This window comes from Jiangella asiatica, assembly GCF_004349065.1.
GTDB classification, from domain to species: domain Bacteria; phylum Actinomycetota; class Actinomycetes; order Jiangellales; family Jiangellaceae; genus Jiangella; species Jiangella asiatica.
Genome location: NZ_SMKZ01000003.1, coordinates 1 through 56,669, shown reverse-complemented (window position 1 = coordinate 56,669; position 56,669 = coordinate 1). Strand labels below are relative to the sequence as shown.

General features: G+C 67.7%; 55 protein-coding genes and 2 pseudogenes (1 of these 57 running past the window's edge). 28 read left to right on the top strand and 29 right to left on the bottom strand.

Annotated elements, in window-relative coordinates:
• Window positions 1-487, bottom strand: the 5' portion of a protein-coding gene (locus E1269_RS03415; protein ID WP_131891220.1) for a sigma-70 family RNA polymerase sigma factor. Its footprint begins 263 nt before the window's first position; the window shows 487 of its 750 coding nt (coding positions 1-487); the start codon lies at window positions 485-487; its stop codon lies beyond the left edge, outside the window.
• Between the two features lie 392 nt (window positions 488-879).
• On the opposite strand from E1269_RS03415, the gene E1269_RS03410 reads away from it, so the two are divergent.
• Window positions 880-1,362, top strand: coding sequence for a hypothetical protein (locus E1269_RS03410; protein WP_131891218.1), 483 nt, complete (start codon window positions 880-882; stop codon window positions 1,360-1,362).
• A gap of 12 nt (window positions 1,363-1,374) precedes the next feature.
• Here the strand turns inward: E1269_RS03410 and E1269_RS03405 are convergent, their stop codons facing one another.
• The 3 genes from E1269_RS03405 to E1269_RS03395 all read right to left on the bottom strand — a co-directional run bounded on the left by E1269_RS03405 (window position 1,375) and on the right by E1269_RS03395 (window position 4,273).
• Window positions 1,375-2,004 carry a TetR/AcrR family transcriptional regulator gene (locus E1269_RS03405; RefSeq protein ID WP_131891215.1) on the bottom strand — a complete coding sequence of 210 codons (630 nt, stop codon included), beginning with the start codon at window positions 2,002-2,004 and terminating at the stop codon, window positions 1,375-1,377.
• 422 nt (window positions 2,005-2,426) lie between these two features.
• Entirely contained in the window at window positions 2,427-3,227 is an 801-nt protein-coding gene (locus E1269_RS03400) for a family 1 encapsulin nanocompartment shell protein (RefSeq protein WP_131891212.1), read from the bottom strand.
• Window positions 3,224-4,273, bottom strand: a complete 1,050-nt coding sequence (locus tag E1269_RS03395) for a Dyp-type peroxidase (RefSeq protein WP_131891719.1) — start codon at window positions 4,271-4,273, stop codon at window positions 3,224-3,226. The genes E1269_RS03400 and E1269_RS03395 overlap by 4 nt, the downstream gene beginning before the upstream one ends.
• Window positions 4,274-4,704: 431 nt before the next feature.
• Here E1269_RS03395 and nhaA point away from each other — a divergent pair, with 431 nt between their 5' ends.
• Window positions 4,705-6,585, top strand: a complete 1,881-nt coding sequence (gene nhaA, locus E1269_RS03390; protein ID WP_131891209.1) for a Na+/H+ antiporter NhaA — start codon at window positions 4,705-4,707, stop codon at window positions 6,583-6,585.
• Window positions 6,586-6,731: 146 nt separating this feature from the next.
• Here nhaA and E1269_RS03385 read toward each other — a convergent pair whose 3' ends face one another.
• The 3 genes from E1269_RS03385 to E1269_RS03375 all read right to left on the bottom strand — a co-directional run bounded on the left by E1269_RS03385 (window position 6,732) and on the right by E1269_RS03375 (window position 10,082).
• On the bottom strand, window positions 6,732-7,223 hold the full coding sequence (locus tag E1269_RS03385) for a carboxymuconolactone decarboxylase family protein (protein ID WP_131891207.1): 492 nt from the start codon (window positions 7,221-7,223) through the stop codon (window positions 6,732-6,734).
• Window positions 7,220-7,816: a uracil-DNA glycosylase family protein gene (locus E1269_RS03380; protein ID WP_131891204.1), complete on the bottom strand. Its 597-nt coding sequence runs from the start codon at window positions 7,814-7,816 to the stop codon at window positions 7,220-7,222. The genes E1269_RS03385 and E1269_RS03380 overlap by 4 nt, the downstream gene beginning before the upstream one ends.
• Before the next feature lie 88 nt (window positions 7,817-7,904).
• Window positions 7,905-10,082 (bottom strand): heavy metal translocating P-type ATPase, encoded by a 2,178-nt coding sequence (locus tag E1269_RS03375; RefSeq protein ID WP_420810597.1) that lies wholly within the window; start codon window positions 10,080-10,082, stop codon window positions 7,905-7,907.
• Window positions 10,083-10,653: 571 nt separating this feature from the next.
• Here E1269_RS03375 and E1269_RS03370 point away from each other — a divergent pair.
• From E1269_RS03370 to E1269_RS03330, 9 genes and pseudogenes are all read left to right on the top strand, one after another.
• On the top strand, window positions 10,654-11,421 hold the full coding sequence (locus E1269_RS03370; RefSeq protein WP_131891716.1) for an SDR family NAD(P)-dependent oxidoreductase: 768 nt from the start codon (window positions 10,654-10,656) through the stop codon (window positions 11,419-11,421).
• A gap of 162 nt (window positions 11,422-11,583) precedes the next feature.
• The gene (locus E1269_RS03365) at window positions 11,584-12,357 is read left to right on the top strand and encodes an SDR family NAD(P)-dependent oxidoreductase (RefSeq protein WP_131891198.1); all 774 of its coding nucleotides are present in this window, start codon (window positions 11,584-11,586) and stop codon (window positions 12,355-12,357) included.
• Between the two features lie 234 nt (window positions 12,358-12,591).
• Window positions 12,592-14,001 carry an NAD(P)/FAD-dependent oxidoreductase gene (locus tag E1269_RS03360; protein ID WP_131891713.1) on the top strand — a complete coding sequence of 470 codons (1,410 nt, stop codon included), beginning with the start codon at window positions 12,592-12,594 and terminating at the stop codon, window positions 13,999-14,001.
• A gap of 103 nt (window positions 14,002-14,104) precedes the next feature.
• Complete coding sequence (locus E1269_RS03355) at window positions 14,105-14,689, top strand: YceI family protein (RefSeq protein WP_131891195.1); 585 nt, start codon at window positions 14,105-14,107, stop codon at window positions 14,687-14,689.
• Window positions 14,690-14,704: 15 nt separating this feature from the next.
• Window positions 14,705-15,677 (top strand): annotated as a pseudogene (locus tag E1269_RS34140) (ring-cleaving dioxygenase).
• A 376-nt stretch (window positions 15,678-16,053) separates the two neighbouring features.
• Window positions 16,054-16,293 carry an alpha/beta hydrolase gene (locus E1269_RS33265; RefSeq protein WP_239000753.1) on the top strand — a complete coding sequence of 80 codons (240 nt, stop codon included), beginning with the start codon at window positions 16,054-16,056 and terminating at the stop codon, window positions 16,291-16,293.
• Between the two features lie 274 nt (window positions 16,294-16,567).
• A complete protein-coding gene (gene msrB, locus E1269_RS03340; RefSeq protein ID WP_131891192.1) occupies window positions 16,568-17,047 on the top strand; it encodes a peptide-methionine (R)-S-oxide reductase MsrB in 480 nt (159 codons plus the stop codon).
• On the top strand, window positions 17,044-17,598 hold the full coding sequence (msrA, locus tag E1269_RS03335; RefSeq protein ID WP_131891189.1) for a peptide-methionine (S)-S-oxide reductase MsrA: 555 nt from the start codon (window positions 17,044-17,046) through the stop codon (window positions 17,596-17,598). Before msrB ends, msrA begins: the two co-directional genes overlap by 4 nt.
• Window positions 17,599-17,709: 111 nt before the next feature.
• Window positions 17,710-18,288, top strand: a complete 579-nt coding sequence (locus E1269_RS03330; protein ID WP_239000752.1) for a transaldolase family protein — start codon at window positions 17,710-17,712, stop codon at window positions 18,286-18,288.
• Here the strand turns inward: E1269_RS03330 and E1269_RS34135 are convergent.
• The 4 genes from E1269_RS34135 to E1269_RS03310 all read right to left on the bottom strand — a co-directional run bounded on the left by E1269_RS34135 (window position 18,209) and on the right by E1269_RS03310 (window position 20,400).
• Window positions 18,209-18,607 carry a sortase domain-containing protein gene (locus E1269_RS34135; RefSeq protein WP_420810596.1) on the bottom strand — a complete coding sequence of 133 codons (399 nt, stop codon included), beginning with the start codon at window positions 18,605-18,607 and terminating at the stop codon, window positions 18,209-18,211. The genes E1269_RS03330 and E1269_RS34135 overlap by 80 nt on opposite strands.
• Before the next feature lie 187 nt (window positions 18,608-18,794).
• The gene (locus E1269_RS03320) at window positions 18,795-19,052 is read right to left on the bottom strand and encodes a DUF6510 family protein (RefSeq protein WP_131891184.1); all 258 of its coding nucleotides are present in this window, start codon (window positions 19,050-19,052) and stop codon (window positions 18,795-18,797) included.
• Window positions 19,052-19,810, bottom strand: coding sequence for an FAD-binding oxidoreductase (locus tag E1269_RS03315; protein WP_131891181.1), 759 nt, complete (start codon window positions 19,808-19,810; stop codon window positions 19,052-19,054). The genes E1269_RS03320 and E1269_RS03315 overlap by 1 nt, the downstream gene beginning before the upstream one ends.
• Complete coding sequence (locus tag E1269_RS03310; protein WP_131891178.1) at window positions 19,807-20,400, bottom strand: molybdopterin-dependent oxidoreductase; 594 nt, start codon at window positions 20,398-20,400, stop codon at window positions 19,807-19,809. The genes E1269_RS03315 and E1269_RS03310 overlap by 4 nt, the downstream gene beginning before the upstream one ends.
• A 373-nt stretch (window positions 20,401-20,773) precedes the next feature.
• Between E1269_RS03310 and E1269_RS03305 the strand changes: the two genes are divergently transcribed.
• The 6 genes from E1269_RS03305 (at window position 20,774) to E1269_RS03280 (ending at window position 24,561) form a co-directional block, all read left to right on the top strand.
• Complete coding sequence (locus E1269_RS03305) at window positions 20,774-21,115, top strand: hypothetical protein (protein ID WP_203432843.1); 342 nt, start codon at window positions 20,774-20,776, stop codon at window positions 21,113-21,115.
• 114 nt (window positions 21,116-21,229) lie between these two features.
• The gene (locus E1269_RS03300) at window positions 21,230-22,174 is read left to right on the top strand and encodes an NADP-dependent oxidoreductase (RefSeq protein WP_131891175.1); all 945 of its coding nucleotides are present in this window, start codon (window positions 21,230-21,232) and stop codon (window positions 22,172-22,174) included.
• Window positions 22,175-22,347: 173 nt separating this feature from the next.
• A complete protein-coding gene (locus E1269_RS03295) occupies window positions 22,348-22,764 on the top strand; it encodes a GNAT family N-acetyltransferase (RefSeq protein WP_131891172.1) in 417 nt (138 codons plus the stop codon).
• A 111-nt stretch (window positions 22,765-22,875) separates the two neighbouring features.
• A complete protein-coding gene (gene trxA / locus E1269_RS03290) occupies window positions 22,876-23,277 on the top strand; it encodes a thioredoxin (protein WP_131891169.1) in 402 nt (133 codons plus the stop codon).
• 256 nt (window positions 23,278-23,533) lie between these two features.
• On the top strand, window positions 23,534-24,007 hold the full coding sequence (locus E1269_RS03285; RefSeq protein WP_131891166.1) for a GNAT family N-acetyltransferase: 474 nt from the start codon (window positions 23,534-23,536) through the stop codon (window positions 24,005-24,007).
• A gap of 173 nt (window positions 24,008-24,180) precedes the next feature.
• Window positions 24,181-24,561: a nuclear transport factor 2 family protein gene (locus tag E1269_RS03280; protein ID WP_131891163.1), complete on the top strand. Its 381-nt coding sequence runs from the start codon at window positions 24,181-24,183 to the stop codon at window positions 24,559-24,561.
• 340 nt (window positions 24,562-24,901) lie between these two features.
• Here the strand turns inward: E1269_RS03280 and E1269_RS32085 are convergent, their stop codons facing one another.
• Together E1269_RS32085 and E1269_RS03275 are read right to left on the bottom strand one after the other, a co-directional pair.
• Entirely contained in the window at window positions 24,902-25,063 is a 162-nt protein-coding gene (locus E1269_RS32085; RefSeq protein ID WP_162606211.1) for a hypothetical protein, read from the bottom strand.
• Window positions 25,064-25,251: 188 nt separating this feature from the next.
• Entirely contained in the window at window positions 25,252-26,043 is a 792-nt protein-coding gene (locus E1269_RS03275) for an IclR family transcriptional regulator (RefSeq protein WP_275263809.1), read from the bottom strand.
• Between the two features lie 178 nt (window positions 26,044-26,221).
• Between E1269_RS03275 and E1269_RS03270 the strand changes: the two genes are divergently transcribed.
• Genes E1269_RS03270 through E1269_RS03230 form a run of 9 tightly spaced genes read left to right on the top strand, consistent with a single transcriptional unit; the run spans window position 26,222 to window position 35,244 of the window.
• A complete protein-coding gene (locus tag E1269_RS03270) occupies window positions 26,222-27,484 on the top strand; it encodes an ABC transporter substrate-binding protein (RefSeq protein ID WP_131891704.1) in 1,263 nt (420 codons plus the stop codon).
• Window positions 27,481-28,437, top strand: a complete 957-nt coding sequence (locus E1269_RS03265; protein WP_131891157.1) for a carbohydrate ABC transporter permease — start codon at window positions 27,481-27,483, stop codon at window positions 28,435-28,437. The genes E1269_RS03270 and E1269_RS03265 overlap by 4 nt, the downstream gene beginning before the upstream one ends.
• Window positions 28,434-29,312, top strand: coding sequence for a carbohydrate ABC transporter permease (locus E1269_RS03260; RefSeq protein WP_203432839.1), 879 nt, complete (start codon window positions 28,434-28,436; stop codon window positions 29,310-29,312). Before E1269_RS03265 ends, E1269_RS03260 begins: the two co-directional genes overlap by 4 nt.
• On the top strand, window positions 29,309-30,286 hold the full coding sequence (locus E1269_RS03255) for an aldo/keto reductase (protein WP_203432837.1): 978 nt from the start codon (window positions 29,309-29,311) through the stop codon (window positions 30,284-30,286). Before E1269_RS03260 ends, E1269_RS03255 begins: the two co-directional genes overlap by 4 nt.
• Window positions 30,283-31,251 (top strand): aldo/keto reductase, encoded by a 969-nt coding sequence (locus tag E1269_RS03250; protein WP_131891152.1) that lies wholly within the window; start codon window positions 30,283-30,285, stop codon window positions 31,249-31,251. Before E1269_RS03255 ends, E1269_RS03250 begins: the two co-directional genes overlap by 4 nt.
• A 37-nt stretch (window positions 31,252-31,288) precedes the next feature.
• A complete protein-coding gene (locus E1269_RS03245) occupies window positions 31,289-32,338 on the top strand; it encodes a zinc-dependent alcohol dehydrogenase (protein ID WP_203432835.1) in 1,050 nt (349 codons plus the stop codon).
• Window positions 32,335-33,282: a dihydrodipicolinate synthase family protein gene (locus E1269_RS03240; RefSeq protein WP_131891149.1), complete on the top strand. Its 948-nt coding sequence runs from the start codon at window positions 32,335-32,337 to the stop codon at window positions 33,280-33,282. The genes E1269_RS03245 and E1269_RS03240 overlap by 4 nt, the downstream gene beginning before the upstream one ends.
• A complete protein-coding gene (locus tag E1269_RS03235; RefSeq protein WP_162606209.1) occupies window positions 33,279-34,358 on the top strand; it encodes a Gfo/Idh/MocA family protein in 1,080 nt (359 codons plus the stop codon). The genes E1269_RS03240 and E1269_RS03235 overlap by 4 nt, the downstream gene beginning before the upstream one ends.
• Window positions 34,345-35,244, top strand: a complete 900-nt coding sequence (locus tag E1269_RS03230) for an amidohydrolase family protein (RefSeq protein WP_131891143.1) — start codon at window positions 34,345-34,347, stop codon at window positions 35,242-35,244. Before E1269_RS03235 ends, E1269_RS03230 begins: the two co-directional genes overlap by 14 nt.
• Here the strand turns inward: E1269_RS03230 and E1269_RS03225 are convergent.
• From E1269_RS03225 to E1269_RS03200, 6 genes are all read right to left on the bottom strand, one after another.
• Entirely contained in the window at window positions 35,218-36,387 is a 1,170-nt protein-coding gene (locus E1269_RS03225) for a mandelate racemase/muconate lactonizing enzyme family protein (RefSeq protein ID WP_131891141.1), read from the bottom strand. The genes E1269_RS03230 and E1269_RS03225 overlap by 27 nt on opposite strands.
• Before the next feature lie 727 nt (window positions 36,388-37,114).
• The gene (locus E1269_RS03220) at window positions 37,115-38,455 is read right to left on the bottom strand and encodes a sulfatase family protein (protein ID WP_162606208.1); all 1,341 of its coding nucleotides are present in this window, start codon (window positions 38,453-38,455) and stop codon (window positions 37,115-37,117) included.
• A gap of 196 nt (window positions 38,456-38,651) precedes the next feature.
• Window positions 38,652-41,588, bottom strand: coding sequence for a glycosyl hydrolase (locus E1269_RS03215; protein WP_131891135.1), 2,937 nt, complete (start codon window positions 41,586-41,588; stop codon window positions 38,652-38,654).
• 70 nt (window positions 41,589-41,658) lie between these two features.
• Entirely contained in the window at window positions 41,659-42,567 is a 909-nt protein-coding gene (locus E1269_RS03210; RefSeq protein ID WP_131891132.1) for a carbohydrate ABC transporter permease, read from the bottom strand.
• Window positions 42,567-43,517: a carbohydrate ABC transporter permease gene (locus tag E1269_RS03205; protein WP_131891129.1), complete on the bottom strand. Its 951-nt coding sequence runs from the start codon at window positions 43,515-43,517 to the stop codon at window positions 42,567-42,569. Before E1269_RS03205 ends, E1269_RS03210 begins: the two co-directional genes overlap by 1 nt.
• On the bottom strand, window positions 43,514-44,818 hold the full coding sequence (locus E1269_RS03200) for an ABC transporter substrate-binding protein (RefSeq protein ID WP_131891126.1): 1,305 nt from the start codon (window positions 44,816-44,818) through the stop codon (window positions 43,514-43,516). The genes E1269_RS03205 and E1269_RS03200 overlap by 4 nt, the downstream gene beginning before the upstream one ends.
• 392 nt (window positions 44,819-45,210) lie before the next feature.
• Here E1269_RS03200 and E1269_RS03195 point away from each other — a divergent pair, with 392 nt between their 5' ends.
• A complete protein-coding gene (locus E1269_RS03195) occupies window positions 45,211-46,602 on the top strand; it encodes a sulfatase family protein (RefSeq protein WP_162606207.1) in 1,392 nt (463 codons plus the stop codon).
• 14 nt (window positions 46,603-46,616) lie between these two features.
• On the opposite strand, the gene E1269_RS03190 is transcribed toward E1269_RS03195, so the two are convergent.
• Entirely contained in the window at window positions 46,617-47,654 is a 1,038-nt protein-coding gene (locus E1269_RS03190; protein WP_131891695.1) for a LacI family DNA-binding transcriptional regulator, read from the bottom strand.
• Window positions 47,655-48,202: 548 nt separating this feature from the next.
• Here E1269_RS03190 and E1269_RS03185 point away from each other — a divergent pair.
• Window positions 48,203-48,394, top strand: a complete 192-nt coding sequence (locus E1269_RS03185) for a hypothetical protein (RefSeq protein WP_131891120.1) — start codon at window positions 48,203-48,205, stop codon at window positions 48,392-48,394.
• A gap of 89 nt (window positions 48,395-48,483) precedes the next feature.
• On the opposite strand, the gene E1269_RS03180 is transcribed toward E1269_RS03185, so the two are convergent.
• The 9 genes and pseudogenes from E1269_RS03180 to E1269_RS03140 all read right to left on the bottom strand — a co-directional run bounded on the left by E1269_RS03180 (window position 48,484) and on the right by E1269_RS03140 (window position 56,648).
• Window positions 48,484-48,906 carry a CBS domain-containing protein gene (locus E1269_RS03180; protein WP_131891117.1) on the bottom strand — a complete coding sequence of 141 codons (423 nt, stop codon included), beginning with the start codon at window positions 48,904-48,906 and terminating at the stop codon, window positions 48,484-48,486.
• Between the two features lie 245 nt (window positions 48,907-49,151).
• A complete protein-coding gene (gene istB, locus E1269_RS03175) occupies window positions 49,152-49,931 on the bottom strand; it encodes an IS21-like element helper ATPase IstB (protein WP_131891114.1) in 780 nt (259 codons plus the stop codon).
• Window positions 49,928-51,605 (bottom strand): annotated as a pseudogene (gene istA, locus E1269_RS03170) (IS21 family transposase). Before istA ends, istB begins: the two are co-directional and overlap by 4 nt.
• 406 nt (window positions 51,606-52,011) lie before the next feature.
• Entirely contained in the window at window positions 52,012-52,845 is an 834-nt protein-coding gene (locus tag E1269_RS03165) for an alpha/beta fold hydrolase (protein ID WP_131891111.1), read from the bottom strand.
• Window positions 52,846-52,872: 27 nt separating this feature from the next.
• Window positions 52,873-53,295, bottom strand: a complete 423-nt coding sequence (locus E1269_RS03160; protein ID WP_131891107.1) for a DoxX family protein — start codon at window positions 53,293-53,295, stop codon at window positions 52,873-52,875.
• Window positions 53,296-53,398: 103 nt separating this feature from the next.
• Window positions 53,399-54,244, bottom strand: coding sequence for an ABC transporter permease (locus E1269_RS03155; protein ID WP_131891104.1), 846 nt, complete (start codon window positions 54,242-54,244; stop codon window positions 53,399-53,401).
• Window positions 54,241-55,206 (bottom strand): ATP-binding cassette domain-containing protein, encoded by a 966-nt coding sequence (locus tag E1269_RS03150; RefSeq protein WP_131891102.1) that lies wholly within the window; start codon window positions 55,204-55,206, stop codon window positions 54,241-54,243. Before E1269_RS03150 ends, E1269_RS03155 begins: the two co-directional genes overlap by 4 nt.
• Window positions 55,207-55,309: 103 nt before the next feature.
• Window positions 55,310-55,903: a PadR family transcriptional regulator gene (locus E1269_RS03145; RefSeq protein ID WP_131891096.1), complete on the bottom strand. Its 594-nt coding sequence runs from the start codon at window positions 55,901-55,903 to the stop codon at window positions 55,310-55,312.
• Window positions 55,904-56,054: 151 nt separating this feature from the next.
• Window positions 56,055-56,648 (bottom strand): PadR family transcriptional regulator, encoded by a 594-nt coding sequence (locus tag E1269_RS03140; RefSeq protein ID WP_131891096.1) that lies wholly within the window; start codon window positions 56,646-56,648, stop codon window positions 56,055-56,057.
• Window positions 56,649-56,669 lie beyond the last annotated feature (21 nt).

The following is a 56,669-nucleotide window of genomic DNA, read 5'->3' as shown; positions in this document are numbered from 1 at the left end:
GGTCGCGCGCTTCGACCCAGTCTTCGGGGCCGCCGCCACGAGCGGGGAATGCGTCCCAGTCTCCGTCGTCGAGCGCCATGCCGGCACGTTGCCAGAAGTGGCGGTTGACCTTGCCCGCCACTGCGAAGATCACGAACTTGTACGCCCAGGTGGTGAACTTGCTCTCGCCCCGGAAGGCCTCGACTTTACTGGTGATGGTGAGCAGCGCGTCCGCTGCGGCTTGATGAGCGAGATCGTCCGCCTCGGGGCCTGCGAGCTGGAGCCGGGATGCGACCCGCCGGGCTTCGGCTTGAGCCGCGCGGAGCAGAAGTGAATAGAGATGCCGGCTGGCGCGTTCCTGGGTGTCCCCGGTGGCGCTGAGTCCGCGCACCCAATCCTGGTTCTCCCGGATGACGTCCGCGGTGAGAACCCGTGCGCTGTTGCCACCAACTGCTGGAGGGAGGCCCGGCGTGTCCGTTCGGGGCGGGTCGTTCTCTTCGATCGGCATGGTTCTCCTCGAGCGGCGATCGTCACCTGGTACTCAGCCCGTTCAGGTGGTCAGGAACTACGCTACATGGACGATATAGTCCATTACAAGCCGGTAGAGACTTCCCGATCACGGAATGCTCTCGCCTTACGAGTGCCGTCATCGTGCCGAAGAACGTGTCTTGACGTGGTCATATAGCTGTGCCCGGCGCGCACATGAACCTCCGCGCAGCACCGGCACGGGTCGCGCCCTATGGACTACAACGTATGATCCTCGGCCGTACCCCGAGGGGAGCGCCTGGCAACTAGGCAGTTCATCGCTACTACTTCGTTCCCTGGGCGGCCAGGGATGTCTACCTGGTGGACTGTACCGTCCACCCCCAACTGGAAGACTGTGAGACGGGAAGATCAAGAATGGGCTCTGAAGACCACGACGACGACGGTTCGCCGATGGACCACGGTGCATGTCCGGGCGTGGAGGCTATGGCCGACCCGTCCAGCGATACCTTGTGCTGGGGGCGTTTGCCACTGTGCAGTCTGGACTCGCTCGAGGACCTAGCGCGTTGGCGCGATGAGATCATAGGGGTGCATCGGCACATGATCCTTGGCGCGGTCGCGGCGCCCGATGCGGCCGGCTGCACGTGCAAGGGCGACGGTTCACTGATATCGCGTCTCGTCCCCCTCGACACACTGGAGGCGTGGCTGGCGGCCGGCCTCGACCGAATGCGGAAGAACGGTGAACTGGTGCTCGATACGAATCCGGCCAGGCTGGCCATGGCCTTGACAGCTGCGCTGGAGGGCGGATCGCTGCTGGCCAGAACGAGCCGGGATATCGCCCGGCTGGAGGCCGCGCTCGACCTGGCGCTGAGCCATGTCCGCTCGTATTCTGCCAGGTGAGCACCGTGCTCCTCAGGCTGAGACGAACGCTCTGACGTGATCGAGCGCCATGTCGAGCGCAATCTCCATGGGTGCGACGTCATGAGCGGCCTGGGCCAACAGGTAACCCCCTTGCAGCGCGGCCATCAGCCCGGTCGCGAGCCTTCGAGGGTCGGCGCCGGCCGCGAGTGTCCGGGCCTCCTGCATGCGACGCAGGCCGGCCTCAATGAGGCCTTCCCACTCGTCGAAGGTCTGTGCCAGGGCCAAGCGGGCGACTTCGTCCTGGTCGGAGACCTCGCCGGCGAGAGCGCCGAGCATGCAGCCGTACGCACCCTTCTGCAGCGCGTTGCGCTGGACGAGCGCGTCCCTCCACCGAACCAGGCCGTTGAACGATCTGAGTCGCTGTAGCGCCGCGCGCTCGCGCTCCAGGATCTCTTCCGCACGTAGCTGGACCACGGCGCGGACCAGCTGCTCCTTGTCGGAGAAGTGGTTGTAGAGCTGAGACTTGCTCGTGCCACTCGCGGCGAGGACCTCGTCCAGAGTGGTCGAACTGACCCCCTTGACGTACATGAGCTCGGCAGCAGCGGCGACGATACGCCGCCTCGTCGCCGCGCCGCGGGGCGTGAGCCTCGGCTCCACTTCGGCACTCTCTGACCTGGTCACGAAGGCAAGGCTACCGGCCTGGTTGATCGGAGCCGGTCAACCGGCCCTGCGCAGGCACAACGGACAGACCGCACCACCAACGCCGTCGACGCGAGGAGACTGGACCGCAGAGACCACCCAGTGTCCATTCAACAACGTGACATCACACCCGGGCGGAAGCAGACTTACGACATGATGGCGGAGCGCAACACCGATTTGAGCATGGCGCGACGCTGGCGCGCCCTGGTACGCCGTGATGGTCACCTTCAGGGTCCGCAGACGGGCCTGGCATCGATGGTCGGACACGGTCAGACGGCCGGGCCAGCCGACTTCTTCGAGTATGAGCCGCATCATGGTTCGAGGGCACCCGACGCAGGCTGACCTGTCCGGTGGCGGCTGGAATACGTGCCTTGCACGGCGGCGGGACGCGGTTGTCGCGCTCGTCAGCCGGTTGTGAGCGCGAGGCTGGACTCTGGTGCGTTGGTGAGGAAGGTCAACGACTCCTGGAGATAGAGTTCCACGCGCTCGGCATCGTGTGAGAGGTACCCGATCGACAGATCTTGACCGAGGTGGAGGGTGTAATCGCCGCCGCGGGTGGAGACCAACAGGGCGCCCTGGAGTGCCGGTGCCCAGATGATGTCGCTGTCGATGAGTCGCGCGATGTGCTCGAGAATCGGGTAGCCGTGGTCGGTCTCCTCGGAGACAGCGGTGTAGATCTCGGCCGACAGCAGCAGGCTGTAGGGGCCGCCGACTCCGGCGAGCCGAAGTGTGCTCAACGCTCGGGCTACGGAGTCGGGAATCTTGCGCACTTCGGGAGACAACGGCAGCGGCTGGTGGCCGCTGCTCGACGTGATGCCAGCGATCCCCGCGGCTGGGAACCCGTGGAACACAACACGGTCTTCGGCGACCGCGATCTTCTGCGCCGCGTCCTTCACGGGCTCCCAGTCGGAGTCTTCCGCGCCGCGTTCGACGTCATCGATGGCGGCCCTGGTGACGAAGAACGGCACCCGTAGTTCGACGACGTTCTGGGCCTGATGCTGTCGAGCGATGACACCGTCCATCGGATCGACGAGGGCTTCGAGGTGCCCAGTGCCGACCGCCGCGAGGTCCGGGCCAGTTGGCCCTACGAGGTCTACGATCCGACGGCCGGCGATCCATTCGGTGAAGGTGCGGCGCGCCTCGTCTTCGATTCGGGTCCAGGCGGTATCCGAAATTGGAGCGAGCTCTCGATGCAGGTTGTTCACGAACCATTACTCCTTCTCAAGCTGCCGATGCCGAGCGACCCGTCGCTCGGCATCGTGTCGTTGTTCGCCGTGGCCAGGCCCCGCGACGAGGCAGCGGCCACAACGGTGTCGGGATCCTCGAGGAAGTCCGCAGGTGGGACGAAGAACAGAGAACCTGTGACTGCGGTGGAGAAGTCGAGGATCCGGTCGGTGTTGCCCGGCGGCTCCCCGATGAACATGCGTTGCAGCATGTGTTCGATGACGGCTGGGTCGGCGGCGTAGCCGATGAAGTAGGTACCGAACTCGCCGGCCGCAACGTTGCCGAACGGCATGTTGTGACGCAGGATCTGTCGCTCGGTCCCGTCGGGGTCGACGATCGTCGTCGCGGCGACGTGAGAGTTGGGCGGCTTGACCCCGTCGGGCAGCTCGATGTCGCTGAGCTTCCTGCGTCCCACGGCCAATTCCTGCTCCTCGACCGAGAGCTTGTCCCACGCCGCCAGGTCATGGAGATACTTCTGGACGATCACATAGCTGCCACCGACGTAGTACGGATCCTCGTCGCCGACGAACCCGGCTGCTGCCGCCGCCACCCTCGAGGTGGGACTCTCGGTGCCATCCACGAAGCCGAGCAGGTCGCGTTCGTCCCAGTACCGAAATCCATGGACCTCATCGACGGCGTCGACCGAGCCATCGAGGCCGCGCATCACCTGGTAGCAGAGCTCGAAGCAGAGGTCTTGTCGGGTTGCGCGTACGTGAAACAGCAGGTCCCCTGGGGTGGAAACAGCTGTGTGCTGCGCGCCGACGACCGGCTCGAATGTGTGCAGGCGGACGGGACGTGGGGCGTCGTACATCCGATCCCACAGCCTCGCGCCGACACCAACGACGCAGCTCAATTGGGCCTCCGGTACGCGGAACCCGATCGCGCGAGTGAGCCCAGCGAGCCCTGAAAGCGCCTCACGGACTGCATCCTCACCACCGGGACGGACCGTGAGAGTCAGAAAGATCGCCGCCATGGCAGGCGGTGCGAGGACGTCTTGGGCTCGGTCCTCAGGAGGTATCGCTGTCATCTGGTTGTCGTGATCCATTCGTCCAGGACGCTGGTCATTCGAAGCCGGCAGAGGGGTGGACGGATCACGCACACCTCGCTTCATCTCGTTCACGCCTGCACCGCGCTATCCGTCCGCGAGCTGGTCGCGGTGCCAGAACTCGGCGTTCTACACGCAGATCATCCAACAACTGACCTCGACGGTCCAATTCTCAATCGGTAGCGGTACCCTGCCTGAGGCAAGCCGCGTTCCTCAACGACGCCTCGCGAGCCTCGACAGCGCGGTTCGTCGAGGTCAGCGGCCAGGCTGTTTCGCCTGGCCCAGTTAATCAATCAACTGGACGGAGGAGATGCTATGGACGAACTAGTCCTAAGCTTGCTCCTACGTGACGGCTGAACGGTGGACGCGGAACACACCTGGGTAGACATCGAGCTCCAAGGAGAGGACAGCCGATGGCGCAGGCGTTTCAGGCACCGCGGCGCACTGCGTGGGTGCGCAACCTCGCCCGCCCTACCCGAAGGTTCATCACCACCGAGGTCGGCAGCGCCGTCGTGTTGCTGGGTGCGGTGCTGCTCGCCTTGGCTTGGGCGAACTCACCGTGGGGTCGCACCTATGAGGACGTCTGGGCTACGGAGCTTTCGATTCGCCTCGGCGCGGCGGAGGTCAGTGAAGACCTACGCGGCTGGGTCAACGACGGCCTGATGGCGCTGTTCTTCTTCGTCATCGGGCTGGAGATTCGGCGGGAGCTCGACATGGGGGAGCTACGTGATCGCCGCCGCGTCGCGGTGCCCGTGGTCGCCGCGCTCGGCGGAATGCTTGTGCCGGCGCTGATCTACTTGTCGTTCAACGTGGGAACCGAAGCCGCCCATGGATGGGGCATCGTGATGGCAACCGACACAGCGTTCGCTCTTGGCGTGCTGGCGCTGGTCGGGCGGCGATGCCCACCTCGGCTACGCGTGTTTCTACTGACGTTGGTGGTCGTCGACGACGTCGGCGCTTTGACCGTGATCGCGCTCGCCTACACCGATGACCTCGCCCTCGTGCCCTTGGCCCTTGCGGTTGGCGTGTTCGGTGTGGTGGTGGCGTTCCGCGCGGCCGGCATCACGCACGGAGCGATCTACTTTGGTCTGGGTGTCATCCTCTGGGTCGGGCTGCTCGAGTCGGGAGTACATGCCACGATCGCCGGCGTGGCGATGGGCCTGGTTGCGACGGCGTATCCGCCATCGCGATCAGCGCTGCAGCAGGCCAGCTCGCTGTGGCGTTCATTCCGCGAGCAGCCCACCTCTGGCCTCGCACGGTCAGCTGGGCGCGGACTGCGCACCGCGATATCGCCGAACGAGCGGATGCAGGAGATCTACCACCCGGCGACCAGCTACCTCATCGTCCCACTCTTCGCGGTGGCGAATGCCGGCGTCGAGCTCGACCGCGACATGGTCGAACACGCCGCGACATCGCCCATCACCGTCGGGATCATTGTCGCCCTTGTCATCGGCAAGCTCATCGGCATCACCGGGGCCAGCTGGCTGGCCACCCGCCGCAGCCTTGGCGGATTTCCACTGACCGCGCCGTGGCGACCGCTGTTCGGGACCGCGGCGGTGGCCGGCATCGGATTCACCGTGTCGTTGTTCATCGCCGAGATCTCGTTCGACGGGCGGGCGCTAGAGGAGGCCAAGCTCGGCATCTTCGCTGCGTCGGTGCTGGCGACTGGACTGGGCTGGCTGATATTCCGCGTGATCGTACGCCTGCCTCAGCAGGACGCTTCCGCAGCGGCCGGGCAGGCGCCGGCACTGATCGATCTGTCTGACCCCGTAGACCCAAAGATCGATCACATCCGCGGACCAGCTGACGCGCCCGTCACGCTGGTGGAATACGGCGACTTCGAATGCCCCTACTGTGGGCAGGCCGAACCGGCAATCCGCACGCTGCTCAGCGAGTTCGGCGCCGACCTCCGGTTCGTGTTCCGGCACTTGCCGCTCGAGGACGTTCATGAGAATGCCCAACGAGCCGCGGAGGTCTCGGAGATAGCCGCGGCACACGGAAAGTTCTGGGAGATGCACGACCTGCTGTTCGGGCACCAAGACGCCCTCACAGCACAAGACCTGGTGGAACATGCGAGCAAGCTCGGGCTCGACCCAGAACTCGTGGCGGAACAGCTTCGCAAACGCAAGTACTGGCCACGCGTGACGCGCGACATCGACGGCGCGGACCAGAGCGGAGTCGCAGGCACGCCGACCTTTTTCGTGAACGGCCGACGTCATCATGGCGCCTACGACATCGACACGTTGGCTGGCCTCGTGCGCGCAGCGCTTACCCAGCAGCCCACATCGTCGTGACCTCGCGCCGGGAGCGTGACGACTACGCGGCGGGCAGTAGGTTGCCTGGCGGCCGCCGGCCCTCCACACGAACTATGCGTAGCGCATCGTCGTCGACCGCTGCGTCAACCGCCTCAGACAGTTCCGCGGCCTGCAGCTGAGCGGGTTCACGACATCGCCTGCTCGGCGAGCCGGGGGACGGCGCCCTCGGCCATCTTGAGCCGGGTCCAGACGTTCATGTTGATGACGATCCCGATGATCTCGAGGACCTCCTCCGGCGAGAAGTGCTCGGCGAGCGCGTCGTGCCGGGCACCGAAATCGTTGGCGACGCTCGCATCCGCGACGCGAGTGATCGCCTCGGCGTAGGCGAGTGCCGCGCGCGCGGCGTCGGTGTGCAGGTCTGTCTCCCACCAGGCGGTCAGAGTGTCGATCAACGGTCGGGGGATGCCGGCGTCGCGTGCCGCCTCGTAGTGGAGGTTGAGGCAGTAGACGCAGTTGTTGATCTGAGACACCCGCAAGCGCAGGAGTTGGGCGAGCTGGCGGTCGATGCGCAGCTGGGCCTTGTAGCCGAAGGCATCGGCGCCGTGTCGGGCGAGCTTGGCCAGGTCCTCGTTGGCCGAGCTGTCGGCCCGGTGGTTGGTGAAGGTCACATCGGTCATCTCGTTGCTCCTGTCAGGATCGGCGATACCTGGCGGGCCAGCTCAGGTACGACTTCGGCCGTGAACCATGGGTTGTTGGCATGCCAGCGATAGTTCAGCGGCGACGGGTGCACCAGCGGGAACTCGGCGGGGAGGTATTCGCGGTAGGACTGCACCGTCTGGGTCAGGTTCTCCTTGGCCCGGCCCGCGAGGTAGAACCGCTGCGCGTGCGCGCCGATGAGCACGCGGAGGGTGATGTGAGGCATCGCGGCGAGGAGGCGCGGATGCCACCGCGGGGCGAAGTCCGTGCGCGGGGGCAGGTCACCCGTCTTGCCTTTGCCTGGGAAGTAGAAGTCCATCGGCACGATGGCGAACAGCGTGGGGTCGTAGAACTCGTCGTCGTGGATACCCAACCACGAGCGTAGGCGCTCGCCGCTGGCGTCGTGCCACGGGATGCCGCTCTCCTGGGCGCGCCGGCCAGGTGCCTGGCCGATGATCGCGATCCGGGCGGACGGGGACCCGGCCCACACCGGACGGTAGCCGAGGTCACGTGCCCACGCGTTGGACGGGTCGGACGTCAGCTCGTCTATGACGGCGCTCAAGGCGTCGGCCATCTGCACTCCGGTTTCATGGTCGGAAGGTCGAACCGCTGTCATTCGCAGACCCTCGTGGCCGGCCGTTTCCTCGGCGGTCGCGGCTGCATCATCGACGCCTACGTGGGCGGAGAGCTCGGACGTCGTCGTCGGTGAACACGGCAACGCGAATGGGTGCGAGTTCGTCTCGGCGGTCGGGTTGGACGGCGGCGGGGCTTAGGTCGATTCGGCGTAGGAGCTGGGCGTTGATCGCCACGATCATGGTGGACGAACTCATCAAGATCGCACCCACAGCCATCGGCAGCACAAAGCCCGCCCAGGCGAGCACACCCCCGGCGAGCGGAAGGGCAAGCAGGTTGTATCCCGCTGCCCACCACAGGTTCTGCTGCATCTTGCGGTAGCTCGCCTTCGACAACGTTGCCACAGCGACAACTCCACGCGGATCATCCGAGGCCAGCACGATGCCGGCAGATTCGATCGCAACGTCCGTACCGGCTCCGATGGCGATTCCGACGTCGGCGCGAGTCAGTGCCGGCGCGTCATTGACACCGTCGCCGACCATGGCCACCGTGTGCCCACGTGCCTGCAACTCAGTCACCGCCTTGTCCTTGTCCTCGGGCAGGACCTCGGCGAACACCTCCTCGATGCCCAGGTCGGCCGCCACGGCCTCGGCTACCTGCTCCGCATCACCGGTGATCATCGCCACTTTGACGCCCCGCTTGTGCAGCGCCTCGACGGCTTCGCGCGACTCCGGACGCACCTGGTCCTCGAGTTCGACCGCGCCGACGACGATCCCGTCGGTGACGACGTGCAGGACGGCCGCGCCTCGGCTCTCCCATTCATCGATCACGGCCCGCAGCTCGTCCGGCACGTCGAGCCCACGCTCGCGAAGCAGCGCCGGCCCGCCGACCGCCACTGTCGAATCGTCGACGTGCGCTTCTACTCCACGGCCGGTCATCGAGGCGAAGCCGCCGGCCCGCGGCACCTCGAGACCGCGGTCGCGAGCAGCCGTGACGATCGCCCGGGCCAGTGGGTGCTCGCTGTCGCCTTCCACGGCGGCCGCCAACGCCAGGAGGTTGTCCTCGTCCCCGCCTGCCGCCGCGACGCCGGTGACGGCGTGCTCGCCCTTGGTGAGCGTGCCGGTCTTGTCGAACAGGACGGCGTCGACCTTATGCACCCGTTCCAGAGCAAGACGGTCCTTGACCAAGATGCCGTGACGCGCGGACTTCGACGTCGCGATGGATACCACCAGCGGGATCGCCAGACCCAGTGCGTGCGGGCAGGCGATGATCAGCACGGTCAGCGACCGGGTGATCGCATCGTCGGGCTGGCCCAAGATCGCCCACATCGTGGTGGTGATCGCGGCAACGGTGACCGCCACGTAGAACAGCACGGCCGCGGCCCGATCGGCAAGCACCTGGGTGCGTGAGTTCGAGGCCTCAGCCGCAGCAACCAGGCGTTGGATGCCGGCCAGCGCGGTGTCGTCGCCCACAGCGTCGATCCGGACGCGAACCGAACCGTCGACCGCGACGCTGGCGGCGATGACGCGATCACCCTCGCCGCGGCGCACCGGATTCGACTCGCCGGTGATCGTCGACTCGTCGAGCTCGGCCCGTCCGGTCACGATCGTGCCGTCGGCCGGCACCCGCCCGCCAGGGCGGATGAGGACGAAGTCACCCACTGCGAGGTCGCCTGCCCGGACCGTTTCGATGTCCCCGTTGTCGGCGATTCGATCTGCTTCGTCCGGCAGCAGCTCGGTCAGCTCAGCGAGCGCGCTGTGGGCGCTGACGATGGCGCGCATCTCCATCCAGTGGCCGAGCAGCATGATCACGATCAGCAGCGACATCTCCCACCAGATTTCGACATCGACGACGTCGAGGCGGGCCAGCCAGCTCGCTCCGAACGCGACCGTGATGGCCATGGCAATGAGCAGCATCATCCCCGGCTGGCGGTCCTGCACCTCAGAGATCGCACCCTTGATGAATGGCGATCCCCCATAGATGAAGATCGCCGTGCCGAGCAGCGGGGCGACCCAGCCGGCACCGGCGAACTCGAGCTGATAGCCGAACCAGTCCTTGATCGTCTCGCTGGTGAGCACCACCGGGATGGCCAGAACCAGCGACAGCCAGAAGCGGTCCTTGAACATCTTCGGGCTGTGACCTGCGTGCTTGTGCTGGTCAGCATGTCCAGGGTGGCTGTGGCCGGAGTGCGTCTCGTAGCCACCGTGGCGGGCAGGTGCGTCGCTGCTCGTGTGCGCCGCATGGCTCGAGTGAACGCGGTGATGCATCTCGCGGCTCGCATCCGGCCCAGCCAGGAGTGGGTGGTCGATGTGCCTACTGTGGCCGGTTGCTTGTTCATTGCTGGCCATCAGTGCCTCCAGGTCGATGTCGCCGTCCAGATATGCCCCAGGATATGGACTCTATAGTCCCTAGCAACGTGCGGACCCGACCTCGGTCAAGCGAGGGCGCCCCGGCGCCGCCGGCTCTGGGAGCGGAACGACTCCAGCCACCCCGGAGGCGGCCGATCCCGGGCTAAGCAGCACTTAGCCTGCGCGTATGACGGACATGTCCGTGCCGCATCCATCGTCGAGGCAGAGCTGGATCACGGCCTGCCCGCCGGCCGCTGGAGGGGAGTCGGCTCACGACTCGTCCACATCACACACTCGCTTGGACTCAGAAGTGGACTTGACCGACCAGTTCCGTCGAGTCTACCTTCGGTCTTCAGGCTATGTGCCTGGGCAAGCGGTGAGCTGTGCGAGTCGTGGCCAACCGGCGCCGAGTCCACCGGCGTCGTGCCCCTTCCCGGGGACCGGGTTCTACCCAGCACAGATCGCGCTCCGATGGGAAGGGACGACTGTCATGAGTGAGGGTTTCCAGGGCCGTAAGGTCGTGGTCGTCGGCGGCAGCAGCGGCATCGGCTTCAAGACCGCGAAGGACGTGATCGCGGCAGGCGGCAGTGCGGTGATCGTGGGCCGCGGTCGGAAACTCGACGACGCTGTCGGGAGCCTGTCGCGCTCCGGCAGCGCGTGGTCGGTCGCGGCCGACCTGACAGACTGGGACCAGGTCGTCGAGGCGCAGAAGCAGCTGGCGGAGAACCACGCGGACGCCACCCTCCTGGTCAACTCGGCGGGCCTGGTCCGGCTCAAGACCTTCCTCGACCACGACGTCGCGGATTACGACTCCTATCACCACCTCAACAGGGCGACGTTCTTCCTGACTCAGACCGTCGTCCGGGGCATGGTCGCCGGCGGTCAGGGCGGGGCGATCGTGAACGTTGGCGCTATGTGGGCGCACCAGGCCCTCGCCGTGACACCGTCATCGGCGTTCTCGATGGCCAAGGCTGGCCTGCACGCACTCACGCACAACTTGGCCATCGAACTCGCCCCCGCGGGCATCCGTGTGAACGCCGTGGCTCCGGCCGTCACCGATACGCCCCATTTCGACTGGCTTCCCGCCGACCAGCGAGAAGCCACACTGCAGCAGATGGCGAGCCTGCACCCGCTCGGCCGAGTCGGCACCCCGCGGGACCTGGCCTCCGCGATCACCTTCCTGCTCTCGCCGGCCTCGAGCTGGACCACGGGCGCCATCCTCAACGTCGACGGCGGCGTCATGGCCGGTCGCAACTAGGCACCCGCAGAAGGCGTCGATCGAAGCCGTACGTGCACGAAGGAACCCGCACACCGGGCATGTGGCCCAAACCGGCGCCGAGCTCCAGGGACGTCCATCTGCTCCCGGGGCACCGGGCTCTATCCAGTACAAATCGCGTTTCAGTGGGAAGGAACAACTGTCATGAGTGAGAGTTTCAAGGACCGTAAGGTCGTCGTCGTCGGCGGCACCAGCGGCATGGGATTGGCCACGGCTCACCGGGTCATCGTCGGCGGTGGCACCGCTGTAATCACGGGCCGAGATGAGGACAAGGTCCGGGCCGTGGTCGGGGAGTTGTCGCAGCACGGGAAGGCCTGGGGCATCACGGCCGAGCTGACCGACCGTGACCAGGTGCCGGAGGTCCGCAAGCAGCTCGCCGCCGAGCACGCCGACGCGACCCTGCTCGTCAACGCCGCGGGCTTCTTCATCCCGAAGGCGTTCAGTGAGTACGACGAAGCGTTCTATGACTCGTACAACGAACTCAACCGCGCGCTGTTCTTCATCACGCAGACCGTCGTCGCGGGCATGGTCGCCGGGGGCCAGGGCGGCGCCGTCGTCAACATCGGCTCGATGTGGGCGCACCAGGGCATCGCCGCGACGCCACACACGGGCTACTCCGTACAAAAGGGCGGCCTGCACTCGTTTACCAAGGCGCTCGCGATCGAGCTGGCGCCGCACGGCATCCGGGTCAACGCGGTCGCGCCCGCGGTCGTGAAGACTCCCCTGTACCTGGGTTTCGTCCCCGAAGACAAGCTCGATGAGACCGTCGACAGCTTCGCCGGCTTCCACCCGCTGGGGCGGGTCGGCAGTCCGGAGGACATCGCGAACGCGGTGTCGTTCCTGTTGTCGGACAAGTCGAGCTGGATGACCGGCGCCATCGTCGATGTCGACGGCGGCGTCATGGCAGGACGCAACTGACCACGGATCCCGGCGTGCGTCTCGAACGGCACGCCGGCTTCCGTGCCGGCAGGGCTGCGGGTGTCCCCCCCACGTCCGCAGCCCCGCGCGCGTGGGACCGCCGGCAAACGTCGGCCGGACCGTGGCCCGGCCGGCCCGCATGTGGTGGCCCTGGAGGAGGTAGCGATGCGGAAGATCCTGGTCGTGGGCGGCGGCTACGCCGGCCCACACGCGGTCGCGCTCGAGGAGGTAGCCATGCGGAGGATCCTGGTCGTAGGCGGCGGCTATGCCGGCTTCTATACCGCGTGGAAGCTGGAGAAGAGGCTGCGGACCGACGAGGCGTCGGTAACGCTCGTCGACCCGCGGCCATACATGACCTACCAGCCGTTCCTGCCCGAGGTGGCGGCCGGCTCGATCGAGGCCAGGCACGTCGCGGTCTCACTGCGTCGCCATCTGCCGCACACCCACCTGATCGTCGGCAGCGTCGTCCATATCGACCACGCGCACCGCACAGCCACCGTGCGGCCTGTCGGCGGCGCCGAGCATGAGCTGCCGTACGACACCATCGTCATCACCGCCGGAGCGGTGACCCGCACCTTTCCCATCCCGGGTATCGCAGACGAGGCCATCGGGTTCAAGTACGTCGAAGAGGCCGTGGCGACCCGCGATCGGTTGCTGACGGCGTTCGAGCAGGCGGCCACGATGCCGCCCGGGCCGCAGCGGCGCAAGCTGCTGACGGTGACCGTCGTGGGCGGCGGCTTCAGCGGCGTCGAGGCCTTCGGCGAACTGCTCTCGCTGGCCACGGCCCTGCTCAAGCATTACCCCGAGCTGAGCCCCGACGAGCTCGGCTTCCACCTGGTCGAGGTGCGCGACCGGCTCCTGCCCGAGGTCGGCGACGAGCCCGCGCGATGGGTGGTCCGGCACCTGGAGAAGCGCGGCGCCCGCGTCCACCTCGGCACGAGCCTGGTGTCGGCCGAGAACGACCACATCGTGTTGTCCGACGGCACGGCGTACGACAATCACCTGCTCGTCTGGACAGCGGGCAACGAGGCCAACCCCGTCGTCGCCCGGCACACCGACCTGCCGGTCAACCGGGCCGGCCGTTTCCCGGTCCGCGCCGACCTGCGCATCGGCACCCCGTACGCCGCCATCCCGGACGCCTGGGCGGCCGGCGACGACGCCGCCGTCCCCGACCTCGCCTCGGCGATCCCCGGCGGCTCGTTGACGGTGCCGAATGCCCAAAACGCGGTCCGGCAGGGCAAGCGGCTGGCCAAGAACATCGTCGCCGACGCGCGCGGCCGAAAGGTGAAGCCGTACAAGCATCACAGCCTGGGCACCGTAGCCACGCTCGGCCTGGGCAAGGGGATCTTCCAGTACCGCCGGATCGTCATCAAGGGCCTGCTCGCCTGGCTCATGCACCGCGGCTACCACGTGCTGGCCGTCCCGACGTGGGAGCGCAAGGTCCGGGTGGCCCTCGTCTGGTTCTCGGCGCTGTTCTACGGACGCGACATCGTGTCGCTGCTGTCAGTGCAGCACCCGCGGGCTGAGTTCGTCGTCGCCAGCCTCGGCGCCCGTCAGCGGCGCGGGGCCGGCGAGCCGATCGCCGCGTGTACGGCCGCACCGGACGAGACGGCCGCCGCGGCACCACGAGAACGACCGGCGTGACCGGCCCGCCGGGTGTGCCCCGCCCAGGTACCCGACCCACAGGAACTGACCGGCGCTCACATCGCCGGCTCATGGCATGTCAACGAGTTGGAGGTTCCCCCAGATGGCCACAATGACCGACGACCGGCAGCTGACCGGCAACTACGTCATCGATCCCGCGCACAGCCGGTTCGGGTTCGTCGCCCGGCATGCGATGGTGACCAAGGTGCGCGGCGCGTTCAATGTGTTCGAGGGCAGTGTGTGGGTGGACGGCGAGAACCCGGCGAATTCTACGGTCGAGCTCACCATCAAGACCGACAGCATCGACACCCGCAACCCGGACCGGGACGCGCACCTGCGCAGCAACGACTTCATGGCCATGGACGAGCACCCGGACATCACGTTCACCTCGACCGAGATCACCTGGACCGACCAGGATGGCTTCGAGGTCACCGGCGACCTGACGATCAAGGGCGTGACCCGCTCCGTCACGATCCCGCTGTCCTTCGAGGGCCAGGCCACCGACCCGTTCGGCACCGAACGCATCGGCTTCGAGGGTTCGACCACCGTCAGCCGCACGGACTTCGGTGTGGACTGGAACGCACCGCTGGCGGCGGGCGGCGTCCTCGTCGGCGACAAGATCATTCTTGAGTTCGAGATCTCTGCCATCAAGCAGAACGAAGCAGCCGACCCACCCCCGCCGGAATGACGTGAGGAGGTTCTGATGACACTCGCGACGACCGGTCTGCATCACGTGACAGCAATTGCAGGCGATCCCCAGGGCAACACGGAATTCTACCTGCGCGCGATGGGGCTTCGCCTGGTCAAGACCACGGTGAACTTCGACGCACCGGATGTTTACCACCTCTATTTCGGCGACGAGCAGGGTCGGCCCGGAACGCTGATGACCTTCTTCCCGTTCGGGGACGTCGTCCCCGGCAGACATGGCAACGGGCAGGCCACCACGACAGCGTTCTCCGTGCCGGCATCCTCGATCGGTTGGTGGCGCGACCACCTGGGCGCCGTCGGTGTCGAGGCGAGCGAGGTCGCCGAACGCTTCGGCGAAGCGGCGCTGACGTTCCATGACCCCGATGGGCTCGAACTGGCGTTGGTGGCCCACCCGCAGGGCGATCCACGCGCGCCATGGGACAACGGGATTATCCCGGCCGACCATGGTGTGCGTGGGTTGCACTCGGTGACCCTGTCGACGAACAACGAGCGCGGCACTTCGAGATGATGGAACAGCTCGGCCTGCACGCTGCCGGTCACGAGGGCAACCGGCTGCGATTCGCCGCTGGTGACGGTGCAGCCGGCGCGCTCGTGGACGTGCTGGTAGACCCCAAGGCTCCAGACGGGCTCGTTGGTGGCACCGTGCACCATGTGGCCTGGCGGGCCCCGGACGAGCAGACCCAGTTGCGCTGGCGCGAGGAACTCATCGAGCGCGGTGCGAGCGTCACCTCCGTGCTGGACCGGCAGTACTTCCGGTCGATCTACTTCCACGAGCCAGGCGGCACCCTGCTGGAACTCGCCACCGACGCGCCCGGTTTCGCCGTTGACGAGCCGCTGCTGGAACTGGGTCGCGCGCTGAACCTCCCCCATGGCTGGAACCGAACCGCGAACAGATCGAGGCCATGCTTCCCACGTTGTCCTTGCCCAGCGAGAACAACCCCGGGCTCGACGAGAGGGCGACGGCATGACGACCGCGCTGGATCGTCCGCACGTATGGATGCCCGGTGCCGCCGGGACACCGCCCTTGTTGCTGTTGCACGGCACCGGCGGCGACGAGCACGACCTGCTGCCGTTGAGCGAACATCTGGCCCCGGGCGCTCCGATCCTGTCGGTCCGCGGCACCGTCCTGGAAAACAGCATGCCCCGCTTCTTCCGCCGATTGCGAGAGGGCGTGTTCGACGAGGAGGATCTGCGGGCCAGGGTGGACGAACTCGCCGAATTCCTCGACGCCACGAAATGCCATTACGGCGTCGAACCCGGTTCCTGGTATGCGGTCGGGTTCTCCACGGCGCGAACATCGCCTCCGCCACTCTGCTGCGGCGGCCGGAGAAACTCGCCGGAGCGGTGCTGTTGGCCGCCATGGTTCCGTTCAAGGTCCCGCCAACAAGCGCGGTCGCGCAGGGTAAACGGGTCGCTGTGGTCAACGGCCGGGCGGACCCGCTGGCCACCCCGGAAGAGACCACGCGGCTCATCGAGGACATGAACGCTGCCGGCGCCGAGGTCACCCTGACCGAACATCCCGGCGGCCACACCATCGAACCGGTAACCCTGCCATTGATCGCGAAGTTCCTGCACGGCATCTGAACACCAGGCTGCTGACTGCAGATCCGCTGAACAGGACGTCACGATGAAAGCCATCTCTGCCCTACCTGCGTCCCTCGATGATTCCGGACCACCGGCAGCGGACGCGTGGAGCGAGCGACGCCGCGGCGCGCGGTGCTGCCCACCGAAGAGGGCTCGAGCTAGCCCTCCCGCGATCCCACGGTCGCTGCACGTTCCCGGCGACCGGGACCAAAACCCACACGGGGACTGTTCTTGTAAGTGGCGTCGCAGCCAGCGACGCGTGAAGAGGAGAATCGTGCCACACGACTACAGCAAGACTCCGGAGGCGCTGAGCCGCCTCACCGACAGCCAGTACCGCGTCACCCAGGAGAACCGGACCGAGCCTGCGTTCCGCAACGAGTACTGGAACAACCATGAGCCCGGCATCTACGTGGACGTGGTGTCCGGCCAGCCGTTGTTCTCGTCGACCGACAAGTACGACAGCCGCACGGGGTGGCCGAGCTTCACGAAGCCGATCGTGCCCGCCGCCGTTCGCATGAAGACTGACAGGTCGCTGGGAATGATCCGTACAGAGGTGCGCTCCGCGGGCGCCGACAGTCACCTCGGGCACGTGTTCTATGACGGACCCGCCGATACTGGGGGCCAGCGGTACTGCATGAACTCGGCCGCGCTGCGCTTCGTCCCACTCGCCGAGCTCGAGGCGCAGGGTTACGGCGAGTATCGAGTGCTGTTCGACAGAGCCGGCACCACCAGCACAGAGGAGGACGCACCATGACCAGCGGGATCAACGACACCGGACAGATCACGCGCACCCTGGGCACCGAGACGGCCGTTCTCGCCGGCGGGTGCTTCTGGGGTATGGAGGACCTCATCCGCCGCCAGCCAGGCGTGCTGGCTACCCGCGTGGGCTACACCGGGGGCGACAGCGACCATGCGACCTATCGCCACCATCCGGGCCATGCCGAGGCCGTGGAGATCGTCTTCGATCCCACGAAGACGACCTATCGCGACATCCTGGCGTTCTTCTTCCAGATCCACGACCCGTCGACGCTGAACCGTCAGGGCAACGACATCGGGACGAGTTACCGCTCGGCCATCTTCCCGCTCACCCCAGAGCAGGAGCGGATCGCCCGTGACACGATCGCGGACGTGGACGCCTCGGGCCTGTGGCCCGGCAAGGCGGTGACGACCATCGAGCCCGCCGGCCCGTTCTGGGAGGCCGAGCCCGAGCACCAGGACTATCTCGAGAGGTATCCGAGCGGGTACACCTGCCACTTCCCGCGCGCAGGCTGGGTGCTGCCCAGGCGCGCAGCCACGTCCGGCTGACCGCGACAGTGGCCTCAGCCCGACCGAACGTCGACCGCGCCTGGCTCACCTGAGCCAGGCGGGGTCAGCGCCTGACGCGAAAGAGAGACAACGATCACGAGCACCGAACCATTGGCTCAGCTGTCGGCCGTAGGCGTCGCCATCTGGCTCGACGATCTCTCCCGTGACCGGCTGCACACCGGCAACCTGAAGTCGATGATTGAAAACAAGCATGTCGTCGGGGTAACCACCAACCCGTCGATCTTCCAGACCGCGATCAGCAAGAGCAGCCTGTACGACGACCATATCCGGGCCGCCGCGGAAACGGGCGAGGACGCCCACGGCGCCGTACGCCGGTTCACCACCGACGACGTGCGCAACGCCGCTGACTTGTTCACCGCGGTCGCTGAGCAGAGCGGCAACGGCGACGGCCGGGTGTCCATCGAGGTCGACCCGCGGCTGGCGCACGACACCGACGCCACCATCTCGCAGGCCCAGGACCTGTGGACCGAGATCGGCCGGCCCAACATCTACGTCAAGATCCCCGCCACGACGCTCAGCCTGCCGGCCATCACCGCGGCCTCGCCGTCGCGGCCCTACGAGGCGGGAGGAGCACGCCATGACCGTGCTGTCAGCGTTCTACGACTCCGACGAGTAGGCCAGTGGCGTACATGCGCTCGGACGAGCCGTAAAGCGGATAACAGGTGGTGAGGGGAATACGACGCTCGGTGGGCTCGGTTCCTTCTGGCTCACCCGGCACCGGGTCGACCACCCACATGGCGTCGATCGGAATCTTGTTGCCCTTGCTATCTCCGTCGGGCGCGTCGTCGAGTTGGTACGTGTATGTTGCGGCCGCTGTCTCGATCTCGATGATGTCGCCGACATGCAGGTCGGGAAAGGGGGCGAACGGGTTGCCATGACCGGAGCGATGCGCGGCGATGGCGAAGTTCCCGAGCTCGCCCGGGTCGACGCTTTCGGGGTAGTGGCCGGGGCCGTTCTTCAGGTCTTCGGGCTTGGTCCCCTCGACAATGACCCACCCACCGTCTTCACCCCAGTCGTCGCCGAAGCGGGGGATGCGGATGATGCCGTACGCATCGCCCAGTTCCAGGTCGTCCAGGGACGGTGGCTCCTTGTCCAGGTCACCCGCGCCGACGTTGAGCTCCGACCGCAGCTCGTCCTGGGCGTTCGACGTCTGGATCCCGGTGGCGTGAGCGCGGTCACTTCGGCAGTGCGATGGCGCTCAGTCCGGACAGGCTCAGGTACGTCTTGTCCTTGTCGTCGACGATCGCTGCCAGTACGTGATCGCAGGTGCGGCAGCGTGCGACGAGGCCGGGTGCGTCCGGGTAGACGACGGCCTCGGCGATCGGGGCGACCTGGCCGCAGTTGGTGCACCGGGCTTGCAGGTTGGTGGGGTCTGGCACGAGCAGGTTGGCGAGTGCGCCGGCGAGCACGTTGCCGTCGAGTGGGGTGGTCATCACTTGCCTCCGTATCGTTCGGTGAGGATGTCGCGTGCCGAGTGCCCGAGATCGAGCAGCCAAGCCGCGACGGTCTCCGCGAAGCGTGTGGAGCCGCACACGAAGATGCGTGGACGCTCGTGCGGCGCGATCGTCGTCGAGGCCAGCGAATCTCTGGTGAGGCGCCCGACTGTCCCTCCCCAGCCCGGCGGCGCCTGTCGTGTGTAGACGTAGTCGACGGTGAATGACGGCCCTGCGAGTGCGGCGAGCTCGTCGCGGAAGTAGACGTGTGCCGGAGTCCGGACGGAGTAGACGAGACGGAACAGCGTTGAGTCCGACGCGGCTGCATGGGCTGCGGCCATCGCATGGAGCGGGACCACGCCTGATCCGCCGGCGATGAGCTGGACCGGACGGTTGCTCTGGCCCGGACGCCAGAGGAAGTACGAGCCCAGCGGTCCATGGATCTCGAGCTTGTCCCCGGCGCGTACCTCGCGAACGAGGAACGGGGAGACTTCGCCGTCGGGCAGCTCTTCGATCCCGAGGACGACTCTTCCCCGATCAGAGGTGGCGACCGAGTAGGAGCGAGTCGCCTGGTAGCCGTCGGGGGCGGTGAGGCGCACGTCGACATGCGTGCCGGCCTCGTTGCCGGGCCAGGTGGGCACGTCGAGGACCAGCCGCACGGCGTTCGGTGTCTCCGGCCGCGTTTCGACGACCGTGGCGACGTGCCAGGCCGGGCGTCGATGGCGCGTCCGCGGGAGTGGGGCTGCCTGTGCACTCACCAGTAGCGCTCTTCCTTCCACGGATCACCGTAGATGTGGTAGCCGTACTGCTCCCAGAACCCCGGGTCGTTCGTGGGCATCACCGTCAGCCCACGGATCCACTTCGCGCTCTTCCAGAAGTAGAGGTGCGGGACGAGCAGGCGGGCCGGGCCACCGTGCTCAGGGTCGAGCGGCTCTCCTTCCGCCTCGATCGCGATCCACGCCTTGCCGTCGAGAAGGTCCTCGAGGGGAACGTTCGTGGTGTAGCCACCGTAGGACCGCGCCATCACGTAGTCGTACTCGGCCTCGACGTTCTCGAAGAGCTTGTCGAGGCTGACACCACGCCAAGACATGTCGAGCTTCGACCAGTGGGTGACGCAGTGGATGTCGACCGTGACGTCCTCGACCCCGAGTGCGAGGAGCTGCTCCCAACTCCAGTGATGCTCGGTGCCGCTCTCGTCGCGGATGACGAAGTCCCACGTGTCTGTGTGCACGTTGGGCGTGGGGCCCGCCGACAGGACCGGCCACCGCTGGACCAGCGTCTGCCCGGGCGGGAGCCGGTCGTCCGGTTCACGCCGGTGTCCGGCGAAACCACGAGTAGCAAAAGACAACACTCACTCCCATCTTCGGTGATCGGGCGCGCGGGGTTGTGGAACTCGTCGTCGTGGACATCGAGCCACGTGCGCACCGCACGCCGCCGGCGTCGTCCCACGAGATGCTGCTCGCCTGGGTGACATCACGTGGGATGACGCCCGTGACGATACTCTAGATGGACTGGATAGTCCATCTAGAGTCGACCGGTCATCGGTGGGTTTGGCGCAGTCGGTGCGCATGAGCGGCCCGGTGCGGAGCGTGTTTGCCCGGCTGGGTATCTTTCAAGGCGGACGATATCGTCCTTAGAGTGGGTGCTGACAGGTTGTTCCCAGCTGGTCGCCACCGTGAGATGGCGGCGGCCGGCGTCTTGCCAGATGTCAGGAGAGTTCGATGGACCCGATTCCCTCCGGTACGGACGTTGTCGACGGTCAGCTGGTCGACGCGGCGGACATGACCGCCGCCCTGACCGCTGCACAGTTCGTGTTCCACGACGGTGCCACTCAATCGTTTACGGCGGACGGCCGTACGACCTACGTCGAGAGAGGCGTGCCGTCAGCCGGCGAGTGGTCTGTTGCGGGTGACGGCACCTTCTCTTCGTTCTGGCCGCCCACATACCGAGCGACGTACACGGTTCGGTGGATCGTCGAGAACGGAGCGCGGGTGGGCGTCAGCTTCACCGATACCCGCAGCGGAGTCCGCTACGACGGCCGGTACCAGAGCGCGGCTTCGTAACCGCGTCCACGATGCCGGCTCGATCTGCGGGGCAAGGCGCGAGCTTTGGCGCCGCCAACAGCCGGTGGGTCGAAAGCCGTGCAGGCGAGGATTGGACACAGGGAGATGTGCCTGATGAAGGCGATCGTGGTAACAGACGAGGCCGCTGGAACGGCCGGGATGACGCTCGTGGAGCGGCCCGAGCCGGACGCGGCACTGCTCGCCAGCCTCGACGGCGCGAGCTACGGCGACGTCGTCGTTCACGTACATGCGTCGGGATTCACCGGCAATGAGCTGGAGTGGCCATCGACCTGGGTCGATCGCCTCGGCCGTGACCGGACGCCGTCGATCCCCGGGCACGAGCTGGCCGGGGTGGTCACCGCCCTCGGCTACGGGACGACCGGCCTGTCGGTGGGACAGCGCGTGTTCGGCCTCACGGACTGGACTCGTGACGGCACTCTCGCGGAGTACACAGTCGTCGAGGCACGCAACCTTGCGCCACTGCCGAGCGATGTTGACTTCACGGTGGGCGCAGGCGTCGCGATGACAGGTCTGACCGCGTGGCAGGGTCTGTTCGATCACGGCCACCTTCAGGCGGGGCAGAGCGTCCTCGTGCACGGCGCGGCCGGCGCAGTCGGCTCGATGGCGGCACAGCTCGCCCGTCAGGCCGGCGCCTACGTCATCGGCACCGGACGCGCTTCCGGCCGTCAGACGGCGCTCGACTTCGGCGCGCAGGAGTTCGTCGACCTCGAGAACGACGCCCTGGAAGACGTCGGCGGAGTCGATGTGGTTTTCGACGTCATCGGTGGAGACGTCCAGAAGCGGTCCGCGGGACTGGTCCGAGCCGGAGGAACGCTGGTGACCGTCACCGGCCCGCCCGAGGCTCGTCCCGCCGAGGGCCTGGCGGTCGGCTTCGTCGTGGTCTCCGATCGCGCCCAACTGGGTGAGATCGCCCAGCGGGTGCGGGACGGACGAGTGCGGACGAACATCGGCCAGATCGCGGACCTCGACGATGCCGTTGCCGCCTTCAATCCGACCGAGCGGATCAAGGGAAAGACCATCATCCGCGTTCATCCGTAGGAGCTCGGGGACGGTGACCGGACCCTGTGGATCAGCGTCGACTGCGCGGCCCGGTCGGTTACGCCGTTGCAGCGTGGTGACGGCCGCCTGCTCACCGGGCTCTGCAAGGGAGCGAAGAAGGCTCGGCGCTTCCCCTCAGATCGCTGACCAGACCCAAGATTCAGGAGCCCAACATGACAGACGACGCCACGGACATGGTCACGCTGACCAGCGCCGACCAAGAGTCTGACGCCCCGAACCAGTCGGGAGCCATCGCACCCGACACGGACGACCTCACCATCACCGACAACCGCGACGTCGGCATTTACGAAGCCACCATCGGGGGCCGGACAGCGGCTGGGCTCGTCTACAACCAGGTCGGGAACCGCGTCATCCTGATGGCGGCCTCCGTGCTCCCCGAGTTCCGGGGGAAGGGAATAGCCGGAAGGCTCATCAGTGGCGTCCTCGATGAACTGCGCAGGCAAGGAAAGACCGCCACCGTCTCCTGTCCGTTCACGGCAGCATTCGTCAATGCTCATCCAGAATATGCCGACGTACTCGACCCGACATTCCCCGGGTCACACACGGCCAGGCATTGGCGTGGGCATTGACCACGTGTCGTCGTGCCCGAGAGCGCGCCGACCGCCGGGAAGGTCCAGTCCAACGGCGCTCTCATCGGGCGAGGGCCGCCCGCTCCCAGCCACACGGACGAAAGGAATGTCATGACCACGATCGAACTGACCGACGATAACTTCGAGAGCACCATCAACGACAACGACATCGTCCTGGTCGATTTCTGGGCCTCTTGGTGTGGCCCCTGCCTCCAGTTCGCCCCGATCTTCGAACGGTCCTCGAAGGACAACCCCGAGATCGTTCATGCCAAGCTCGACACCGAGGCCCAGCGGCGCATCCCGGCCGCCGTGGGGATCACGGCGATTCCGACTCTGATGGCGTTCCGTGGGGGTGTCCTCGTTTTCAACCAGGCTGGAGCCCTGCCCGCCGCGGCTCTCGCGGAGGTCGTGGAAGCTGTCAAAGACCTCGACATGGACGAGGTCCGCAAGGAAATGGCCGCGCAGGGCGACGAACGGGGCGACGACACAGCGAAGCCCTCGCCCGGCGAGTGACTGTTGACGACAAGTGCGTGGCTCACGTGATCCCCACGGGTCGAAGCATGATGACGAACGCTCACCTACGGAGCGACGTGGACAGCACCCTGCAGAAATCACCGTGGTCGGTGTCGCCACGATCGAGGAGACGGCCGTCACCACACCGTAACGGCGTGACCGACTGGGCCTCGGTGGCCACATTGGTGAAGCTGCCATGTATGGATCGAACCGGTTTGTCCTGACTGGCATCTTGGCTCCCACAGAAAGTGTGACGATGACGATCAATCTCGAGGCCGAGGCGGCCGCGCGTGAAGAGAACAACGCTGCGCTCATCGCTGCGCTGGACGAGAAAAGTCTCAGCGACGTGGAGTCCACCTGGGAGCTCGATGTCCTCAACGACGCGGAGCACGGCCGCTGGATCGCCACGCTCGGTGCCGAAGCGATCGCCGAGCTCCCATACCGGTTCGTGGGCGGCCGGGTTGTGCTGCTGTCGACCTGGGTCGACCCCGTCTACCGCAACAATCGGGTGGCCACGGAGCTCGTCGCTCGCGTGCTGAACGAGGTCCGCGAGAGCGGGAAGAAGATCACCATCATCTGCCCAGTCGTCGGTGAATTCATCGCCCGCCACCCCGAGTACGCCGACCTCATCGACAACGTCCACCCCGGCGCCGGCGCCTACCCCAAGCACGAACCCGCAGAAAGCGACCTGGACGAGGAGCTCACCGCGTTCGAGCGCGACCTGGCGTAGCCGGCCCGTGTCGAGACGCGGATGCCTGTCACGGCATGCGGCGCGCGACATGTTCACCGTAGCGACGTTCTTGGTAAGACGGCGCGGACGGACCGACGCTAACCACGTGCACGACGACGCCTTTCGGTGCACACCTACGGCGACCGTGAACCATCCAACGAAGGAGCAAGAAGATGAGCGACACCAAGCAGTCGGCCGAAGACCTGGCGATCCTCGAACAGCTCAACCTCGACTACAACCAGGCGGACCAAGCCAGCGACGCCAAGCGCTTCAGCGAGCTGCTCGCTGAGGATTTCATCGTCCAGACTCCGGGTGTCACCCGCAACCGCGAGGAGTACCTCGAATACATCGCCAAGCCACGACCCTTCAAGGACCTCGCTCTGCGCGACTTCAAGATCCGCATCCTCGGCGACGTTGCTCTGATCCACGGCCGCGCCACATACACCATGATTGCGGACGGCGAGGAGCAAGAAGCTCTGTACACGGACGTGTACCAAAAGCGTGAGGGCACCTGGGTCTGTGTCTCCGCCTGTGCGATCGCTCCGGGCGCCTGACCCACCCCCGCGAGGCTGCTGGTCGTGCGGCAACCCCGCCCTTGGTGGGGACCACCCCCAGAGCGAGTCACGCCACGGCAACGAGCCGAGAGCGGCCGACGGCCTCGGTCCAGTGCTCACCTTAGACGAGAAAGGCCACGAACAAGATCAGTGGAATGGACACCGGTGTAGCCGCCAACAGTGGCGGCTACACCGGTAGGGTCCGCATTCCAGCAAACCGCGGCGCAGGCCCAGGATGTGGTCGACGTGCTCGATGTCGACCGGGCACTGGTCCACACACCCCCCGCAAATCGTGAACGACCACAACACGTCGGGGTCGATCACCCCGCCGTGCTCGGCGTCACCCACGATCGCCGGGCCCGCCTCCGCGGGCCGCCTCCACCGGCGCGGCCTCGGGGTCGAGCAGGTAGGGGGCCTTGGCGTGCGAGTGGTCGACCGGCCGCTTCACGAACGCGATGGTTCGCCTCGGCGTTCGCGCCTGCTCAGGTGTCGAACTGCTCATCCGTCGTCCTTGCCTGTCCAGCGCCCCGGCTCCCCGGTCCTCGGGCTCGGCGACGCCCACATCGCGCGCGGTGCGCCTTCATCAAGAGCTGGCCATCGCCCGAGCCGGGATCGAGGACAGCAGCGACGCCCGCCGACGCGTACGACGACCGAGCGGTCCGCCCACGTTCGGCGAGTGCGAAGTGATCACTATCCCCCAATCGCCTTGCCAACCTCGTCGACAGCTTCCCGCAGTTCGCGGAGGACCTTCGCCGCGAGATCGGCGTTGAACCTCGGTGTCGGTATGGAGACGGACATGGCGGCGACGGTCGCTCCGGAGCCATTCTTGATCGGGATGGCGATACACCGGCAACCGACCACGTACTCTTCCCGATCCTCGCCGTAGCCCTGGACGCGCACCTCGTCGATGACCTTCAGCAACTGCTCGGTATCGGTGATGGTGCGATCGGTGAACCGGGCGAGCGTCACGTCGTGGAGCCGTTCGCGCAGCTCCGCGTCATCCAGACCGGCGAGCAGCACCTTGCCGAGGCCGGTACCGTGGGAAGCGAGGCGAGTGCCGACGGCGGAGATCAGCTTCATCGGGTGGGGGGATTCGGCTATCGCGAGGTAGACGTTGTCGAGGCCGCTCAACCGGGCCAGCTGAACGGTCTCTTTCGTGGAGTTGCGGAGCCGGTCCATCACGGGCTGGGCGGCGGCAACGAGCCGGGCGTCTGCGCTGTAGGCCTGGGCCACCTCCCACAACCTCGAGCCGATGGCGTAAGTGCGGGTGGCCGGATCGAACTCGATGAAGCTTCGGCTCACGGCCGTTTGCACGAGCTGGTACCCGGACGAGTTGGGCAGACCAAGCGCCCGCGTGATGGTGGCATACGTGGCTGGGCCGTGTTCGGCGAGGTACTCGAACAGCAGCATCGTGCGTTCGGCCGACTTGACGACAGGCTGCAACGTCGGGCCTCTCGATCGGGATCTGGGTGAATAGATCATACTCGGGATGCGGGCTTCACATATGCGAGAGCGCCGCTCGTGCAGCGGCGTTTGACCAGCACGACCGTACTCCCTATATTTCTCACACGCGAACTGAGTAACATGCATGCGAACTCGTCAACGGTGAGGAGCGATCGTGACTGTCACCAGGACAGCAGGAGTCACGCGCAGGACGTTCATGCAGGGGCTTGGCGCCGCGGGTCTGGCCGCGGCCGGCCTCGGGACAGCGGGCTGCGTCACCGGGGGCTCGGGATCGGAGAGCAGCGGGTCGAGTACGTTGACTCTGCAGTCGTCCCTTGTGGACCCCAACTCCAGTGGCGCCATGCAGAAGCTCGTCGACCTGTACAACGAGCGGGGCGGCGAGGCGAGCCTCAACACGGTCGCGGCCGACACCTTCAACGCTCAGCTGCCCACCTATCTGGACTCCGACAACCCGCCGGACGTCATGGTGTACTTCGCGGGCGCCATCACCCAGCGGTACGGCGACCGGGACAAGCTGCTCGACGTCTCCCAGCTGTGGGCCGACGAGCTGTCCGAGTACCCGGATTCACTGCGAGAGCTCTCGACGGACAGCAAGGACCGGCAGATCTTCGTACCGACCAACTACTACTGGTGGGGCGTCTTCTATCGCAGGTCGGTCTTCGACCAGCTCGGCGCCACGGTGCCGACGACCTGGACGGACTACCTGACGCTGTGCGAGGAGATCCAGGCGCAGGGCATGGCACCGCTCATCACCGGGGCCGGCCGCGACCCCTGGCCCCTGGTGGCGTGGTTCGACTACCTGAACCTGCGCATCAACGGCGCGGAGTTCCACCGGGCCCTGCTGCGCGGCGAGCACCGGTTCGACGGGCCCGAGGTCAAGGCGGTCTTCACGGAGTTCGCGAAGGTGCTGCCGTACTTCCACCCGTCGAGCCGTTCCTACGCCTACCAGGAGGCGATCACCCCGTTCGCGCAGGGGGATGCCGCGATGTACCTCATGGGCGCCCTCATCACCGACGTGCTGCCCGACGACGTCGACGATCTCGACTTCTTCCAGTTCCCCATTCTCGACCCGGGCGTTCCGGTGGCCGAGGAGGCGCCGACCAACGGCTACCTCGCCCCCGCCCGGGTGCGCGACCCCGACGCGACCCGCGACCTGCTGGGGTTCCTCGCCAGTGACGAGGCGCAGGTCATCTACTGCCGCGACTCCCAATCCTCGAGCGTGCCGACCTCCCCCACGGCCGACACGTCGTGGACCAGCGAGCTGGTCCAGAAGGGCCTCGACCTGCTCGGCGTGGCGGACGACCTGACGCAGTTCTTCAACCGGGACAGCTCCGAGGAGCTCCAGCAGACCGCTTACACCGCGTGCAGCCGGTTCCTGGCCGAACCGGGCAACGTCGACGCCATCCTCGCCGAGTGGCAGGCGGCGGCCGAGCCGATCTGGCAGGACCAGAGCGCATGACCTCCCGCTCGTCGTCCGCGGTGGCGGAGCCGGCCCCTGCGGCGGCGGACCGTCGCGCGCCGGGCCCGGCCGCCCGTCCGCGGCGGCGGCGCGGCCGAGTCCCGGGCACGGTCTGGGTCTTCCTGCTGCTGGCCGGCGGCGTGGAGGCGATCTGGATCTTCTGGCCGGCGCTGTCGACCTTCTACTTCTCGCTGACGTCGTGGGACGGGCTCGACGCACCGCGGTTCATCGGCCTCGAGAACTTCACGTCGATGGCCCGCGACGACGTCTTCCACACCGCGCTTCGCAACAACGCCGTCTGGCTCGCCGGCTTCGCGGTCGGCTCGGTGATCCTCGGCCTGGCCATGGCGGTCGCGCTCGACCGGCCGCGCCGCGGCGTGGGCGTCTATCGTGCGCTCATCTACCTGCCGATGGTCTTCTCACTGCTCGTCACCGGGTTGTTCTGGCGGGTCATGTACCAGCCGGAGGGACCGGTCAACGCGATCCTCGCCGCGATCGGGCTCGAGTCATGGCAGCGCCAGTGGCTGGCCGATCCGGACATCGTGCTCCTCGCCGTGCTGGTCGCCGCGGTATGGCGCCAAGTCGGCTACGTCATGGTGCTCTACCTCGCCGGACTGAAGGCGACCGACCCGGCCCTGGCTGACGCCGCCCGGGTCGATGGCTGCTCGGCGTGGCAACGCTTCTGGCACGTCACCATGCCGCAGCTGCGCGGGGTGAACACCGTGGTCGCAGCCATCACGGTGATCGACGCGCTGCGCACGTTCGACGTGGTGTGGTCGATGACCGGCGGCGGACCATACAACTCCTCGGAGTTGCTCAGCACCTACATGTTCCGCCAGGCGTTCACCAACCAGGCACTCGGCTACTCCTCGGCCATCGCAGTGGTGATCTTCGTGCTCACTCTGGGCTTCATCGTGTTCTTCTTGCGTCGGTCCTTCGCGGAGCAGAAATGACGACGTCCTCCCCGGCTCTGCGTGACCACACCGTGCACCGTAGACACAGGCGGCGGGTCGAGCGGCTGCGGGCCGTGCGGTTCCACGCCCTGATGGCGCCCATCACGCTGCTGTGGGCTGCGCCGGTGCTGTTCGCGCTGCTCATCTCCGTGCGGTCGCTGGACGACATCGTGAGCCGTGGCCTGGGCGCACTGCCCACGTCGTTCAGCCTCGCGAGCTTCACCGAGGCCTGGAACGCCGGCGTCGGCCGGGCTCTGCTCAACAGCGTCGTCGTCACCGCGCCCACGGTCGTCCTCGAACTGCTGCTCGGGAGCATGGCCGCGTTCGCGCTGAGCCGCTACCACGTGCCGCTGCGCCGGCTGATCCTGGCGGTGATGCTCGCCGGCAATCTGCTGCCACCCCAAGTCTTGCTGGTACCGGTCTCACGGATGATGCAGAGCGTCGGCCTGTACGACTCGCTGCTGGCCCTCATCGTGGTGCACACGGCGTTCGGCGTCGGCTTCTTCACGTTCGTGCTGCACGGTTTCATGCGCACCGTCCCGGAGGAGGTCACCGAGGCGGCCCGCATCGACGGCGCCGGTGCGTTCACGATCTACTGGCGCATCATGCTGCCGCTGGTCCGGCCCGCGCTGGCCGGCCTGGCGGCTCTGGCGTCGACGTGGGCGTTCAACGACCTCATCTGGTCGCTCGCGGTCATCCGGTCCGGTGAACTCTTTCCCATCTCCGCGACCATGTTGTCGTTCAGCAGCCAGTACCTGACCTCATGGAACGTCGCGACGGCGGGCGCCATCCTCGCGGCGCTGCCCACCGCCCTGGTGTTCTTCGTGTTCCAGAAGCAGTTCGTGTCAGGAATGCTGATGGGCTCGGTCAAGTGATCGGCCGATCGGTCCTCGAACCGTCGGGCCTGAGCCTGAGCCGGCTGGCACTCGGTGCCGCGCCGCTCGGTTCGCTGTCGTCGACCACCGCGCAGGGCGTCGTCGCCGCCGCCGTCGACGCCGGCATGACGTACGTCGACACGGCACCGATGTACGGTGCGGGCCGGTCCGAGACGAGCGTCGGCGCCGCGGTCGCCGGCCGCGACGGCGTGGTCGTGTCCACCAAGGCCGGCCGTCTCGTCGCCCCGTCCGGCCAGGCGCCGAAGTCCGGCGACGCAGGCTGGGCGGGCGCGCCACGGCTGGTCTGGGACATGACGGCGACCGGCATGCGGCGCAGCCTGGAGGAGAGCCTTCGCCGCCTCGATCGCGACCACATCGAACTGCTCTACCTGCACGATCCCGACGATCACGAGGTCGAGGCGACAGAGCAGGCGCTACCGGAACTGGTCCGGATGCGGGCGGCGGGCCTGGTACGCGCCATCGGCGTGGGCATGAACGGCGGCGCCATGCCGGCTCGCCTGGTCGACCGGTTCGACCTGGACGCCGTCCTGCTGGCCGGCCGCTACACGCTACTGGACCAGGGTGGCCTGCACGACGTTTTGCCCGCCTGCGAGCAGCGCGGGGTCGCCGTCGTCCTCGGCGGTGTCTTCAACAGCGGCGTGCTGGCGGACCCGCGGAAATCGGCGGTCACCTACGACAACCGGCCGGCTTCGGCGTGGATCGTCGAGCGAGCGCGGGCGGCCGCCGCCCTCGCCGAGCGGCACGGCGTCACGCTGCGAGCCCTGGCGTTGCAGTTCGCCGCCGCGCACCCGGCCGTCCGCAGCGTCCTGGTCGGCGCCGCGAGCACGGCCGAGGTCGCCGACGCCGTCGCCGCCTTCACCACCGACGTCCCCGACGATGCCTGGCTGGAGCTGCGCTCGGCCGGTTTCCTCGACGAGGCCGCACCGGTACCGGCAGGAGGCCGGGCAGAATGAAGCTCGAGCGGATCCAGCTGCCGGGCACGAGGCTCTCGGTCTCCCGCCTGGTCCAGGGCACCATGGCGATCGACACCCTCGCCGAGCCGGCCGCGCACGCGCTGCTCGACGGCGTCCTGGACCTCGGCTGCACGACGTTCGACACCGCTCACGTCTACGGCGCCGGGCTCAACGAACGAGTCTTCGGCCGGTGGGTGCGCCGGCGGGGCGTCCGCGACGAGGTCGTGATCATCGGCAAGGGCGGCGAGCCCGGGCCGGACGGTCCCCGAGTCACTCCCGAGCACATCGCGTCGGATCTGCACGAGTCACTCGAGCGGATGGGCATCGACCACATCGACCTCTACCTGCTCCACGTCGACGATCCCGCCATCCCGGTGGACCCCATCGTCGACGCGCTCGCCGGCCACCAGGCAGACGGCCTCATCGCCGCATACGGAGTCTCCAACTGGCACCACGACCGCATCGCGGCGGCCCTGGCCTACGCCAAGGCCGTCGGCCTGCCGCCGCTCGTGGCGAGCAGCGTACATCTCAGCCTCGCCACCTGGCAGGAGCGTCCGTGGCCCGGCAACCTCAGCATCGCCGGGCCGGAGCACGCAGCCGACCGCGCGTGGTACCGGCGGACCGGTCTGCCGGTGCTCAGCTGGTCCAGCCTCGCCGGTGGGTTCTTCTCCGGCCGGATCAGCCGGCGCAACCGGCACGAGCTCACCGAGTACTTCGACCAGGTCTGTGCTCGCGCCTATGGCCATGAGCGGAACTTCGCCCGCCTCGACCGCGCCCGCGAGCTCGGTGCACGACACGGGGTGAGCGCCGCCCAGGTCGCGCTCGCCTGGGTGCTCGCGCAGCCGCTGCCGGTCGCCGCCCTCGTCGGCAGCCTCGACATCGCAGAGTTCCGGGCCAACGCGGCGGCGGTGACCCTATCGCTCTCGGACGACGAGCTGCGGTGGCTCGAGAACGGCACGGCATGACCGTCCGCACCGGTGTACATGAAGAGTTAGGAGCGTCGTGCAGGTTCTCGTACTCGAACAATGGTGGCGGATGGTCGTGGCCGAGTTCGGTGACGTCGCGCCCGGCCCCGCGGAGACACTGGTCGAAGTGCTGGCCACCGGGATCTGCGGGTCCGACATCCACGGATACACCGGCGAGAACGGACGCCGCCGGCCCGGCCAGGTGATGGGCCACGAGACAGTGGGCCGAGTGCTCGAGCACGGCGATGCCGCCGCCTACAGCAGCCTGCCCGCGGGTACCGTGGTCACCCTCAACCCCGTCGTCGGCTGTGGCGCGTGCGCCGCCTGCACGCGCGACGCGGAGCAGGCCTGCCCGCAGCGAACGGTCATCGGGGTCGCCCCGGACATCCCGGCGGCCTTCGCCGAGCGCATGATCGCACCCACGCGCAACCTCGTCCCGCTTCCGGAAGGCGCCGCGTGGGAGCTGGGCGCGCTGGTGGAACCACTGGCCGTCGGCTACCACGCGGCTCGACGAGGCAGCTGCGGACCCGACGACGCGGTCCTGGTCGTCGGCGGCGGGCCGATCGGCCAGGCGTGCGTGCTCGCGGCCTGGCGGCTCGGAGCCTCGGCCGTCGCGGTGAGCGAGACGAACGACGCACGCCGGCAACTGCTCGACGAGCTCGGCACCGTCACCATCGACCCGAGCGCGGGCGAGCTGAAGCGGCAGGCGGTGAGCCGGCTGGGCCGCCGCCCCACCTTGGTCATCGACGCCGTCGGTTCCGAACCCACGATCACCGCGGCGCTCGAGATCGCCGACGTCGGCGCCCGGGTGGTGCTCGTCGGCATGGCCCAGCCGCACATCCCCTTGTCCGCCTACAGGATCTCGACCGAGGAGCGCACCCTGATCGGCAGCTTTTGCTACACCTCGGCGGAGTTCCGCGAGACCGCGGAGTGGATCGCCACCGCGCCGCAACCGCTCGACCGGCTCATCGAAGGCCGTGTCGACCTGGCCGGCGCGCCGGACGCCTTCGAAGCGCTCGCCCGCGGCACCGCGGCGGCGAGCAAGGTCCTGGTCTATCCCAACGGCCTCACCATCGGGGCGGCGTGAGCGGCCGGCGGAGCGTCACGGCGGCCGACCTCGGGGCGGTCGTGCCCGTCGTCGTCACCCCGTACACCGATGCCGGCGCCGTCGACGCGGCGGCGCTGGAACGCCAGACCGACCTGCTGAGCGGGCAGGGCTGCGGCTGGGCCGCGGTCGGCTACGGCAGCGAGGCGGATCGGCTGACGCCCGACGAGATCTCGGCGGTCACCCGGGTGGTCTCCGGCTCGCTGCGCGTCATCGGCAACGTGGAGCTCACCAGCGTGCCCGCGGCGGTCGCGGCCGCGGAGCGCGCCGCCGCGAGCGGCGCGGAGCTGGTCCTGGTCCGGCCGACCGGATGGGGACGCGTGCCGCTGGACGAGCTCGGCTCCGCCATCACCGCGATCGCCGACGCCGGCGTTCCCGTCCTGTTGCAGGACGCGCCGCAGCACACGGGCGTCGACCTGCCCGTTCCCGCGCTGGCCGAGCTCCTCGCCGGCACGTCCGGGCTGGCCGGGGTGAAGGTCGAGCCGCCGGACCCGGTGGGCAAGATCGCGCGGTTGCGCCGGGAGACCGGCCCGGACGCCCTCGTGCTCGGCGGGCTCGGCGGCACGCACGTCGTCGACGAACTGGTCGCCGGCGCCACGGCGACGATGCCGGGCCCGGCGTTCGTCGACGTCTTCGCGGCCATCGCGGTGCTCGTTGCCCAGGGCAGAGTGGACGAGGCGCGCCGGGTCCACGCGGGGCTGCTCCCGTTCATCGTCGCCGCCAGCACGTCGATGGACGCCTTCCTGGTGCAGCAGAAGCACGTGCTGGTCGGCGACGGCATCCTCACCTCGGCCCGGATCCGGATGCCGTACGGCGCAGGCGTGGAGGACGTGCCCGCGCAGCATGACGACCTGGCGGCGGCGCTGGACCTGCAGATGCTCCGGCGGCGATGCGCAGCCACCCGCGCGGAGGGCGCACGGCGATGACGCGGCTGCGGGTCGGACTGGTCGGCGCCGGCTGGTGGGCGCGGCAAACGCATCTGCCGGAGCTCGCCGGGCACCCCGACGCCGAGGTGGCCGCGGTGTGCGACCCGGACGGCGACCGTGCCGCCGCCGCCGCGCAGTGCGGTGCCGTCGTCGTCCCCGATGTCGACGGCGTCCTGGCGGCCGGTGTCGACGCCGTGGTCGTCGCCACGCCACACGACGAGCACGCGGCCGCCGCGGAGCCCTGCTTGGCCGCTGGCGTCGACGTCCTGGTCGAGAAGCCCATGACCCTCGATCCCGGTCAGGCGTGGCGCCTGGTGCGGATCGCGGCCGAGACCGGCGCGCGCCTGCACACCGGTTTCACCTACGTGCACGGCGGCCCGGCGCGACGGCTGCGCGACCTCGTCCGTGACGGCGCAGTGGGTGACGTCACCCTGCTGCACGCGACCTTCGCCACCGCGGTGCACCGGCTCTACCGAGGCCAGGTCGGCTGGCAGCAAGTCGAGGAGTCGGCCGCCGTCTCGTCGCTGCCCGACACCTATGCGGCGCCGGCGCGCGGCGGCGGGCAGCTGTGGGCGCAGTCGGTCCACGCCGTCTCGCTGCTGCTGTGGGTGACCGGCCTGGTCCCCCGCCAGGTCCACGCGGCCATGGACGCCGCCGGGCTCGCCGTCGACCTCTCCAACGCCCTGACCATGACGTTCACCTCCGGAGCGGTCGGCACGGCCGCCAGTTCCGGCGCCGTCGGCGCGCACGACCGGCGCATCGAGGAATACCGCGTCGTGGGGCTGGACGGGCACGCGCTGCTCGACACCGTGGCCGGCCGGCTGCAAGTGGTGTCCGCCCGCGACGGCGATGCCGACGCGACGTGGCCGGAGAAGGAGCGCAACCCGGTCGGGGCGCCGGTCCGCTGCCTCGTCGACGCGGCGCTGGGCCGCGCCGAGGTGGTGGCCGACGGAACGCTGGGCGCATGGACGACGGCCGTCGCCTGGGCCGCCGCCGAGGCCGCGCGGACCGGCCGGCCGGTCGACGTGCCCGGCCCGGGCGCGGCCGCGGAGCCGGACGACCGTGCCGATTGTTGACGCCCACCACCACCTGTGGGACCTGGCGCGCGGCTACTACCCGCTCCGGCACGGCCCCACCAGGCCGGGCCCGGCTCGCGACGGCGCGGGCAGCTACCTGCCTGCCCACTACCGCCACGACGTGCGGGGATACGACGTCGTGGCGACCGTCCACGTCGAAGCCGCACACGATCCCGACGATCCCGTGGCCGAGACGAGGTGGCTGGCCGAGCAGCGTCGCGCCACCGCGATTCCCACCGTCATCGTCGGCTACGCAGACCTGCGCTCCCCCTTGCTCCAGGACACCCTGGACGGGCATCTGCGTCACGCCGAGGTCCGCGGCATCCGGCAGATGCTCGACGTCGATCCACTCAGCGGCGGGCCGCTCCGTGACGCCCTCGGCGACGACCGCTGGGTTGCCGGACTGCGAAGCGTCGCCGACCGCGGCCTGGTCTTCGTGGCCCAGCTCGACACCGAAGAGCTGCCCCGGCTGGCCGAAGTGCTGTCCGGACTTCGGGATCTTCGCGTGGTGCTGTGTCATGCCGGGCTGCGGGGGCCGGGCGCGCTGAGCGACAGACGACGCTGGGTGACCGGGCTGGAGCGACTGGCCGCATGCCCGAATGTCACGGTGGCCGTGTCGGGCTTGGGCAGCCTCCTGCCTGCTTGGGACCACACGCTCGCCGCGAGCGTCACCCGCACAGTCCTCGACGTCCTGGGACCACGACGCGCGATGTTCGCCAGCAACTTCCCGGTGGATCGCCCCGTCGTGACATTCGGCCAGCTGGTGGCCGCAGCACGCACCGCCACGGCGCACCTTCCGGTCGCGGAACAGCAGGAGTTCTTCGCCGGCACCGCGCAGCGGGTCTACCGGCTCCCCAGCTCAGTCCGTCGCCCGGGCGTTGTGTAGCCGTGGGCCCGCTTCCGGATCGAAGGACCAGCTCAGCACTGTTTCATCGAAGTGCACACCCAGCCCCGGCGCGTCGCCTAGGCGTACGACACCGTCGTCGACGACGAAGGGCTGGACCATCGTGCGCTCCCGCAACGGGTTGGGAACCCGCGGGACCTCGACGTAGAGTCCAGCGGGCGCGCAGGCGACCACCGTCGCGTTGGCCATGAGCCCCGGGCCGCTGCACCACGTGTGCGGAGCCAGGCGAACACCGGCCGACTCGGCGAGCGACGCGAGCTCGAGCTGACGCAGAATACCGCCGACGTAGACCGCGTCTGTCTGGATGACGTCGACCGCCTGGGCGTCGATGAGTCGTCTGATGTGGTCGGGAGTCCGTTCGTTCTCGCCGGTGGCCAGCCGGGTGTCGAGCTCCGAGCGGAGGATGGCGTGGCCCGCGACGTCGTCGCGGGGCAGCGGGTCTTCCAGCCAGTACGGCCGCATCGGTTCCATCGATCGCATGAGGTCGACGACTTCGCGCACGTCCGGTGGGTCGGCCAGGTAGCTCGCCCCCAGGTCGAGCATCAGCGCACCGTCGGGGCCGAGTTCCTCGCGCACGGCCTCGACCCGCTTGCGATCCAGGTCCACGCCGTGGCCGATTCGGATCTTCACCGCACGGAAGCCGTCCGCGACGTGCCTGCGCACCTCGTGCCGAAGCTCATCCGGATCGGCGGACAGGCCGCCGCTCGCGTAGACCGGAAGATCGCTACGCACCGCTCCACCCAGGAGGGTGCGCACCGGCACCCCGAGGGCATGGCCCAGGAGATCGAATGTCGCCATCTCAACGCCGCCGATGACGCTCTGGAACAGCCCACCGTGGCCCCACCCCGGTGCGCTTCGGGTGAGCCGGTCGAGCACCGTCCGGGGCTCGGCCGGCAGTCCTCGGACCAGCCCCGCAGCACGGTCCACCATCGGCCGAAGCAGCAGCGGCACGTTGAGACCGTCGCCGATCTCACCATATCCGTGCGACCCGTCAGATCCCACCAAGCGCACGAACGCCGACGTCCAGCCGTGATAGACCCCTCCTGGCCAACTCCACACCTCGTCCGGCCGATACCGGGCGCTGAGGATCTCCAGTTCGCATCCGACGATCGTCGGCGTGGACATCGCCCCTCCCTGGGGTCTTCGCTCCGAACAGACGCTTGGCGGACAAACCCTACACGAATGCGAAACTGACTTCCTACATGGGAGACGGCTACGGTGCAGCTGATACGAGCGACGACGGCGCAGGTGATGACAGACCTTCCTTCATCGCCACCGCGGCTCGAGCCTCCACCTGCTCGGAGCCTGGTAGGCATCGAGGGCGCTCATATCGAGCTCTACATCCGCCACCTCGGCGGCTGCGGGCTGATGGCCTCCTCGGTCAACACCTCCATGCATGCAGTACTCGGGTTCTTCAGCTTCGCCCACATCGACGGGTTGATCGTGGCCGACGCGGAGCTCGAGCCCTGGGCGGTTCCGTTCGAGTACAACGCGGCCGCAGCGGCGTGGAGGAGCGACACGGTCGACGTCCTCAGTCGTGAATTGCACCCGCTGCTCGCCTCAGTTCGCCGCGGGCGCGTCGCGGACCTAATCAAGGCCAGTCATGTGGTGACCGCCGACGTTCAGGACACTCTGACTGGCGATGTCGACTGCAGCGAGCACGCGGACTTGGACACGTATTCGCCAAACAGCACGCGTAGCTGGTCAGGCGCAGCCGCTCACGGTCGAACGCCGGACGCTTGGTGGCTGCAGTATCTTCCTGCGACACCCGCCGAGCCGGGCCCGCGGCTCGACGCGCGTCTGGCTGCCGATCATTGGCCGGCCGCAGGCGGAAGTCGGTTCTTCACTGTCGCTACGGGCTCGGCAGCTTCACCCAGCGCTGGCAGGACCGTCCCCGGGCCACGGACAGGGCCTTGGCCTCTGCCTTCAGGCGAGCCTTGACGGCTGCGTGTTCCGCGACCTCGGCGAGGTTGGACAGTTCGTGCGGGTCGGTCCTCAGGTGGTAAAGCTCTTCCTCGCCGGTATGGGTGTGGAAGACGTACTTCCAGTCGACCGTCCTTGCGCCGTAGTAGCGGTTAGGAGTGTCGAACGGACCGCCCCTGCCGTCGAAGTCGATCTCCAGGGGTACGACGCGCTCCAGGTTCTTGCGGCGCAGACGTTCGGGCCGGAGGAGTGGCATCCCGTCCAGGGCATACGGGGCTGCTGCTCCAGCCGCTTCGACGAAGGTCGCGGTGAGGTCCACGTTGGTCACGGGCGGGCGGACGCGACCTGCGGGGATACCCGGCCCGCGCATCAGCAGCGGGACGCGGATGGATGGTTCGTATGGGACGCCTTTGCCCCCGCCGTAGCGGTGCTCGCCGAGCATCCAGCCGTTGTCGGAGGTGAACACGAGGATGGTGTTGTCCAGCCTGCCGGTTTCACGCAGCGCGTCGCAGATCGATTCGACGGCCTCGTCGAGCGAGAGCAGCGCGGCCAGGCGCGCACGGTAGTTCGCGGTGACCTCCTCGACCTGTTGTTCGGTGAGTCGAGGGCGGTTTCGCACCGACATGGGCTTGTCGGAGTTGTCGGCCTCGTTGAAGCTGGGCGGCAGCGGGAGTGGTGCGTCGGCATAGGCGCCGACGTGCCTCGGCGCCGGTTCCGGGTCGACGGTCACGGCCAGTTCGTTCTGCGTCCCGACTGGCGTGTCGTGGGGTGTGATGGGTGCGATGCTCATGAACAACGGCTGATCGGAGTCGCGTTGTGCGTGGATGACGTCGACGGCGTGGGCGGCTATCACGTCGGTGTTGTAGTTCTCTGGCCCTTCGAATCTCTTGACGACGCCGTTGTCGTTGATGTTGAAGTCGAAATAGTTGTAGTGGTTGGGCGACGCTTGGGCGAACCAGTCCTCGAAGCCCGGCAGCCGAAACGCCGGGCCTTCGTTGAGAAGGACCTTGCCCGTATGGCTGGTGTAGTAGCCGGCCCGCTGCAGCCACACGGCGAGAGATTCGCTGAAGTCGACGCTGGTGGGGTCGTTGTTGGCCATCCGGCCATGGTTGTGTGCCAGAAGCCCGGTGTGCAGGCTGCTTCTCGACGGCGCGCAGTGCGGCGTGGTCACAACCGCGTTCTCGAACGTCGTGCCGGACCTGCCGAGGAGTCGCCGGGTTCGTGGCATGGCCGCCATCTCGTCCGCGCGCTGGTCGTCGGTGATGATCACGACGATGTCCGGCCGACGGCGACGCCGATCAGCATGGTCGGCGGCAGCGCTTGCCGGTGCGCTCACCCCGAGCGCGGCTGCCGCGCCGCTGGCGGCGACACCACCGGCGGCACGCAGTAGTTCTCGTCGGCCCACGGTCGGCCGATCGTGGTTCGGGTCGGTCATGTCCGTCCGCCTTTCGGTCCGCCTGTGGTTGTCAGCTTCGGTTCGGGTCGTCCAGGTAGGGGACGATGGTGACGGGACCCAGTAGCCCGTAGTCCTGTCGAGGGCGTGCTGCGAAGGGCGCCTGGGTCACTCGCACGCGGTTGATCAGGTTGGTCGCGATCTCGACTTCGATGGTGCTGGTTCGTCCGGGTCTCAGGTGCGAGCCGATGTCGACGCGGGTGTCGAGTTGATCGACCGCACCCACGGCTGTGCCGTCGACTCGGATCCGGTAGGAGCCGGCGACGGCGCCCAGGTCCAGGTAGGCGCCGGATGCGCCTCGCCAGCTGGATGGCAGCGTGAATCGGGTCGTGTAGGTTCCGACGCCGCTGGCGTCGGCGATGTCGGCGATCTCGCTCCAGGGCGTCAATGCGATGTCGTCGAACGTCCACCGCACGTGGTGCATTGTGCTCGACGGCTGGCCGGGGCGGGCGGGCTGCCAGTCGTCTACGGTGAGGTCCCAGCGTGGGAGGGGCAGCGGGTCCGGCAGGCCCGATCCTGGCGTGGTGCTGCGGGAGGGCGCCGCGGGGGCGGTCCAGGTCGGGGGTCCGAGCACGACCAGGGCTGCGGCCAGTCCGCGCAGCTCCACCTCGAGCTCGGTGCGTCCGCCACGGCGGCGGGCGGTGGCGAGTTTCGTGATGTGCCCGGTCCATGGGTCGAGCAGGTAGGGCACCGTGTTCGTGGCGCCGCTGAGTGAGACGACCGTCGTGACGGGCTGGCCGCTGGTGTTGTGCAGGAAGTGGTATTCCGCGGCGCCGTCGGTTCTGCGGATGGCCCGGACTGCCGGGTCGGTGGACGTGGCTGCCGGAGCGACGCCCAGTGCGGTCAGGATGTCCGGCACGTCGCCGCTCGACGCGGCTCTGCGGACGTTGCGGCGCGAGAGCAGGTGGGCGACGACCGCCCGCAGCGCGGCGTCCATCGACGCGGCTTGGTCGGGTGTCTCTGCGTAGCCGGACGCCGTCGCCGGGGGTTCGCCGATGACGATGACCGGCAGCCCGCGGCCTGCCAGCGCGTCGATCTTCTCGGCTGCCTCCAGCGGCATGCTGTTTTCGTTGTCGATGATCAGTGCCTGGTAGGCCGGTCCGTGCGGGGCGAGCCGGCGGTTGGCAACGGTCGCGGCGGGGAGCGACAGGGTGCCGGGAGACACATAGCCGTAGGTGTAGCCCTCCCGCACCACCGCGGCGGAGTCGAAGATGTCGCCCGGGGCGAGGAGTCCGAAGACCTGGGTGTAGACGGCCAGGTCGGTGCGCCGCACGCCGTGCTGCAGCAGGTGCTGGACGCGGGCGAAGTAGCCGCTGACGTCACTGGTCATGGTCCAGGTGGGGTTGCGTGGTCCCATGGCCTCCGGGATCGTGCCGATCGGGTGGAATCCCGGCCAGTGCGTGTGGTTGTCGCTGATCGTGCCGTCCGACGACGGTGGCACGTGCGGGTACGGGATGCCGACCATGCGGAGCCGGTTGACGCCCAGCGCGAACTGCCCGTTGGCCTGACCCACCAGGTCCTGCACGGTGGACTCGTACGGAACCCGTCCCTGGCCGGCGCCGGGACGGTACTCGTCGGAGACGATGGTGCGGCCGCCCATGTCCGCGCCCGAGGCGATCAGGCGCCAGTCCTCGGACCCTCGGGGAGTGAATCCGAAGTTCTCCCCCTCGGGGACGTCGGTGAGCGCGCTCGCGTATGCGACATCGACGGGGAAACCTGCCTGCGTCTGGTACGGCTGGGCCTGGTACCGCATGCCCATCGAGTTCGCGAAGCGCTGGAACGGACGCAGGTGATGGTCGATGTACAGGTCGTTCATGGTCTGGTCGACATCGCGTTTGACGCGCTGCGCCACGGTGGCCTCGCTCGCCGAGTACCCGAGAAGGGCCAGGTACGGAGTCAGGGCATAGCCACGCCGGGCGCGGAACTCCTCAAGCAGAGCCGGTGTCCACACCTTGGACCGGTAGCCCACCTCGACGGAGTCGTCGAAGAAGTTACCGCCGCAGCGTCGCAGCAGCTGACGTGTGCGCCTCGGGAGGATCGTCTCGAAGTAGTCGGTGAACGCCTCGGTGCCGGCCGTGCTCAGGTAGTCGATGCAGCGCGGCTCGGGGTCGGAGTACATCGGGACGAGGTTCTGGAACGGCAGGTCGGGTTTGAGTGCGCTACCCCGGTACCAGAACCCGATGATGACCCAGGTCTCGGCGTCCGGTGGTGTCCAGTCGACCGTGCCGTCGCTCACCTGGTCGGTGAGGTCGACCACCGACGCCAGGTCGACGACAGGCGCCGCCGGTGTGCCGCCGGCCGTTCGGAGCGCCTGTACGGCGATCGGGTGGAGTTCCGCGGTGCGGGTCACGGAGATGATGACGCCGTTCTCGGCCGTCCGATCCACGTAGGTCCGGTCGGCGGGGCGTGGGACGGGTGCTCGGTATGGTGTCCCGCCGCGGATCTCCTGGTGGGCGAAGACGATCTCCTTGGCGCTCGCCGGGCCGTCGACGTCGAGGCCGGGCACGGACACGTTCCAGTGCGGCCCCATGGTGATGTCGACGGTCAGGCCCAACGTGTCGGCCTCGGCGAGGACACGTTCTACTGCCTCGACCCACGCGGGTGACCCGTAGCCGAACCGGTCCGGGTCGATCGGATAGCCGTCCGAGATGCCGTAGAGGCAGCCGATCTCGACACCTCGGTACCCGCCGTCGGCCACCGAGCGGAGCTGATCGATCAGCACGTCGTGGTCGACGGCGGCTGCCGGCCACCACCACCGGAAGAGCGCGCCCGCCGCCCGAGGCGGGGTCGCGAAGTCGCGCAGCACCGGAACGGCCGCCCCACGAGCCGCGGCATTCGGCGCCGCTCCGGCCGGGAGCACTGGGCCGACGGCGGCGGCAACGGTTGCTACGCCGATCACCTGGAGGAATGTGCGGCGGCCGACGTCGTGCCGGCCTGGTCGCTCAGTCATGGGTCACCCCTTTTCGTTGAGGCGAACGGTCCGTCACGTTCTGAGTTCGATCGGCACTGCCGACGCGCTGCTAGCCCTTCGACGCGCCGCTCATGAGGCCGCGGACGAGGTAGCGCTGGGCGAGGATGAGGACGGCGAGTACGGGAATGGAGACGATGACCGCCGCGGCGGCCATCTGGTTCCAGTAGACGTTCAGGCCGGAGATGAGGTCGTACAGACCGCGCGCGACGGTGTGGTTGGAACTGGACTCCAGCAGGATGAGCGAGAGTGGGTATTCGCCCCACGTGAGCAGGAAGGTCATCAGGCCCGTGGTGATGAGGCCAGGTCGAGACAGCGGGACGAAGATGCGGGCGAAGATCTGCCAGCGGTTCGCTCCGTCGATGCGGCCGGCCTCTTCGAGTTCGAGCGGCACGGTCCGGGCGTAGTTGTAGTTGATGAGTGTGCCGAACGGGAGCATGAACACCAGCAGCGCCAGCATGTAGCCGATGAGGGTGTCGTGCAGCCCGATGGCGTGCGTGAGGACGTAGATCGGGACGACCAGCGCCGGGCCTTCGAGGAGCTGGACGACGATGATGAGCATCAGCACGCCGACGACCCAGCGCTTGGCCACGCGGGCCAGTACGTACCCCATGTACATGCCGATCCCGGACGTCAGCACGGATACGACGACGGCCACTATCGACGTGTTGAGCAGGAACCGCAGCCACTGCGCGCCCACGCCCTCGCTGAACCAGACCTGCCGGTAGGCCTCGAAGGTCGGGGCTTGCGGCCACCACTGCACGGGCAACGCGTAGGTCTCGCCGAGCGGCTTGACCGAGAGCAGCAGCAGCCACACCACGGGGAGGAGGACGCAGCCCAGGATGGCCAGGCACAGCAGGGTCTCGCCGAGGCGGCTGACACCCGCTCCGGCGCGACGTCGCCGGACCGGCGAGACGATGCGTGCCGGTCGTCGCGGCGCGGTGTTCGTCGACGTGGCCATCAGTTCTGACCCTTTCCACTCCGGAGCAGGCCGGATGCCCGGAAGTACAGCGACGCGAAGACAAGCAGCAGCACGACGTTGACGAGCGAGACGACGGCCGCCGCGCTGAGGTCGAAGTCGGTGAAGCCGAGCTCCATGATGTGGACCGGCAGGATCAGCGTGGAGTCCACCGGGCCGCCCCCGGTCATCGCGTGGACGAACACGAGGTTGTTGGCCACCCAGATCGCGGTGAGCAGCGCCATGGTCAGGATGTGCTGGCTGACCATCGGGATGCGGATCCTGAAGAACAGCTGCCACCGGCTGGCGCCGTCGACGGCGGCCGCCTCCTCGACGGCGGTGTCGATGGTCTGGATCGCGGCTCCGATCACCAGACCGACCAGCGTGAACAGCCGCCACACCATCACGGCCATAACCGCCCACAGCGCCGTCTCAGGGTCACCGAGCCATGGGTGGCCCTGGTCGAGCAGGCCGACCCGGACCAGGGCGTCGTTGATGAACCCGGTATCGCTGGACAGGCCCCAGCGCCAGACGGCGGCCACGACGATGCCCGGCAGCACCCAGGGGACGAGCATGAACGCGCGGGTGATCCGGACCGGGAGCGTCTCACGGCTGAGCAGGTTCCCGAGCGGGACACCCAACAGCATGATCAGCGCGACCGATCCGCCGATCCAGATAACGGAGTTCTTCAGCGCGGTCAGCGTGGCATCGGACGTGAGAGTGTCCTCGATCGTGGCCAGACCGACGTGCTCGCCGCCGAACATGTCGTAGGTCGTGGTGTCGCGTAGGGACAGGTCGACGAGGAAGTACAGCGAGAACACGACGACGGCGACGATCAGCAGGAGGCCGGGCAGCAGGCCGATGGCGTGGAAAAGCCACTCCCCGCCCCGGCGGTGGCCGCCGCCGGAATCCTGCCGGGTGGCCGGCGATGAGCGGGTTTCGAGCTGGGTCACTGCACCGCACCGTCCACGGACTCAGCGGCATCGGCCGGGTCGAGGCTGCCGAGCAGCACGGCCTGGAACGCCTCCCGTAGGTCCTCCTGCGCCGAGGCGTGGCCGGGGAAGACCGGCAGCGGCTCGACTGCGGCGAAGACCTGGTCGGCGCGGGCGGCCAACGCCGGGTACTGCTGCGCCCAGACGTCGCTGTGCAGCACATCCTGCGCTGCTGGGACCCGGCCCGCGATCACCGAGCCATCCCAGCCGGCCTGCTGCTCGGGCTGGGCCCAGAACTCGAGGTAGTCGAGAACCGCGTCGGCGTCGTTCACCTGGCGGGTGGGAGTGAACAGGAAGGCGGCCTGGCCGACGAAGTTGGTCGCCTCGAACGATCCGGTGACGGAATCCGGCCGGGGGAACTCGACCACCGCGTCGGGAAAGTCGGCCGGGACGTCGTAGTCCTGCGCGATCACGGGCGCAAACGACTTGGTGATCACCATGGCGGCCTGCTCGTTGTAGAACAGCTGCAAGGAGTCGCGGAAGTTCTGGTCGGTCACTCCGGGCGGGGCGTACTGGGCCAGGTCGCGCATGAACTGCAGGGTGTCGGCCCAGCCGTCCTCGGCCACGGCCGGCTCGCCGCTCTCCGGGTCGGTCCAGCGGGCGCCGTTCATGTACGCGATGGACTCGAGGATGTCGACGTCGAGCGTGTCGCGGCTGCCGAACGCGATGCCGTATCGGCCGTCGGCCGACAGTGCCTCGGCCGCGTCGACCAGTTCCGACCAGGTCTGTGGCGGCTCGACCCCTGCCTCGGCGAGCATCCGCTCGTTGTAGATCAGCATGGGGCTCAGGTCGACGTAGGGCGAGAAGCCGTAGAGCTGCCCGTCGTAGGCGCCGAGATCCCAAAAGCTCTGGACGTAGTTCGCCGACCAGTCCGCCACGCGCCCCTCGGCGTCGTCGGTGAGCTCGGCGATGGGCACGATGACGTCCTGCGTCGCCAGCTCGGCGAGCATCGAGTTCTCGATCACGACGATGTCGGGCAGGTTGTCCGAGCCGTTGGCCAGCGCCACCTGCTGGTGCCGGTCGTCCCAGTCGAAGAACTCGGTCGTCACCGTGAGGCCGCTCTGCGCCTCGAACTCCTGGTTGCGCTCGAGGTAGTAGTCCCGCTCATGCTGCGGACTGCCGAACTTCCACACCGTGATCTCATCGTCACGGCCGGCCGAGGTCTCGCCGCCGTCTTCACCGCCACCGCATGCAGCGAGGACCAGCATGGTGGCGCCGAGAAGCGCCGAGCACGCCGCCCGATAGCGCCTGTTGTGAGTCATCGTCGAGTCCTTCCATGCCCAGAGCGGATCGTGTTCAACGGTTCGAAGACGGCGGCGCCTCGGCACACGAAACGAAGGCAACCGGTCAGCGCGGTCCGCGACGGTGGGCGGGGACGTTCCGGGCGGCGCAGGCTGGCGGTCAACGCGGGTGGGGCGCCGTCACGACCCGAGGCCAGGTACCCGACGGGCCCACGGCCACCCCGTACACCTGCGACTCCAGCCACGGCGCCACTCCACTCCGTCGTATGCAACGATTCATGTGGATGCTAGGGTGCCGCCTCATAGATGGTCAACACACTGGCTAGTAATTCTATGAATCGTTACATATGATCTTGATGTACGTGGCCGGAGCGCCCTGCCAGCCGTGCCGCCTCACCAGGGAGAACATGTCGATGAGCCAACGACGACCGAGCGTGTTGTTCTTGTTCGCCGACCAGCTGCGCGGCCGCGATCTGGGCTGTATGGGAAGCCCGGTCGTGCGAACGCCGTGGGTCGATCGCCTCGCCGATGAGGGCGTCGTGGCCAGCCGCGCCTACGCGAACTCACCCGTCTGCACGCCGAACCGCGGGACCCTGCTGACCGGCCTGTTCCCACACGGGCACGGCGCCATCGCGAACGACATGCCGATGTACGCCGACGTGCCGTCGATCGGCCGGACGCTGCGCGACGCCGGATACCGCACCGGCTACGTCGGCAAGTGGCACCTCGATGGCGTGCCGCGGAGCAGATTCACCCCGCCCGGTGAGCGCCGCCACGGCTTCCAGTACTGGGCGGCCTACAACTGCGCGCACGACTACTTCAATCCCACCTACTATCGCGACGATCCGGTTCCTATAGTGGCCGACGGGTACGAGCCGGTCGTCCAGACGGGCCTGGCCGTCGAGTTCCTCCGGTCGCTGGCCGATGACGACTCGTTCGCGCTCTTCCTGTCGTGGGGTCCCCCGCACGACCCGTACGACCAGGTGCCGGAGGAATACCGCCGGCGCTACGACCCGGAACGCGTCAGCCTGCCGCCGAATCTGCTCTCGGCCGATGGCAATCCGCTGGCCCGCGACCTTGAGCCCCGCGAGACGCTCCGGTCGTACTACGCGGCCATCTCCGCCCTCGACGATCAGGTCGGGCGGCTCCTTCGCGAACTCGACCGGCTGGACCGGGAGCGCGACACCATCGTCGTCTTCACCTCCGACCACGGCGACATGCTCTGGGCCCACGGCTGGATGAAGAAGCAACTGCCCTACGAGGAGGCCATCCACGTCCCCCTCATCCTGCGCTGCCGGGAACTGCTGCCCGCCGGCCGCACCTACGATGCACCGTGCTCCACCGCGGACCTGGTCCCGACGTTACTGGACCTCGCCGGCCTGGAGCCGGGCGACGTGCATGGCCGGAGCCTACTGCCAGGCCTGAGTGACGGCGAGCGCGGGGATGACGCCGTCCTCATCATGAACCAGTGCCGGTTCGACGAAGCGCTGTTGCAAGGAGTCCCGGAATGGCGCGGACTGCGATCACGACGGTGGACCTATGCCGAGACCGTCGAGCGCACACCGTGGCTTCTCTTCGACAACGACGCCGACCCCTGGCAGCAGGCGAACCTCATCCACTCACCCGACCACGCTGACGTCCGCGGCACTCTCGCGGCCGAGCTTCGAGCCCGGCTCCATCAAGTCGGCGACCCGTTCACCGACACGCTGGGAATGGTCGAGCACACCGGAACCGGCGAGGCCTGGCGGGTGCGAGAGCTCGACATGGTCTCCAGGTTCGGGGAGCTGCTCGACGTATCGGAGTGACGACATCGAGCGGGTCAACGTCGCTTGCTCGACGACCTGCTCCGCGACCAGGTCGCATGGGCAGACGAGCTCGACGCGCGAACCACGAGTTCCGGGGTCATCACGATCTGGCGGTGCGCGTGCTCGCCGGCGCCATCGACCTCGTCCAGCAGCAGCTTCGCCGCGACCTCACCCAGCTCGTACCGAGGCTGCCGGACCGATGTCAGCGGCACCGCGGAGCCGGCGGCGAAGTCGATGTCGTCGTACCCGACCAACGCCACGTCACCCGGAACCGAGACACCGTTGGCGAACATCACCTGCAGCACCCCCAACGCCAGCAGGTCGTTGGCGCAGATCACCGCGGTCGGGCGCGGTCGAAGACCCAGCAGCCGCTCGCCGGCGTCGCACCCGGCGCCGAAACTCAGCTCCGTGCACTCGATGACGGTCAACCGATCGGCGGGAACACCGGCCTCCGCCATCGCCGCGAGTACGCCCTCCCGCCGCTCCGTCACCTGGTGCAACAGCGGCGGCCCGGACACGTAGACCAGCCGCTCATGCCCCTGCTCGAGCAGATGGCTCGCCGCCAGCCTGCCGCCCAGCACGTCGTCGACCGACACCGAACACTGCTCGGTGCCCGCTGCGCGGCTGTCCAGCAACACGACCGGCACGCCGCGATCGGCCAACTTGGCCAGCCACGGACTGCCCGGATCGACCGGCGAGATCAGCACACCCTGAACCTGCTGCTCCCCGAGCATCTCGACATTGGACTCCTCCCGCGGCGGCCGGCCATCGCTGTTGCACAGGATCACCGAATGGCCGACCCGGCTCAGCGTCTCCTCGACCCCGCGAATCACGTCGATGAAGAACGGGTTCGCGATGTTCAGCACGACCAGGCCTACCGTCCTCGTCCGCCCGACCCTGAGCTGACGAGCGGCGTTGTTCCGGACATATCCCAGCCTGGCGATGGCGTCGAGCACCTTCAGCCGGTTGGCCGACGACACGTAGTCCGGCCGGTTCAGCACGTTGGACACCGTACTGACCGACACCCCGGCACTACGGGCGACATCCTTCATACTGGCCACGAGCGGCTCCCTGAACACCTCGACCAGGGCGGAACCCAGGGGACACAGGCGCAACCCTGCGTCGCCATGTGCCGCTACCGCCCAACGATGCTATCCACGTGCAACGATACATCCCACAGTGTCATTCGTAATCGTGCATACTCGACCCGACGATGACGATCGCAGCGGGTCAATTATGAATCGATGCATGCCACGACAGGTAGACAGGCAGCGCGGCCACTGCGGAATGGCGAACGCGACGTCCTGCCTGGATAAGTCCCATACACGACTGTCGTCGCAAACGGGTCGCCGACGGTGCGATGCCTTCATCGTAAGCGGCATACCGTTCACCCGAGCGGTCGTCGCTGAGCCGCTCGTCGTTCCGCTCAACGTCCGTGGGATCAGTCATGCTCACGCCTATCCGGCGGAGCCGCGCATATCACACGAGTAGAGCACAGTCGTGGCGTGTGACCAGAGGATGAGACCGCGTACCACGGGTGTGCGCTCGCGCTTGGCGGGTAACTGTTTCGACCGGGGCGGGACGTCCAGAAGGTGGAGATGTGAGTCGCGACGAACGCCTGCCAGTAGTGGACTACGACCAGATCTCTATCGAGACGCTTCAGCAGGTGATCATGCGGTTGAACCACGACGAGCTGCGACAGCTCTCGGCGTACGAGTCTGAGCATGCCGACCGGCCGCTGGTGAAGCGGATACTCGAAGCCCGCATGGCCCAGTTGGAGTCCGTGGTGTGACGATCTGTGCCGACGGTGGTTAGTCAGCGGGTGACGGATGGCATCGAACCCGGGATGCATAGCATCGGAGAAAGGAGCCGATGTTCGGGTCATTCGTTCGGCGGCGCCTTGCTGATGTCCGCTAGCGCGGATTGTGGGTCCTCCATCCTGGCCAAGTCGCCGATCGACACAACTCCCACTGGACGCCCATCGGCGTCCACGACCGGGAGGCGTCGTACCGCGCGGTCGCGCATCAGCGCGACCGCGTCATCAACGCTCGTGTCTGGTTGTACGGTCTCGAGGTTCGCGCTGTGGATCGTGCCGATGAGCGCCTTTTGGGCGTCCATCTCACTCGCTACAGCGCGAACGACGATGTCGCGGTCGGTGAGGATGCCGCTGATGGCGGCGTCCCCGAGAACGACCACATCGCCGATATCGTGGTCCCTCATCGCTTGGGCCGCTTCGCGTACCCGGGCGGTGGCAGGAAGAGTCACCACCTCCGTCGTCATCACGTCGGCCACAGTACGACTCATGGAACGCACCTCCTCGGCAGCAGCGAGCGGTTCGCGAACACTCCGACTCCGGTACCCAGGCTCACCAAAACAATCCCGTGGCGGCTGTCTGCCGTCGGTTCCTGGTTCCTGTCGGTCGAGGAACTGGCGGGTGACTGCGGAGGTTTCGTCCGACACCGCTTGTTGGCGAGTTCTGACACCGCCGGGCACGTGTCGGTGCCGCGGATGTTGGTTTGCGTCGACACCGCTTCCGCGCCCGACGGGTGTCAGGTTGTCCGCTGCTTTGTGGCTTGGGCCAGACGGTAGGAGTCGGTGCCGGTCTCGAGGATGGTGCTGCCGAAGGTGAGTCGGTCGACGATGGCTGCGCATAGCCGGGGGTCGGTGAAGGTCTTGGTCCAGCCGCCGAAGGACTCATTGGACGCGATCGCGACCGAGGCCTTCTCCTCACGCTCGGTGAGGACCTGGAAGAGGAGTTCCGCGCCGCGGCGGTCGAGTTGCATGTAGCCGAGTTCGTCGATGCACAGCAGGTCGACGCGGCCGTAGCGGGCGATGGTCTTCGCCAGCGTCATCTCGTCGGCGGCCTCGACGAGCTCGTTGGCAAGCTGGGTCGCCAGGGTGTACTTGACCCGGTAGCCGGCCATGGCGGCCTCGGTGCCGAGTGCGATCAGCAGATGGGACTTGCCGGTGCCGGAGTCCCCGATCAGACACAGCGGCTGTCCCTTCTGGACCCATTCGCACTTGGCGAGGGTGTGGATCACGGCGGGATCGATGTTGGGGTTGGCGTCGAAGTCGAAGGCCCGCAGGGACTTCTCGCGGGGGAACTTGGCGGCCTTGATCCGGCGTTCGGACCGGCGTCGGGCGCGATCGTCGCACTCGGCGAGCAATAGTTCGGCGAGGAACCCGCGGTAAGACATCTGCTCACGCCCTGCCCGGTCGGCGTAGTCGGTGAAGGAGTTGCGGATGGTGGGCATTCGCAGCATCCGGCACGCTTGGTCGATCGCGGCGTCGGCTGCTTCTTCGGTCATTCCACGGCGCTTGGTGGTCACGGTGCGGCTCCTTCGTTCGGGGTGTCACGTCGGCTGGCCAACAGCTGGTCGTACTTCTCCACGCTCGGCAGCGGCCGAGTGTCGGCCGGGATGTGGGCGCGGAGCCGGCGCTCGGTCAGCGATCGCACGGCAGGGATCTCGCCTTCTCCGCGTGCCCTGTCGCCGCTCATCAGGGACTGGTGGTCCGCTGTCGTGTCGTCGGCTCCGCCATCTGCTGTGTCGTTGTACTTGCGCGCTTCCAACGCGACAGCGTCCGCGGTGAGCGCGCCTGCACGCAGCGCCGTCGCGAGTCCGGCGACGACGTGGTCGTGTGGAAGGTGCCGGTGCAGCATCAGGACCTCAATGAGGGCACGGGTGCCGTCGGCGTCACCGTGGGCCTTGCAGGCCGCGGCCCACCAGGCGTCGTGAACGGGCGTGAACCGCCCGGATGCCCTGGCCTGCTCCAGCGCTTTCGCACCGGGTAGCGCGCCCGGTTTGCGGAGGAGGACCTCGAGATAGTGGTCCAGGTCGACCCGGGTCGAGCCCTTGGTCATGAGCCGTTCGTGGCGGGCGATCTCGGTCCTGCCGTCGAACACGACCAGGTCGCTGGCGTTCAGGAGCACCCGGGCTTGACGGCCGACCATGCGCGCGGGCACGGAGTACTTGTTCATCCGGACCGTGACCTGGGCGTACCGGTCCACGCGCGGGGTGAACCAGCGGCCGGTCTCGAACGGCTCGGTCGGAAGGGGCGCGAGGAGTGGCTGCTCGGTGGCGAAGTGTTCCCCGACCGTGCGGGCGCGGGACCCGATCCGCCGGGCGTCGTCGGCTTCGTCCCAGGCGTCGACCATAGCGTTGAGCTCGGCGAGGGAGTCGACTTCTGGGATGGGGACGAGGTGGTTGCGTCGGAACCAGCCGATCTGCCCCTCGACGCCGCCCTTCTCGTGCGCACCTTGGATTCCGGGCTGGCAATAGAAGGCTTCGATGCCGTAGTGGGAACGGACGGCGGTCCACCTGTCGGCCTCGACCCGCTGGCGGGAGAACCCGATCACGCTCGCGACGGCGGCCTTGAGGTTGTCGTAGCGGATCTTCCCGGTCGGCACCCCGCCGAGCACGTTGAAGGCGTGGACGTGACCCTCGAAGAAAGGCTTCCTGCCCAGCCGAGGCACTGACCCTGTGCACGGCCTTGCCCGAGTAGGAGAGCCGAAGGCTGAACAGCGCGCAGGTTACGAGCTCGCCGCGCAGGCGGATGGCGACGTCGCCGAAGTCAACCTCGGCCTCGCGGCCCGGGAGGTGCTCTTGCGGGATGAACGCGTTGGCAGGTTCCCGTCCGACCTCGTCGCGAATCTCACGGCGTCGGGTGGCGACGTACTCGCGGACCATCCAGTACGACACCACCCCGGCCCCGTCATGTTCGTCAAGCAGTCGATCGAAGATCCGCTTCGCCGTGTGTCGCTGCTTCCGCGGCGCGTCGAGGTCCGAGCGCAGCCAGTCGTCGATCACCACTCGGTACGCGTCAAGCCGTGAGCCGCGTTTGGGCGGTTGCTTTCTCTCCTTCGGCCATGCAGATTCCAGCGCCGCTGTCACGGTTCGGAAGCCGACGCCGTGCTTGCGCTGCAGCGCGCGGTTGGACATCCCAGATCGGGCATCCCGTCGGATCGCCGCGTACAGGTCGACCCGGGAACGCGGCTGCGTCATCGGTGGCACTCCTGACGTGAGCACGCCGTGGGCACGACTTTCGGCACCGGGCCACCGCCCGGGAACGGTGACCGCATGCGACCACAGCCCGGAATCACTGGCCCTACCGAGGTGCCTGGTCATGTGCTGCGCAGGGCTTCGGTGGGCGGTACTGAGTCGGCCCGGAGTGCGGGGTACGACCGACGACGGAGCCGATGAGCAGCGAGTAGGCCAGGTCGAGTCCCACTGAAGCCCAGGTCAGTACGACGGCCCGGCCTTGCGTGGTGACGAGCACGCCCAGGATCAGGCCTGTGATGCCGCCGACGACATCAACCTCGACACCACCTGTCCGCCCCGTGTCCCTGGCGCGACGAAGATCTGCTTGCGCGGTGCCTAATCGGTCTTCCCGCAACACCTCGCGGGCCCCTCAGTGTTCGCTGCTGAAGAACCGTAGCAACAGCGGGCCGACGGTCTGTGGGTCGACGACGTGATCCGTCCCCTCGAGGGTCTCCCGTTGAGCGTGGGGTAGTAGGTCTGCAAGCTCGTCGGCTGTGCGGTCGAAGAAGTCCGCGGGCAGGCCTGCCATATAGGGGGCCGTGATCGGTCCTCCGGTGGTGACCAGGACCGGTTGGGTGACCGTTGCCAGTCGATCGGCCGGCAATTGGTAGCGGTTGAGGAAGACGCTGTCGTGGACCAGCGTGGGCGCGAGGGCGACCGAATGCGCCCAATGCGCCGTCTGCTTGCCTGCCGCTTTCCTGGCCGCGATGTTGTCGTCGGAGGCGCCGGTCATGCGCATGAACAGTTCGAGAACCTCCTCGTCTCGCCCGGCGTCGAAGGCGCGTCGGGTGTCCGCGATGTACTCCTCGAATCGCGGGCGTATGTCGTCTCCGACCGCGTAGGGCACCTCCCACACGGCGATCGTGTCGATGGCTGACCCGGCCGCGGCGGCTTCCAGCGCCAGCGCGCCACCTGAGGACGCCCCGAACAGGTGTGCCGAGCCGCCCGCCTCCGCGATCAACGCATCCAGGTCCTCGATCTCCCTTTCCACGGCGTAGGGCTCGGTGAAGCCGCTCGCGCCGCGTCCCCGACGGGCATAGTTGTAGACCGTGAAGTGCTCGGCGAGAGCAGGTACCAAGGGAGCGTTCTCGGCTCCGTCGTCCAGTCCGCCGCCTACCAGGACGACAGCCGGGCCGCTTCCCTTCCGGTCGTAGGCGATGGCGGTGCCATCGTTTGATGTCACGCGAAAGGCCATCTCGTTCATCTCACATCTCCGTTCGAGAGGTTTGTCTCAGCGCCTGAGCAGCGTGCCGACGACGGCCTCGGTGCGCGACCACCGCGCCCTTGCGATCACGACCGCCACGACGAGACAGGCGAGCGGCAGCCAAGGGCTCTGCTCGAGCACGAACTGATCGGTGATGACAGCACCGGTCAGCAATGCCGCCAACCCGAGACTGGCCAGGCCCGCCAGAGCCGGGATCAGAAGTCCAACCCCTCCCGCGACCTCCAGCGCTCCGACCAGGTACCGGAGCCACTGGCCAGCCCCGATGTCGGCGAATATGTCCACCATGACCGGGTCGCCGGCGAGCTTCGAGATTCCGCCGCCGGCGATTATCGCCGCCAGGACGACTTGCAGAATCCAGACGCCGATGCTGCTCGCCCGCCCGGGCGTGTGTGCAACGGTTTCCGAGTTGTTCTTGGGGATGGTGCTCATTCGGCTCTCCTTGTCGTGTCTGGGCCTGGTACCGGTGATGGCGTTGGCCGAGTGAGCCGGGTTGTCGGAGTTGATGTCGACCAAGTGCTCGCGGTAGCGGGATCTATTTTTTGTTGCGGTAGAGGACCATGGTGATGGGGCCGAAGACCGCGACGAGAAGTACGGACGAGACGAGCACCCAGCCGATTTCCCCGGCGGGCACCGAGCCGTGCATCAGGCCGCGTACCACGGTCGCCAGGTGGGTGATCGGGTTGACCTCGATGACCGCCTGCATCCACCCGGGCATCGTCTTTGGGTCCACGAAGATGTTGCTCACGAACGTCAGCGGGAACATCACCATCATGCTGACCCCCGCCACCGAGTTCGGCGTGCGCAGGATCAGGCTGAGCATCGTCCACAGCCACGACAGGCAGAACGAGAACACCAGCAGCAGCACCACCGACAGCACCACGCCGACGGCGCCACCCTCCGGCCGGAACCCTAGGACCAGGCCGAGCATGATGACGATCGCCGACCCGATCGAGTAGCGCACCAGATCGCCGAGCAGAGCGCCGACCAGCGGCGACGGTCGCCACACCGGGAGCGACCTGAACCTGTCGAAAACGCCTTTCTGAATGTCGGTGTTCAGCGTAATACCAGTGTTCATGGTGATCATGACGTTCGCCTGCACCAGGATGCCCGGCAATAGGAACTGCAGGTATTCCTGCGTCGACCCGGCGAGCGCGCCACCGAACAGGTAGGTGAACATCAACGTGAACATGATCGGGAACATGGTCACGTCGACGAGCTGCTCCGGGACGTGTTTGATCTTCAGCAAAGCGCGCCAGCCGAATGTCAACGAGGTACTCACCGGACCGGGTCGGGGCGGGCGCTCACCGGCCAAGAGCACACCGCGCAGCGCGTCCTCGGTGACCGGCGCCGACGCCTGCTCCGCGGACGTGGCATTCATGCGGCATCCTCCTTGGGTGTCTCCTCGGCGGCGTGTCCGGTCAGGGCGAGAAACACCTCGTCCAGGCTCGGCTGACCGAGCGCGAACTCGGTGACGTCGATGCCGCCGCGGGACAGCTCGGCCAGGGCGCGGGCGACCCGCTCGGGGTCGGAGATCCGCGCGGACAGCGCGACCGGGTCGGCGGACGGCTCGACCTGCACCTCGAGAGCAGCGGCGAGGACCCGCTCTGCCTCGGCCCGCTGCTCGGGCGCACGTAGCCGTACGTGCAGCGAGCCGGCGCCGACCGATGCCTTGAGCTGGCCGCTCGAGCCCTCGGCGACCACCTTCCCGTGGTCGATCACCGCTATCCGGTCGGCCAGCTGGTCGGCCTCGTCGAGGTACTGCGTGGTCAGCAACACGGTGGCGCCCTCGGCGACCATGCCCCTGACGATCTCCCAGACCTGGTTCCTGCTGCGCGGGTCGAGCCCGGTCGTGGGCTCGTCGAGGAAGATCAGTTCGGGGGTGACGACCAGGCTCGCCGCGATGTCGATGCGCCGGCGCATCCCGCCGGAGTACTTCTTCACCTGCCGGTCAGCCGCCTCGGCAAGACCGAACGCGTCGAGCAGGTCGGCCGCCCGCTCCCTGCCTCGGCGGCGTGAGTAGCCGAGCAGCCTGGCGAGCAGCAACAGGTTCTCCACCCCGGTGAGGTCCTCGTCGACCGACGCGAACTGCCCGGTAAGGCTCACCCGGGTCCGTACCGAACGCGCATCACGCACGACGTCGTAGCCGAGCACTTGCGCCTCTCCGGCGTCGGGGCGCAGGAGCGTGGCCAGCATGCGGATCGCGGTGGTCTTGCCCGCCCCGTTCGGACCGAGCACGCCGTACACGCCCCCGGCGCTCACGGCCAGATCCACACCGGCGACCGCGTGGGTCGTGCCGAAGCTCTTCTTCAACCCTCTCGTCTCGATCGCGAGCTTTCCCATGGGTTCGAGTCCTTCTCTCGGTGTTGCGAACGGATTGGTTGAGCTAGTCAAGTTTGACTACTTGGCCAGAGTACACGAGGAGGAAACGTCTAGTCAAGCTTGATTAGAAGCGCATCTTGAGGGGATCGTGGACCGTTCGCCACGAACCCGGATCATCGGCCATGGTGTAGGCGCCCTCAGCCAGTCGTTTGCTCAGGCTCTTCGCCCACTCCAGTTCGGTGCGTGCGTGTCCCGCCCACAGTTCGGCCTGATCGCGGACGTGTTCGGGAATGTCGGGGTTCGGGTTCTCCCACCCCTTGGCCTGCCCTACGAGCTCCGCTTCCAGGCGCGCGACCCGCTCGTTAACGTGCGCGATGGCATCTGTCCTGGTCAGCATGGGCAACATGGCGATGGCCGCGTCGAGCATGGTGGGGTCATGGGTGCGCCGCAGACCGTCGCGGACCAGTTCGACTATCTCGTCACGTCCCCGAGCTGTCGCGCGGTACAAAACGCGCTCCGGCCCGGAGTTGCCCGGCTCGGCGTGTTCGGTGAGGAGGCCATCAGCCGCCGCCTTCTTCAGCGCGTGATAAATCGAGCCGGGCTTGATCTTGGCCCAAATCTCCGCACCCCAGCTCTGCAGTTCGGACCGCACCTGGTAGCCATGCGCGCCGCCGGAGAGGTGCACGATACCGAGTACCAGGAGCTTCGTCGCCGACATACGCCCACCTCCGCTCAATCTGCTTGTCTCGATCGCGAGCTTTCCCATGGGTTCGAGTCCTTCTCTCGGTGTTGCGAACGGATTGGTTGAGCTAGTCAAGTTTGACTACTTGGCCAGAGTACACGAGGAGGAAACGTCTAGTCAAGCTTGATTAGAAGCGCATCTTGAGGGGATCGTGGACCGTTCGCCACGAACCCGGATCATCGGCCATGGTGTAGGCGCCCTCAGCCAGTCGTTTGCTCAGGCTCTTCGCCCACTCCAGTTCGGTGCGTGCGTGTCCCGCCCACAGTTCGGCCTGATCGCGGACGTGTTCGGGAATGTCGGGGTTCGGGTTCTCCCACCCCTTGGCCTGCCCTACGAGCTCCGCTTCCAGGCGCGCGACCCGCTCGTTAACGTGCGCGATGGCATCTGTCCTGGTCAGCATGGGCAACATGGCGATGGCCGCGTCGAGCATGGTGGGGTCATGGGTGCGCCGCAGACCGTCGCGGACCAGTTCGACTATCTCGTCACGTCCCCGAGCTGTCGCGCGGTACAAAACGCGCTCCGGCCCGGAGTTGCCCGGCTCGGCGTGTTCGGTGAGGAGGCCATCAGCCGCCGCCTTCTTCAGCGCGTGATAAATCGAGCCGGGCTTGATCTTGGCCCAAATCTCCGCACCCCAGCTCTGCAGTTCGGACCGCACCTGGTAGCCATGCGCGCCGCCGGAGAGGTGCACGATACCGAGTACCAGGAGCTTCGTCGCCGACATACGCCCACCTCCGCTCAATCT

What these genes read in the sequence shown, in the direction of transcription:
- E1269_RS03410 (WP_131891218.1), top strand. Translation starts at nt 880, where the DNA reads ATGGGCTCTGAAGACCACGACGACGACGGTTCGCCGATGGACCACGGT.
- E1269_RS03395 (WP_131891719.1), bottom strand. Translation starts at nt 4,273, where the DNA reads ATGACAGCGATACCTCCTGAGGACCGAGCCCAAGACGTCCTCGCACCG.
- nhaA (WP_131891209.1), top strand. Translation starts at nt 4,705, where the DNA reads ATGGCGCAGGCGTTTCAGGCACCGCGGCGCACTGCGTGGGTGCGCAAC.
- E1269_RS03385 (WP_131891207.1), bottom strand. Translation starts at nt 7,223, where the DNA reads ATGACCGATGTGACCTTCACCAACCACCGGGCCGACAGCTCGGCCAAC.
- E1269_RS03380 (WP_131891204.1), bottom strand. Translation starts at nt 7,816, where the DNA reads ATGGCCGACGCCTTGAGCGCCGTCATAGACGAGCTGACGTCCGACCCG.
- E1269_RS03375 (WP_420810597.1), bottom strand. Translation starts at nt 10,082, where the DNA reads ATGCATCACCGCGTTCACTCGAGCCATGCGGCGCACACGAGCAGCGAC.
- E1269_RS03370 (WP_131891716.1), top strand. Translation starts at nt 10,654, where the DNA reads ATGAGTGAGGGTTTCCAGGGCCGTAAGGTCGTGGTCGTCGGCGGCAGC.
- E1269_RS03365 (WP_131891198.1), top strand. Translation starts at nt 11,584, where the DNA reads ATGAGTGAGAGTTTCAAGGACCGTAAGGTCGTCGTCGTCGGCGGCACC.
- E1269_RS03360 (WP_131891713.1), top strand. Translation starts at nt 12,592, where the DNA reads ATGCGGAGGATCCTGGTCGTAGGCGGCGGCTATGCCGGCTTCTATACC.
- E1269_RS03355 (WP_131891195.1), top strand. Translation starts at nt 14,105, where the DNA reads ATGGCCACAATGACCGACGACCGGCAGCTGACCGGCAACTACGTCATC.
- msrA (WP_131891189.1), top strand. Translation starts at nt 17,044, where the DNA reads ATGACCAGCGGGATCAACGACACCGGACAGATCACGCGCACCCTGGGC.
- E1269_RS03320 (WP_131891184.1), bottom strand. Translation starts at nt 19,052, where the DNA reads ATGACCACCCCACTCGACGGCAACGTGCTCGCCGGCGCACTCGCCAAC.
- E1269_RS03305 (WP_203432843.1), top strand. Translation starts at nt 20,774, where the DNA reads ATGGACCCGATTCCCTCCGGTACGGACGTTGTCGACGGTCAGCTGGTC.
- E1269_RS03300 (WP_131891175.1), top strand. Translation starts at nt 21,230, where the DNA reads ATGAAGGCGATCGTGGTAACAGACGAGGCCGCTGGAACGGCCGGGATG.
- E1269_RS03295 (WP_131891172.1), top strand. Translation starts at nt 22,348, where the DNA reads ATGACAGACGACGCCACGGACATGGTCACGCTGACCAGCGCCGACCAA.
- trxA (WP_131891169.1), top strand. Translation starts at nt 22,876, where the DNA reads ATGACCACGATCGAACTGACCGACGATAACTTCGAGAGCACCATCAAC.
- E1269_RS03285 (WP_131891166.1), top strand. Translation starts at nt 23,534, where the DNA reads ATGACGATCAATCTCGAGGCCGAGGCGGCCGCGCGTGAAGAGAACAAC.
- E1269_RS03280 (WP_131891163.1), top strand. Translation starts at nt 24,181, where the DNA reads ATGAGCGACACCAAGCAGTCGGCCGAAGACCTGGCGATCCTCGAACAG.
- E1269_RS32085 (WP_162606211.1), bottom strand. Translation starts at nt 25,063, where the DNA reads ATGAGCAGTTCGACACCTGAGCAGGCGCGAACGCCGAGGCGAACCATC.
- E1269_RS03275 (WP_275263809.1), bottom strand. Translation starts at nt 26,043, where the DNA reads ATGATCTATTCACCCAGATCCCGATCGAGAGGCCCGACGTTGCAGCCT.
- E1269_RS03270 (WP_131891704.1), top strand. Translation starts at nt 26,222, where the DNA reads ATGCAGGGGCTTGGCGCCGCGGGTCTGGCCGCGGCCGGCCTCGGGACA.
- E1269_RS03265 (WP_131891157.1), top strand. Translation starts at nt 27,481, where the DNA reads ATGACCTCCCGCTCGTCGTCCGCGGTGGCGGAGCCGGCCCCTGCGGCG.
- E1269_RS03260 (WP_203432839.1), top strand. Translation starts at nt 28,434, where the DNA reads ATGACGACGTCCTCCCCGGCTCTGCGTGACCACACCGTGCACCGTAGA.
- E1269_RS03250 (WP_131891152.1), top strand. Translation starts at nt 30,283, where the DNA reads ATGAAGCTCGAGCGGATCCAGCTGCCGGGCACGAGGCTCTCGGTCTCC.
- E1269_RS03235 (WP_162606209.1), top strand. Translation starts at nt 33,279, where the DNA reads ATGACGCGGCTGCGGGTCGGACTGGTCGGCGCCGGCTGGTGGGCGCGG.
- E1269_RS03225 (WP_131891141.1), bottom strand. Translation starts at nt 36,387, where the DNA reads ATGTCCACGCCGACGATCGTCGGATGCGAACTGGAGATCCTCAGCGCC.
- E1269_RS03215 (WP_131891135.1), bottom strand. Translation starts at nt 41,588, where the DNA reads ATGACTGAGCGACCAGGCCGGCACGACGTCGGCCGCCGCACATTCCTC.
- E1269_RS03210 (WP_131891132.1), bottom strand. Translation starts at nt 42,567, where the DNA reads ATGGCCACGTCGACGAACACCGCGCCGCGACGACCGGCACGCATCGTC.
- E1269_RS03200 (WP_131891126.1), bottom strand. Translation starts at nt 44,818, where the DNA reads ATGACTCACAACAGGCGCTATCGGGCGGCGTGCTCGGCGCTTCTCGGC.
- E1269_RS03195 (WP_162606207.1), top strand. Translation starts at nt 45,211, where the DNA reads ATGAGCCAACGACGACCGAGCGTGTTGTTCTTGTTCGCCGACCAGCTG.
- E1269_RS03190 (WP_131891695.1), bottom strand. Translation starts at nt 47,654, where the DNA reads ATGAAGGATGTCGCCCGTAGTGCCGGGGTGTCGGTCAGTACGGTGTCC.
- E1269_RS03180 (WP_131891117.1), bottom strand. Translation starts at nt 48,906, where the DNA reads ATGAGTCGTACTGTGGCCGACGTGATGACGACGGAGGTGGTGACTCTT.
- E1269_RS03165 (WP_131891111.1), bottom strand. Translation starts at nt 52,845, where the DNA reads ATGAACGAGATGGCCTTTCGCGTGACATCAAACGATGGCACCGCCATC.
- E1269_RS03160 (WP_131891107.1), bottom strand. Translation starts at nt 53,295, where the DNA reads ATGAGCACCATCCCCAAGAACAACTCGGAAACCGTTGCACACACGCCC.
- E1269_RS03155 (WP_131891104.1), bottom strand. Translation starts at nt 54,244, where the DNA reads ATGAATGCCACGTCCGCGGAGCAGGCGTCGGCGCCGGTCACCGAGGAC.
- E1269_RS03150 (WP_131891102.1), bottom strand. Translation starts at nt 55,206, where the DNA reads ATGGGAAAGCTCGCGATCGAGACGAGAGGGTTGAAGAAGAGCTTCGGC.
- E1269_RS03145 (WP_131891096.1), bottom strand. Translation starts at nt 55,903, where the DNA reads ATGTCGGCGACGAAGCTCCTGGTACTCGGTATCGTGCACCTCTCCGGC.
- E1269_RS03140 (WP_131891096.1), bottom strand. Translation starts at nt 56,648, where the DNA reads ATGTCGGCGACGAAGCTCCTGGTACTCGGTATCGTGCACCTCTCCGGC.